The following is a 56,943-nucleotide window of genomic DNA, read 5'->3' as shown; positions in this document are numbered from 1 at the left end:
TCGTCGTCGGGGCCGCGGCGGCCGCGGCGCTCCTCGCGGCGCTCGTGGGCGCCGGCGTGCCGGCCCTGGGCCCGGCGGGACGGGTGACGCTGGCCCGCGGGGTGCTCGTCGTGGGCGTGACCGCGCTCGTCGCCGACCCGGTGTCGACGCCCGCACTCGTCGTGCTCGCGAGCGTGGCGCTGCTGCTCGACGGGGTCGACGGCCAGGTCGCGCGGCGCCGCAACGTGGCCTCGGAGTTCGGCGCACGCTTCGACATGGAGCTCGACGCGTTCCTGCTTCTCGTGCTGTCGTGGCACGTCGCGGGCCAGCTCGGGTCGTGGGTGCTGCTGATCGGGCTCGCGCGCTACCTGTTCGTCGCCGCGGGCGTCGTGCTCCCCTGGCTGGGCGGGGAGCTCGAGACGAAGTTCTCCGGCAAGGTCGTGGCGGCGGCGCAGGGCATCGTGCTGGTCGTCGCGGCCTCGGAGCTGCTGCCGCTCGTGGCCGCGCAGGTCCTCGTCGGGGTCGCCCTCCTGGCGCTGCTGTGGTCGTTCGGCCGCGACGTCGTCCGGCTCTGGCGCAGCGCCGACACCCACCCCGTCCGCGTCCGCCGCGGCCTCGCCGCGGTGGTGACGGCGCTGGCCGCGCTGCTGGTGCTCGTCGCGCTCCTCACCCCTGGGGACATCGCGCGCCTCGTGCCGCAGTCCGGCCTCCGCATCCCGTTCGAGGTCCTCGTCGCGCTCGTCGTGGCGGTCCTCCTGCCGCGCTGGGCACGGCTCGTGGCCGCGTGGATCGCCGGCGTCGTGCTCGGCCTGATGCTGGTGCTGACGCTGTTCGACCTCGGCTTCTCCGTCGCGATCGCGCGCCCGTTCGACCCGGCGCGCGACGCGGTGCTGCTCGGCAACGCCTACGACTTCGTCGCCGAGACGTCCGGGCCCGTCGTCGGCGTCGTCGTGGCGGTGCTCGCGACGCTGCTCGGGGTCGCGCTGCTGGTCGGCACGGGCGGCGCGGTGGCCCGGCTCGCGCGGATCGCCGCCGACCACCGGTCCGGCGCGCTGCGGCTCGCCGGGGTGCTCGCGGTGGCCTGGATGGTGGCCTGGACGCTCTCGGCGCAGCTCCTGCCCGGCGTGCCCGTGGCGTCGCGCGACGTCTCCATCCGCGCCGTCGACCGGGCCGTCGCGATCGGGGACGGCGTGCGCGACCAGCAGGCGTTCGAGCGCGAGGCCTCGGTTGACGCCTACCGCGACGTGCCCGGCGACCGCCTGCTCACCGCGCTGCGCGGGCGCGACGTCGTGATCGTCGCGGTCGAGAGCTACGGCCTGTCCGCCCTCGACGACCCCGAGATGGCGGGCCCCGTCCGGGCGGTGGTCGCCGACGGCGAGCGACGCCTCGGCGCCGTCGGGTACGGCGCGCGCACGGGCGTGCTGACCTCCCCCGTCGCCGGCGGGGGCAGCTGGCTCGCGCACGCCACGCTGCTCTCGGGGCTGTGGATCGACGGGGAGCAGCGCCACACCGACCTGACGTCGTCGAGCCGCCTCACGCTCTCGCGCGCCTTCCACGAGGCCGGCTGGCGCACCGTCGCCGTCCAGCCCGGCACCACGGGCCCCTGGCCGGAGGCGGCGTTCTTCGGCCTCGACCGCGCCTACACCCACGACGACCTCGGCTACCGGGGGCCGCGCTTCAGCTGGTCGCCGATGCCCGACCAGTACCTGTTCTCCGCGTTCGACCGCCTCGAGCGCGGCCCCGGGGCGCCCCCGACGATGGCCGAGCTCGTCCTGACCTCGAGCCACGGCCCGTGGGCGCCGCTGCCGCGCACCGTGCCGTGGGACGCGGTCGGCGACGGCAGCGTGTTCGGCCCCGAGGAGCCGCAGCAGTCGTTCCAGTCGATCGTCACGACGAACTCGGCCGAGGTCCGCGACGACTACCGGCGGTCGATCGAGTACACGCTCTCGACGCTCTACGACTGGGCCGAGCGTCAGGCCGTCCAGCGTCCCGACCGCGCGCCCGTGCTCGTCGTCCTCGGCGACCACCAGCCCTCGCCCGTGGTGACCGGGCCGACGGCGAACCGGGACGTCCCGATCTCGATCGTCAGCCGCGACCCGGCCGTGCTCGCCGCCGTGGACGACTGGGGCTGGTCGGACGGGCTCACCCCGGACCCGGGCGCTCCCGCGTGGCGGATGGACACCTTCCGCGACCGCTTCCTCGACGCGTACGGGCCTCGTCCCTGACGCCCGCCCGATCGAGTTCGGCCCGGTGGAGGTCGGTTCAGTGGAGGTCGCCGACCTCGAAGCGCCCCGACGCGTAGCTGATCACGGTGCCCTTCTCGACGTGCGAGAGGAGATGGGCGAGCGCGTCGCGCCCCTTCGCGGCGGCGTCGACGTCGTCCAGGTGGCCGGTGACGTCGATGTTGTCGTGGCGTTCGGTCTCGACGGCCACCATGAGCCCGCCGTTGGGGTGCGGCGTCGTCTTGACCGCGACGACCTCCGACGCGCGGTAGAGGTCCCCGTCCTCGGCACGGATCCAGCTGGGCTTCGCCATGCCCGGATCGTGCCTGCCCGCGACGAGATCGTCACGCCTCTGCGGGCCGCCGCCAGGCCGACGACAGCAGCTCGCTCGGGTCGCGGGGCATCGGGCGGGGCGCGGGCTCGGGGCGCTCGGCCAGGCCGGCGAGCGCGCCGGTGAGCTCGTCGGTGTCGACGCCGAGCGCGGCGAGCATCTCCGCCGCCTGGCCCCACGGCCGCGCGAGCAGCGCCGTGAGCAGGCCCGCGGCGCTGACGACGCCGTCGCTCGCCCCGGCCGCGAGGACCTCGGCGACCGCAGGCCCCGCCACCGGCACGCCGTCGCCGCCCCCGTCCACGGGCTCGGACAGCGAGGCCGACGCGACCAGCGCCATCGCCGCGCCCACCGTCGACGCGGTCACCCCGGCCTCCGCGAGGAGCCCGCGCTCCGGGCCCTCGGCGCGCACCAGGGCGAGCAGCAGGTGCCCGGTGCCGAACGCGCCGTGGCCAAGGTCCGCGGCCTCCGCCCAGGCCAGCGCGACGATGCGCTCGGCGTCCCCGGCGACGGTCGGCGCCGGCAGGTCGTCACGGCCGCCCGCGTCGTGCTCGGTGTCGGTGCTCGTCGCATCCATCGGGCGGTCGAACGAGACGTCGAGACCCCGGAGGGCGTCGAGGGCCTCGGCCAGCGCGTCGTGGATGGGCGTGGAGATCCCCATGACCCGAGGTCTCTAGCGCGTCCCGGCGCCCGGCGCGAATCTCCCCGGCGCCGTCCGCGCACGTCCGGGTCCCGGTCCGCACCGGTGGTCACGCCGGCGGGCCACGCCCGCGATCACCCCGTGATCCCCGTGACGGACGTGGGGGACACCGGTCACGCGCCGTGCCGTCGGTGTCCGCGCCACGGGGGGCCACCGCCCGTCCGGCGGAATCGGCGACGACACGCCGCGCCGACGGAGATGCTTCGCTTTCCGAAGCATCTCAGTCGCCGGTCTCGACCGCCTCGTGCACGGCGTGGTCGTAGTAGCGCAGGACGCCGCGCGCGCCGTGGGCGGCGAAGCCCGCGGTGGGGTCGGCCGGCTCGTCGGGGACGCCGGCCAGGAGGTCGCGCAGGTGCCGGTCGACGAGACGGTCGAACGCCTGCCAGCGGGCGACGGCGGTGGCGACGTCGACGGCAGCGTCGGTGGCAGCGCCGGTGGCAGCGTCGGCGGGCTCGCCCCGGAACGACCGCTCCGCCTCGGCGACGGCGTCCGCGAGCGCCGCGCGCGCGGTCTCGTCGACGCCCTCGAGGTCGTCGGCGGCGTCGAGCACCAGGCGCGCGGCCCAGAGGACGTCGTCGACGTGGTAGCCGAGGAAACGCCGGCGCCGGGAGACATCGCCCAGGCCCGGCCAGCGCTTGCGTGCCGCCTGACGGGTGCGTCCGGTGACGGCGGCGAGGTCGGCCAGGCTGGCGCCGAGCCACACCGCGGCCTCCGCCCGTCCCTCGACCACGTCGGCCGCAGCCGCCCGCACCGCGGCCTCCACCGTCAGCGCCGACCGCAGTTCGGCGACGGCCCGGTGACGCGAGGCTCGCTCGCCCTCACGGTCGTCGGGCTTGCCGCCCGGGTCGGCGACCTCCACCTGTCCGGCCGCCTCCACGACGGCCCGCTCCAATGACAACTCCAGGTTCACAAGCTCGAGGATGCCACGACTGTCAACCCGCGGTTCACAGCAGAACCATGATCACGAGAAGTGCCCGTAGGCGGCAGGTCCGCACCGCGCTAGCCTGAGCGAGTGAGATCGGTGGGGCGCCATCTCACGCTGAGCAATGGTGGGGGAGACGATGGCGAGCACGATCACCGCCGAACGGCGGCCGACGGCGGAGCGCGGACGCGCCGAGCGGACGTCCGAGCTCCTGGCCGGGCTCGCGGCGCTGCCCTCCCTGCAGGAGATGACGCCGCCGGAGGCCCGGGCCGCGCAGGTGCTCGGCAAGCCCTGGGACACCGCCGAGATCGTGGAGCTCGCCATCGCGTGGGTAGGCACGGGGCTCGACGTCCCGACGCTCACCGACCTCGCCGGCCGTGACTGGGACGACCCCGTGCTGCCGACGCTCTTCGACATCGTGCTCGACGACCTCGGCGCGGGGCGGCCGGCGTGGAGCACCGCCCGGCGCCGGGTCGCCGCCTACCTCGCGCGGCGCGCCGCGGCCCACGCCCGCGTCCCCGCGCCCCGCCGCACGACCTGACGCCGCCTCACCGCTCGCCACGTCACCGCTCGACACCTGACCACTGGCGCGCCTCACCCACGAAGCCGGTGCGCGGCCCCTCGTCGTGCACGCGCGTCATCACGACGGCGTCGGTGCGCAGGGTGGTGCCGTCGCCGAGGTCGAGCGTCGGGTGGGACTCGCGGGCGTCGAGGTGGGCGACGATGCGCGCACGCAGCGCGGCCGCCTCGTCGTCGTCGAGACCGGTCACGGTGTGCTCGTGACCGCTGCGCAGGGCCACGTACAGGCTGGAGCTCATGGCTCCAGCGTGATCCCCGCGGGCCCTGCTCGGGGTGGTGTTCGCCCAGAGCAGGACGGGCTCTCGGAACCCGGCACCCCTCGTCCCGGGTAGTCCTCCGTTCGGGGTACTGCCCCACTAGGGTGACCGCGTGCCGTGGGGTGAGCGGTCGGACACGCTCCGCGCCCGCCGGCGGCGCCGTCCCGCTCCCTGATCGTCGCGCTCCCCGTTCGTCCCCCGCCGTCCCCCGCCGCCGAGGAGCTCCCCGTGACCGGAGCGCAGGACCAGGCCGACGCCCGCCGAGCGAATCCCCACCGGCCGACGCCCCACCGACCGACGTGGCCGCGTCTCCCGGGCGGCGCCCACCCTGGCGCCGGCCCCTGGTCTGGGTCACGCTCGCTGCGGTGCTGGTCGCCGTGGTGGCCGCGACCGTGACCCTCGGCGTCACGTCCGCCACGGCCGACAGCTCGACGGGCATGCTGCGCGTCGCGCACCTGTCACCGGCGACGCCCGCGGTCGACATGTACGTCACCGGCCCGGACCGGCCCGAGACGCTCGTCGCCCCCGGCGTGGCCTACCGGGGGACCTCGCCGTACCTCACCGAGCCCGCGGGGACGTACACGCTCACGGCCCGCCCGGCCGGCGCGAGCCCCACGAGCCCGCCGGCGGTGCGGGTGTCCGTCGACGTGCCCGCCGGCACCGCCCAGACCGCGGCGTTCGTCGACTCGGCGACGTCGGGCAGCCCGGAGCTGCAGGTGCTCGACGACCAGACCGCCCCGGCCGCGGCCGGATCGACGCAGGTCCGCGTCGTGCAGGGCGCGAACGGTGTCGGCGCGCTGGACATCGACCTCACCGGCGGCCCGCCGCTCGGGCGCGACCTCTTCTACGGTTCGACCACCCCGTACGCCACGGTGCCCGCGCGGACGTGGGAGGTCGACGGCCGGTCCCGCCTGGGGTCCACGAGCACGACGACGGTGCCGCTGTCCGACGGCGGCGTGACGACGCTGTTCGTGGGACGCGAACCCGACGGCCAGCTGATCGTCGAGGCCGTGCCGGACGCCGCGACCGTCGCCGGCGTGCCCGGCCCCGGCACCGAGCCGACGTCGGAGACGCCCACTGGGCCGGCGACACCGACGCCCCGCCCGACCCCCGACCCCGAGACCCCGCTGCCGCCGCGCGTCCCCCCGGTGCCCCACGGCGGCACCGGGGCCGGCCTCGGCGGCCTGGCCGCCCCGACCGGGCTCGGCACGATCAGCTCCGTCGGTGCCTGGTTCGAGAGCTGGTTCTCCGAGGAGCCCGACGTCCCGCCCGCGCCCCGGATGCCGCTGGCCGCGGCGCTCGCGGCCCCCGAGGGCCTGCGTCCCACCGGGATGCAGATCCCGTCGGTGGGGCTGGCGGCGCTGACGATCGCCGACCTGCGGATCGACTACCGCGGCGCCCTGCAGGTGCCGACCGACTTCGGCCAGGTCGGCTGGTACACCTCGAGCGCGGTGCCCGGCGACCCCGGACCCGCCGTGTTCGCGGGTCACGTCGACACCCGGCGCGGGCCGGCCGTCTTCGCCCAGCTCGACCGCGTGCGGCCTGGCGACATGATCGAGGTGCCGCGCTCGGACGGCGAGACCGCGCGGTTCTGGGTCGACGCCGTGGAGTACTACCCGAAGGACACGCTGCCCTCGGACCGGATCTACGGTCCGTCGACGTCGCCACAGCTGCGGCTGCTCACGTGTGGCGGCCCGTTCGACGAGGACACCCTGTCCTACCGGGACAACGTCGTCGTGTTCGCCTCGGTGCGCTGAGGCGGGAGGAGAGAGACATCGTGGATGCCATCGACGTGCTGGTCGACGCCTTCGAACGCGCCCGTGGAGACGCCACCCGGGCGGTCGACGGGCTGAGCGCCGACGACCTGGGCTGGCGGCCCGACGACGAGTCCAACCCGATCGCCTGGCTGGTGTGGCACCTGACCCGGGTGCAGGACGACCACGTCGCCGAGCTCGCCGGCACCGAGCAGGTCTGGACCGCCGACGGCTGGGCGCGTCGCTTCGACCTGCCCCTCGACGACGCCTCGATCGGCTACGGCCACACCAGCGAGCAGGTCGCGTCCGTCCGGGTCGACGACCCCGCCCTGATCACCGGGTACCTCGACGCCGTGCACGAGCGCACCGTCGCCTACCTGCGGACCCTGCGCGGCGAGGACCTCGACGAGGTCATCGACGACCGCTGGGACCCGCCCGTCACCCGCGGGGTGCGGCTGGTGAGCGTCGTCGACGACGACATCCAGCACGCCGGCCAGGCCGCCTACCTCGCGGGGCTCGCGCGCCGGCGGGCCTAACGCGGACAGAGGCAGAACGGGTGGCCGACGGGGTCGAGTAGCACCCGCCACCGCTCGCCCGGCTGGTCGTCGGGCAGCGACGCCCCGAGCTCGCGGGACCGGTCGATGGCGGCGTCGAGGTCGTCCACCGCGAGGTCGAGGTGGTAGCGCTTGGTGCCCTCGGGGTCCGGCCACGGCGGCGCGACCCAGCCCGCCACGCGGCCGAAGCCGATCGGCGCGCCCTCGCCCGAGATCATCGCGTACTCGTCCTCGGCGTGGACGACGTCCCAGCCGAGGAGGGCGCCGTAGAACGTGGCCTGCGCCCGCGGGTCGGGACCGTCGAGGTTGATCATGGCGAGTGTCGTGGACATGCTGCGGACGCTAGGACCCGTTCCTGACAGGGTGCGACATGTTCCCCCCGACCAGCCGCTGGGCGTCCCGGGTGACCACGTTCACCCCATCCGGTGGACCCGCCCGATCCGGGCGCTCGAGGGCTAACGGTTCCGGCACACGCTTCGACAACCGGGCACACAGCGTCCGACCGGCCGCTGGAGCGCTAGGCCGTTCGGGGGTCGATCATGGGGCAGCACCACCGGCGGGAGGACACCCTCGTGACGCCGGCAGCGGTCCCGGGCCCCGTCCCGGCGCCCGCCCACCGCTTCGTGCCGCAGGACGCCCCGCCCGCCGGGCTCGGCTACCCCGCGCCGACGGCCTACCGCCCGCACCCGGTCACCGGCGTGCCCACCCCGCCCCACGGCGCGGTGGCCGCCCACCCCGTCCGCGCCGTCCGCGCCGTCCGCACGGCGCCGCGCGCCGCTCGCCCCGGGACCCGCGCCCCGCTGGCCGTCGCCGTCGCGGGCGCCGGGATCGCGCTGATCGGGATCGGCTCGCAGCTCCCGTCGCTCGTCGACGCCGTGGCCACGACGACCGCGAGCGCACCGAGCCCCGCGAGCGCCCCCGTCTCCCCGACCGTCGCCCACCAGTGCGCCACGATCGTCGCCGACGCCCTGGACGACACCGTCACCTCGCTCGGGCAGACGCCGAGCGACGGGTGGGCCGGGGTCGTCGGGGTCCGCGGGGACGCGCTCGCCGCGACCTACGGCGCCACCTCGCCCGAGCACGACGCCTTCGTCGCCGGCTCGGACGACATCCTCGGCTGGCTGCGCGACGGCTCGACCGAGGACTACGGCACGGTCACCACCCGCGTCGCCCAGACCGTCGCCACGACCTGCGGCTCCTGACCCGTGAGCGAAGTTCCCGGCTTTAGCCGGGAACTTCGCTCACGTGGGTGGCGGCGGCGGACGATGCCGGCGGTGGCGAGCAGGGCGGACACCGAGGCGGTCGCCACCGCGACGTCGCGCAGCACGATCGGCAGGAACACCACGCCGGTCGAGCCCACCGAGAGCAGGCCGCGGCCGATCGCCGGCTTCGAGGCGTCCGTCGGTGGAGTACCGGACGCCGCGGCCGGGTGGCCCTCGGGGGGGAGCTGGTGCTCCGGGGCGTTGTCGGCGGGCGCGGTCCGCGGCGGGGCGGTGTCGGTCACGAGCATCTCGTGGCCCGAGTCCGACCAGGCGTCCTCGAACGTCTCCCGCGGCACCACCGAGATCGCGCCGCTCGGGTCGCCGGGGTCGGCGAGGTACACGTTCTCGTCGTCGATCCCCGTCACCACGACGGCGTGGTTCGCGTCGGAGCCACCGTCGGACGGGTCGTCCTCCGCCCCGTACCAGACCTCGTCGGAGTCGACGTAGGCGATGATGTCGCGGTCCCGGTCGAGCAGGAGCTCCAGGTCCTTCAGGCTCCCGTGCGTGGTGGTCGCGGGGATGCCGTAGCTCTCGAGCAGCGCCTCGCCGTCCGACGACGTCATGCCCGACGCGTCGTCCGGGGCTCCGTCGCCGTCGGTGTCGGTGGTGGTGAGCCAGCCGTGCACGACCGCGCGGGCCACGACCTCGCCCTCGCCGACGTTGGTGCCCTGCCACTCGCCCACGACCTGCGCGACCGCCGCCGGCACGCAGTAGCCGTTGACCGACTGCGCGTACCAGTACGACGAGGCCTGCTCGGGGTCGCCGTGCATGCCGTGCTCGTCGCGGGCCGCCGACGCGTCCGCGGGCAGGGCCCCGTCCCGGAAGTTGTCCTCGTGGCGGTACCAGTCGATCGACCAGCCGCCGTCGGTGAGCGGGTGGACCTCGCCGTCGGTGACCAGCCCGTCGCCGTCCGCGTCGGTCCACGCGAGGTCGAGCACGCCGTCGCCGTCGGTGTCCGCCGCGGTGACGTCGACCAGCCCGTCGCCGTCGAGGTCGGTGAAGAAGGTCGCGGGCTCGTCGGCAGGCACGTCGTCCACGGCCGCGTGTCCCGCGTCGAAGTCCACGCCGCTCCGACGTCGCCGGGCGGGCGGAATGTTCCTGCCCGGCTCCGGCTCGGCGGGCCTCAGGCCTGCGTGATGAGCGCGTCGGTGCGGATCGCCGAGATGTGCCGGTCGCGGGCGGTGCGACGGGCACGGTCCGACGCCTGGTTCTGCGCGACGCTGACGCCCAGCAGGGCACCGGTCACGAAGATCACGCCGATGACGACCACGGCCACGATGACGAACATCCTTCTCTCTCCTTCTCCCGAGCGCCGGGAACGCCCCGGCACTCACGGATCCAGACGGCTGTCCCCCCGTGGTGGTTGGCGGCCGGCGCCCGTCGGCAAGGTCACGGGCGTCGTCTCCCGCGCCGGACGCAACCTCCGCGCCGTCACGCGCCCGTGACACGCGAGCGGGCGTCGCGGGGGTGGGACGGGGGTACGCACCCCGGTGATGAGCAGCGACCCGAAGGTCCCCACCGAGAAGAAGCCCGACGAGAAGAACCCCGACACGGCGCCCGACGCCGACCCCGAGGAGGTCGAGCCGGCCTTCGACATCGACCTCGAGCCCGACGAGCAGGGCCTGGCCGGCTCGGGCGAAGAGCCGAGTGGCTGACCCACCCGCCGGCTACCAGCCCAGGAGGCCGGGCAGCCGCTGGCTCACGGCCGTCGAGAGCGTGCGGCTGTAGGAGGCCGTGAGGTGGTTGTCGTCGAGGTAGACGAGCACGTTGCCGATCTCGGGCGGGCAGGTCGTCGGGGTGCAGATCTCGTCGCTGAGGTCGAGGAACCCGACGTTGTCCGGCACGCCGTCGAGGAGCGCGTACGGCGGATCCGCGGCCAGGAGCTCGCCGCGGGGGATCTCGCAGTCGGGGGCACCGCGCCCCAGCGCCTCGAGGCACTCCGCGGGGCGGTGGTCGAAGCGCGGGTTGTCGCGCACCGCGACGACGGGGACGCTGACGGCGTCGAGGCGCTGCCAGGCGGCCACGAAGCCCTCCGGGGTCTGCTCGGTGAGCCCTTGGCGGACGTCGCGTGACGCGCTGACGACCACCGCGTCCGGCGGCGCGACGGCGAGGTGCTCGATCGCGGCCTCGTTCCACTCGATGCACGAGGCGTCGCCCGGGTCGGTCTCCGACGCGGTCGAGAACGGGCAGCGCGCGCGGACGAGCGTGCGCACCTCCCAGTGCTGCTCCCGCGCCAGCGACTCGAGGGCCGGGAGGATCTGCTGCATGTGGGAGTCGCCGACGAGGGTGACCCGGCGCTGCGGCTCGCCCTCGGCGCGGACCGGCACGCACTCCTCGAGCACGGGGTGGTCGGCCACCGGGGCGCACCCGTCCCGGTAGTCCGCCCAGTCGTCCTGCAGCCGCGCCAGCGACGGCTCCACCGGCGCGGCGGGGTCGCCGTCGACGACGTGGTCGGCCGACAGCGCCCCGGGGTCCAGGGCCAGGGCGCCCGGGTGGGAGGGGTCGCCGAGGGCGACGGGCGCGCCCGCACCGGCCGCCGCGACGGCGGACCACACGCCGAGCGCGACCAGCGCCGGGACCAGGCAGGCCGCCACGAGCGCCGGCGCCCGCACCCGGCCCAGCCGCGCGAGCGACACCCCGCGCAGCGGCTCCTCGAGGAGGTGGTGGGTGGCGATCGCGAGGGCCACCGACACCGCGACGACCACCAGGCCACCGACCGCCCCCGCGCTCGGGAGCCCGGCGAGCACCAGGAACACCACGAGCACCGGCCAGTGCCACAGGTAGAGCGGAAAGCTGATCTTTCCCAGGTACTGGGCGGCGCGCGTGGAGAGCAGCCGGTCGGCACCCCCGGCGCGGCCCGCCACGATGATCGCAACCGCGGACAGCACCGGCCACAGCGCGAGGTAGCCGGGGAAGGCGGCGCCGACGTCGAGGACCGCGCCGCACGTCACCAGGCCCGCGACGCCGACCCAGCCGAGCACGACGCGGGCGGTCCTCCCCAGCCGCACCCGGTCGATCACGAGGGCGAGGACGCCGCCGAGGGCGAACTCCCAGATGCGCGTGCGGGCGTCGAAGTAGGCGAAGGCCTGGTCGGACGACGTGGCGATCACCGAGTGCACGAACGACGCGAGCGCGACCGCGGCGAGGGCCGCGAGCAGCGCGGCGCGCACGTCGGCGCCGCGGAACCGGGCCCACCGCGCCACGGCGAGCACCAGCAGCGGGGCCAGCAGGTAGAACTGCGCCTGGATCGACAGCGACCAGAAGTGCTGGGCGACGCTCGCGGCGCCGTTGTCGGCGTAGTAGTCGACCGAGTCCAGCGCCAGACGCCAGTTCTCGACGAAGAACGCCGAGGCCAGCAGCTCGTGCAGGTTGCGCGACCACGTCGAGGCCGGCAGCAGCACGGCCGCGACCACCGTGCTGACAGCGAGGACCAGCCCGGCGGTGGGGACGAGCCGCCAGAAAAGCCGGGTCCAGGTGGTGGCCGGCGCGACCCGCTCGCCCCGGATCGCGCCGCGCGCGGTCATCCCGAGGATGAAGAAGCCCGAGAGCAGGAAGAAGACGTCGACGCCGCCGGAGACGCGCCCGATCCAGACGTGGTAGACGACGACGAGGACGGCGGCGAGACCCCGCAGTCCCTCGATCTCGGGACGGCGCGCGCTGCGGGTCGTGCCCGGCGCGCGATCGACGGTCTCGAGACCCGCCACTCCTGGTCCCCCTCGTCCGCACCCCGTCACACCCTGCGGCAGCCCGCTCGCTGCCGGTGACCAGCTTCCCGCACGGCCCGTGAGGTGCGGATGCCGGGCCGGGGCACGTGCTCTACTGGGCGCGATGGACACCGCGGCGATGCCCAGACGCACCCGCAAGCGTCACGAGCGCCACGACCGCGTCTTCGAGTCCGCGGTGGCGCTGATCGTCGAGAAGGGCTTCGACGAGACCTCGATGAACGACGTCGCCGCCCGCTCCGGCCTCTCGCGGACCACGGTGTTCAACCACTTCCCCCGCAAGATGGCGTTCCTCGACGAGTGGGCCCTGCGGCGGCGCGAGCGCGCGGCCTCGTCGTTCGCGCACGATCCCGCGGCCCCGCTGCCGCTGCGCGAGGTCCTCGGTCGCTACCTCGCGGCCCTGGCCGACCTCAACGTCGAGACCCGGCGCGAGACGGTCGCCCTCATGCCCCCGCGACTGCGTCACACCGACTGGCTGGTGACCCATCCCCTCGTGCGCGACCTCGCCGAGTTCGTCATCGACTCCGGCGTCGTGCTGCGCCCCCACGCCGGCCCGGACCAGGTCGGCCGGATGCTGGCGCTCGGCTACTTCTCGGCCGTGATCCGCTGGATCGACGTCGAGCCCGCGCCGTTCGACCTCGCCACCGAGCTCTCCGACCTGCTCGAGACCGTGCTCGCGGGCGCCCTCGCCGAGTGATCGCCTCGCCGGATGATCAACGAGGCGCCACACTGACCGGGTGAGCGTGCCGCGGCGTCTCGTCGTCTCCTGCGACGGCACCTGGAACAACGCCACCGACGACACCAACGTCGCGCGCCTCCACGCACGGCTCGCGACCACCGACGACCAGCTGCCGCGCTACTTCCCGGGCGTCGGCACCGACGGCGGGCCGGTCCGCCGGGTGCTCGACGGGGCGCTCGGGACGGACCTCGGCGAGCACGTCCGCGAGGTCTACCGCTGGCTGGCCGAGACGTTCCGGCCCGGCGACGAGCTCGTGCTCCTCGGCTTCAGCCGCGGGGCGTTCACCGTGCGCAGCACCGTGGGGATGCTCGCGCAGTGCGGGCTGGTGGCCTTCACCCCCGACCAGGACGACGCGGCGCGCACCGCGATCGTCGCGCGCGTCTTCACCGAGGGTTACCGGGACAAGGGCGACCTGTCCGGCGCCGGGCTCGCCTTCCACCCCGGGTTCGGCCCCGGCGACCCGGCCCCCGTCGCGTTCCTCGGCGTGTGGGACACGGTCGGCGCGCTGGGGATCCCGCGGACGTTCGGGCTGCTCTCGGGCCTGACCGGTCGGGCCGGCGTCGCCTTCCACGACCTCGAGCTGGCCCCGGACGTCCGGCACGCCCGCCAGGGGCTGGCCGCCGACGAGCGGCGCGGGCCGTACGTGCCCTCGGTGTGGCCGACGCCGCCGGCCGGGCGGCACGCGTCCTTCGCCCAGGTCTGGTTCCCCGGCGGGCACGGCGACGTCGGCGGCGGCAAGCCCGAGACCGGGCTGTCCGACGGCGCGCTGCGCTGGATGGTCGAGGAGCTCGACGCCACGGTCGCCCTGCGCTGGCGCGAGGACGTGCCACCGCTGCCCCCGGGCCGGCCGTGCGCGGACCTCGACGACGGCGTCGACGGCGTGTGGCACGTGCTGAGCCCCCGCCCGCGCGCCGTCCCGCGGATCGTCGAGGGCGCGCCGGACGTCCACGCCTCGGCGGTCGCGCGCCGGTCCTGCGATCTCGTCCCGCCGTACCGCCCGGGGCGCGTGCTCGAGCCCGGCGAGACGGCCGAGGTCACGGTGGAGGCGGCCGAGCCGTGGGTGGAGACCGGGCTCTACGTGGTGCCGGGGCGCTACGTGCTCGCGGTCTCCGGTCGCTGGCGCGATCACCTGGTCGCCTCTCCGGGCACCGGGGCGTCCCCGTGGCCGGTCACGTCGTGGCCCGCCTACGCGGTGGGGACCGCGCTCGACGGGGTGCGCCGGCTCATCGAGCGCGTCACGGGGAACCCGCGCAGTGACGTCGTCGGCAGCCGGCGGGTCCCCGAGGCGCGGTGGCTCGAGCTCGTCGTCACCGTGGCCGACGACGTCGTCGACGTCGACGGCACGGTGCGCGAGGGCACGACCCTGCCGATCGGGCCCACCGGGGGGCGCGAGCTCCTCGTGGGGCGCGGCGGCTACCTCTACGCCTTCGCCAACGACGCGTGGACGGGTTACCTCTCCAACGCCGGCGCGGTGACCCTGTGGGTGACCCGGCTCCCCTGACGAGGGTCTCCACCGGCCGTGGAGACATGTCGCGCTGCGGTCGTCCCTCGTCCGAGTGAGCCCGTGACACGACCGTTATCGAGTCGTGATCTCACTCGTTGTCCGGCTCAGGGAACGCAGCGTCACGTTCCCCGAGGCACGCGGGGGGCTCGTCCTCGTGTGCCGCCAACCGCTTCCCACCTGACGCGAGGGGTTCTTCCGTATGGGCATGCACTCTGCTCGCCGCACCGGCTCGATGACGACGGTCGCCGGTCGCGGGCTGTTCACCGCCACCGCCGCCTTCGCCCTGATCGGCGGCGGCACCGGGATGGCGTTCGCCGGCGAGGCGCCCTCGTCCCACGGCCACGAGAGCTCGCACGGCGAGAATGCCGAGCACGGTGGCGAGCATCAGGACGACTGCGAGATCCCGATCGTCGACCCGGCGAACGAGCAGCTCGACGCCACCGTCAACAGCGCCACGGGCAACGCCACCGCCCAGGCCCTCGAGGCCGGCAACGAGGCCATCGCCCCGGTGCACGACGCGGTCTGCCCGCCGGCCAGCGAGATCCTCGACCCGCTCAGCGGCCAGCTCCCGTCCGCCGGTGAGGAGGTGGAGGACGAGGAGGCCACCGAGCAGGCGACCTCCGAGGAGTCCGAGGCCACCTCCGAGGAGTCCCAGGAGTCCGAGCAGTCCGAGCCGTCCGAGCCGTCCGAGGACACCGCGTCCTCGGCCACCCCGGCGCCGACGGTCACCGACATCCCGGCCATGGTGCCCGCCGCGTCCTGATCCGGGACGCCGCACAGCCCGCGGCCCCGGTGACGTCCCCGAAACGTCACCGGGGCCGCTTGCTGTCCGCCTCCGACCGGCGTCGGGTCAGCCCGCCGGCAGGAGCGCTCCGATGTCGGTGACCTGGTCGGCGGGCGGCGGCGCCACCGTCACCGGCAGGCCGTGCTCGGTGAGGTCCACGGTGACCGCGGTCGAGGTCGCGGGACGGCCCGGGCGCTCGGGGGCCGTGGTGGTCTGGGCGATGCGACGCAGGAGTCCCTGCTCGTCGACCCAGCAGTCGGTCGGCAGGCGGTTCGTGCCGATCTGCGCGACGAGGCGGTCGATCGCCGGCCGCTGCGCCGGGTCCGCCGCCGCGGGAGTGGCGAGCAGGTCCACCGTCGCGGCGTAGTGCGTCGTGGGCGTCCCGTCCACCGGCTCCGGCCCCACGAGGCGGGCCTCGGTGACGCCCTGCAGAGCGGCGACCTGCTGCAACGGGTCGGTCGGCGTCCCCGCGAGCTGCGGCAGCGGGCCGCCGAGCGTCGCGGCCGCCAGCCGGTCGAGCGCGATCGACGCCCACGGCCGCCCGCCGGGCACCAGGAGCGCGACCGTCGGCGGCACCTGGGCATAGAGCTGCCCACCGACCAGCAGCACGCGCGTCCCGCCGCCGAGCAGCGGCACCGTGACGGTCGTGTCGGCGCTGCGCGCGACGAGGTCCGCGACGCCGCTGCCCGTCACCTCGGTGCCGGGCGTGCCCGGCGGGCCGGTGCGGGACGTGAACGCCACCCGCGCGGTGCGCTCCTCGTAGGTGCGACCGACCGCGTCGCGGACCTCGGTGAGCGGATCCTCGCTGCCGCAGCCCGCGACCAGCGCGAGCAGGAGCGCGAGGACGGCCAGGACCCCGGAGCGTCTCGCCATCCGATCAGTATCGCTGTCCTTGCACCGTCTCCGACCGGTGCACCGCGACGGCCCCGACCCGCGAGGAGCGGGCCGGGGCCGGGGCGGCGCTGGGGAGCGAGGCCAGAGGGGATGTGACAGAGGGGATGTGACAGCGGGGACGTGACAGCGGGGTGTGACGAGGTCAGTGCAGACTGCGGGTGCGCCGCGCGCGGGAGTTCTCCTCGAGGCGCTGGCGCCAGAGCTCCCAGGTGTCGGGGTCGATCGCCTGCCCGGCCGGCGGCGTGTGCGGCGTCCGCGGCGAGGGCAGGAGGGCCGGCCGGGCCGCCCGGACGCTGCCGACCGGGAGGGCGGGCATGCTGCCGGTGAGCGGCTCCCAGGGCCAGGATTCGCGCACCGCCCGGGAGCGGTGGAAGCCGAGGCCCATGATCCAGCCGAAGATCAGGTGGCCGACGAGCGAGAGCGTCAGCGTCGTCGCCGTGACCGGGAACATCATGGTCTGGCCCTGCGGCGCGATCCAGACGGTGGCGATCAGGCCGGCCCACACGGGGAACACCGAGAACGCCACGGCGGCCAGGACGGCCACCCGGCGCGAGCACTTCTGCAGCCCCATCGCCGAGGCGATCGCGAAGAACGTGATGCCGATGCCGCCGCCGTCGCCGATGTAGCGCCAGAGGTAGCCGACGACGGCGCCGGAGGTCATGTCGTCCGGGTCGCCGGTGATCCACGTGCCCATCACCGGGATGAAGTCGGCCCACCAGCCGAAGACGTGGACGGTCGTGAGACGGAAGCCGTCGTAGATCGCGCAGCCGACGACGCCCCAGAGCATGCCGTCGGCGACGACGCGGTCGCCCCGGTGCGGCGCGAGCACGGTGAGGGCGACGATCGCGGCGGCCAGGGGGATGACGAGGATCGGGGCGGAGTCCTGCATCCTGATGACGCCGAACACGTGGGCGGAGATCGCCAGCAGCGGCAGGGCCGCCAGCATCAGGTGGAGCCCGATCCGCAGCAGGCCGGCACCGTCGCGGCCGCGGGGACCTGTCGTGGTGCCCGGACCCGACCCCGTGGCGGGGCGCTCCGGTGTGGTCGTCGTGTTCATCGCCGGGAACGCTAGGGAATCGGCCGGGCACACACCGCGAACCTGAGAGAGCCTGAGGAGAGCGCCGCCCACGCGCCGTCGGCGCGCGACGACCGGCCGAGGTGCTCACCCGTTCGGAGCACGGCGAGCGGTGGCCCCGACCGCGATCTCCTCATCTCCGGCAGAACGGGCGCATCCCCGGCGACGACCCGCCCGGGACGCGCGCCGAACGGGCTGTCGGCCCGGGTCCGTGTGAGGCCGCCGCGAGGCCGACGCCGTCCGTCGGACCGGTCGTCGACGCCGGGCCGACACCACCCCGTGACCGGACCGAGATCTGCGCGGGCCAGAGCCCGGGGGTCGACCGACCGAGTGTGGTGGAGGTGTGCAGGCAGGATGGAGCAGCCATCCGCCGCGAGGGGCACGCCGTTCGGCCCAAGGACACGCGCGGAAGCACCTTGAGGCCTCGGTCGGGTGACAATCTGTTCGCACATGAGCACGATCCGCACGGCCGCGGGGTGGGCGCGAGACGCCCGCCCGGACCGACCCGGGAGACGCCCTCGATGACCGACGTGGTGACCCACGCCGACCCCTCGTCCGGCGACGGCCGACGCGGATCACGCAACCGCCGCGCCCACCGCGGCCTCCGCGTCCCCGGGAGTGTGCCCGGCGGCAGCACCGACCGCACCGAGGACGACGGCCGCCCGCGTCACCGGCGCGCCCCCGGCACTGCGCCGTTCGTGGCGCCGACGACCGGCGGCACCCGTCACCGCGCGGCGCACCGTGACGTCGCCGACTCTCCCGGCCCGGCCGGCGACGACCCCACGACCCCGATCGCGCTCCCCCCGACCGCCCACGCCCCCACGGCACAGGTCGACCCCGCCGAGGCCGCGACCACCCACGTCGCCGCGACCGCGGCCCCCGCGGCGACCTCGGTGACCGCGCTGACCTCGCCCACGTCGACCGGCCGGCACGCCGCGGTCGACGCCACGAACCACGCCCCGGCCGCGCCCGACACCGTCACCGTGCTCGGGCCGCCCAGCGGGCGTCACGCCGCCCCGACCTCCCGGGTCGCCACCGCCGCGCCCACCACGACGGCGTCGCCGACCACGGCCCCCGGGACCGCGGCGGGCGGGACCGCCGAGCCGTCCGCGCGCCGCCGCGGCCTCCCCCTGCGCGCCACGATCGGCCTGATCGGCGGCGGCGGGGTGGCCGCGCTCTTCGCGCTGACCACGCCCGGCTCGCCGGTGTCGACGTCCGCCCCGCTCGAGGCGGCCCCGTCGTCGGCGGCGCCCGCGGGCCTGTTCTCCCCGGTCGTGCCGAGCAGCCCGGACGCCTCGTCGTCGTCGGCCCTGCCCGTCGTGCCGGTGACACCGCCCGCGGTGTCGACCACCCCGACCAGCGAGGGGCCGCAGCCCGTGATCGGCGCCCTGTTCGACGCCGCGTCCGGGGCGTTCTCCGACCTGTTCGACAACAGCGCCAACGACGGGCTGGTCGAGGACGGACCCCGCCCGCGGATCGTCGCGAACCCGGACGACCCGGACCGTCAGGCCTGGCAGTTCTCCCTCGGTCCCGGCGGCAAGCGCAGCGAGGTGCTGCCGCAGGGCCCGGGCACCGAGCCGGTCGACGGCGACCAGCAGTTCGTCCGCTACACCGCGCAGCTCTCCGACGACTTCCCCACGGACACGGGCAACTGGCAGGTCATCCTGCAGTGGCACCACACGTCGCCCAACGGGTCGCCGCCGCTCGCGCTCCAGGTCACCCGCGGCCAGCTCTACATGGTCAGCGAGGGCGACGACATGCAGGCGATCGGTCCGGTGTCGCCGGGCCAGCGGATCGACCTCGCGATGAAGATCACGTTCGCGCAGGACCCGAGCGAGGGCTCGGTGACGGTGTGGCGGGACGGTCGTCCCACCGGCGTCACGAACTGGAGCCCCCGCGACGGGACGATGAGCACGCGCGCGGCCTACCTGAAGATGGGGATGTACCGCGCGCAGGCCATCCGCGAGGGCGGCTCGATCATCGTCACCGACCTCAAGATCGGCCGGGACGCCGCGGGGATCGGCGGCACCGGGCCGCGGGCGAGGGACTAGCTCGGGGCCTGGCCTCACGCGCGACCGGCACCCCGGGCCCCTAACCTGGCTCGATGCCCAGCCGCGTCCCCGACCTGGTGCGGGGACGCCCCGAGCCGGCGCCCGGCGCGCCGCGGCGCGGGTGGCGCCGGGCGGTGGCGACGGCGGGTCTCGCGGTCGTCCCCGTGGTGCTCGCCGCCCTGGTGCTCCTGCCCGACCTGGTCGGTCTGGACCACCACCTGCCGTTCGCCGTGTTCGCGGCCCTGCGGCCCCTGCTCACGGTGCTCGTGGCGGCGGGCGTGGTGCTCGCGCTGGTGGTGCGCCTCCACAGGCCCCGACGGCGGCGCGCGGGCGCCGTCGGACTCGCCGGCGTGGCGGTGGTCGTCGCGCTCGCCGCGGCGCTCGTCGTCCCCCGCGCGATCGCCGAGGAGCCGCCCCCGCCCGGCGGCACCCCGCTGACCGTGCTGTCGTTCAACGCCTTCGAGGGCCACGCCGACGTCGACGCCCTCGCCGAGGTGATCCGCCGCGAGCGTCCCGACCTCGTCGTGCTGCCCGAGGCCGGCGACCGCTTCCGCGCACGGATCGCGGCCCTGGTGCCCGGCTACCGGTCGTGGACCAACGTGCCGGCGCGTGCCGCCGACGTCCGGGGCATCGTCGTCCTCGCGTCACCGCGCGCCGGCGACGTCACCGCCCGGACGATCTCCGACGCCCCCGGCACCCCGACGGACACCCGCTACCCGTGGGCCGAGGTCACCGGCGGGATCCTCGGCCCGGTGCACCTCGGCGCGGTGCACGTCGTCTCGATCGTGCCGGGGTGGATCGGCTACTGGCCCGGTGAGCTCGAGCTGCTGCAGCGGTGGTGCTCCCGGCCGGGTGGCGGGTCGCTCGTCGTCGGCGACGTCAACGCCACACCGGACCACTCGGCGTTCCGCTCCGGCACCCGGGGGTGCGCCGACGCCGCCACCGAGCGCGGCGAGAGCCTGACCGCGACCTGGAACGCGGGATGGCCCCGGGCCGTCGGCGCGCAGATCGACCACGTGCTCACCAGCGGCGGCCCGCGGGCCCGCGAGGTGACGGTGCTCGACGTGCCGGGCTCCGACCACCGCGCCCTGCTCGTGCACCTCCGGCTCTAGGAGGCCCGGCTCCAGGAGACCCGGCTCCAGGAGGCCCGGCTGTAGCAGGCCTCGACTCAGGACGCGTGCCGCGCCGGCGCCGGCATCGCGTGGGCGTGCCGGGGGCGCACGGGCTCGCCGCGCAGGTCGCGGTGGCCGCCGACGAGCCCGCACCAGGAGCAGTCGGGCATCGGCACGACCACGCGGTGGGGACCGGTGACGGGGCCGGGGTCGGGCTCGACGACCGCGAGCGCGGCGGGCGCGCGACGGCCGCGCACCGAGCGGACCACCCGGAGCAGCGCGAAGCGCAGGATCACCACGAGCAGGAGCGCGGCGAGGGCGAACACCGCGAGCCACTTGGCGAGGAGCAGGGCGCAGAACGCGATGAGCAGGCCGACGATCGCCGTCGTCACCCTCGCGTCGTCGTCCACGCGGACGAGGGTACGTCCACCGAGCGATCGTCCGGTGTCACATCGTCCCCGCGTGTCCCTGCGTGATCATGAGTCACACGGGAGGGAGGGGCGTCGCGCACGGACCGGTGAGGGGCCGGGAGACGGCCGCGGAGACGACCCGGACACGACCCGGCACGATGAAGCCCCGTGGGCCACCGGGTCGGGGGTCCGGTGGCCGCACGGGGCACTCGGGATGTCGTGTCGGGTCCGCGGGTCGTTACACCGTCTCCGGAGAAATCTGGGGGGAAGAAATCTCGTCGGGCCAGGCGACGGTGCGGGTCCGCACCGTCACACCGCCCGGGGTGCGCCCACCGGCCAGGGCGACGGCGCGCGCGCAGAACTCGACCCACAGCAGGTACTGGATCTGCTTGGCCAGCCCGAGGCGGCTGTAGAGCACGTCGGCGACCGGGTCGCCCGCGCGGGCCCAGGTGGTGATGGCGAACTCGAGGTCGCCGTCGACGAGGTCGCGGGCCGCGAACTCGATCTGGCCGGCCTCGAGGTGCCCGACCAGCGTCCCCAGCAGGAACGACGTCGGATCGCGGTGCAGCACCTTGACCGGCCCGTCCCAGGGCCCGGGCATGCGCACGACGAGCTCCTCGCCGACCGCCATCGCCCCGCTCGCCGCGACGTAGTCGAAGCGGGCGACGCCGGGCACGACCGCGCGGTTCATGTTCCGGGCGAGGGCGTCGACGAGCTCGACCGCGCCCCGCTGCGCGCCGACGACGCGCACCCGGAACTCGCGGTGCAGCGCCGGCCCGTACCCCGCCTCGAGGGGCTGGTCGCGGTCGGTGGCGTCGGTCATGCGCGGCGGCAGGTCCCGGTGGTCGCCGATCTCCTCGACGACGTGCACCGCGACGTCCGGGCGCACGCAGCGCCAGAGGACGCCCGCGACGCCGCGCGGCAGGCGGGTCAGCATGAGGGCCTCGCGCAGCACCTGTCGCGGCCCGGGGATCCAGGTGGAGGTGCCGAGGGAGAGCTCACGGGCCGGCACAGGCGTCGTGGAGATGGCCGTCATGGGTCCTGCGTACCCCGCACGGGCGCCCTCCTCCCCCGACGCCGCCGACGTCACGTCGACCGGGGTCGGACGAGGTCGGGGCGTCAGGACACCGTGCTGGCGACGCGCGCCGCGTCGCCGGCGCGGCGACGGGTCTCGCAGTGCTTCTTGAGGTCCCCGGCGAGGGTCTGCAGATGCGCCTCGATCGTGCGCGCGGTGATCCACGCGACCGTGCCGCCGACCCAGCCGGCGCGCTGGTGGACCACGGTGACGCGCGTGCGGGCGCCGTCGCCGTCGGGGGCGGCGAGGGCGAAGCGCACGCTCGCCCGCGCGCCGAGACCCTCGTCGCTCAGCGTGATGCGGCGGCGGCGGGGATGGAACTCGGACACGCGCCAGACGCGCTCGGGCAGGCGCGGGGCGCGCAGGCGGACCACGCCGTGGAGCGCGAGGGCGCCGCCGCCGACGAGCCTCGCGTCACGGACCGCGGAGGTCCACCGCGGCCAGCGCGTCACGTCGGTGAGCACGGCCCAGACGTGGTCGGGGCACGTGTCGATGTCGACCGCGATCTCGCAGCGCATGGCTCGCCTCTCCGATGAGACTCGGCACGCGGCCCGCGGCCGCCCCCTACGTCCACCCACGGTAGGCGGGGGTCGGTGCCCGGGCCACCCCCGACCCCCGGGCGTCCGGGTCAGGCGTCCGGGTCAGGCGTCCCGGCGGCCGATCCCGATGCCGGTCAGGCCGGCGCGACGCAGGGTGGCTGGGTCGACGAGGTTGCGGGTGTCGATGACCACCGGCTGCTTCATCACCCCGGCCATCGCGGTCCAGTCCAGCGTCCGGAACACCGGCCACTCGGTGAGCACCACCACCGCCTCGGCGCCCTGCGCGGCCTCGAGCGGGTCCGCCACCAGCGGCACGCCCTCGACCTCGTCGCGCACCACCTTGTCCGGGTTCCCCGGGTCGGCCACCAGCGCCGGGTCGTAGCCCACCAGGTCCGCCCCGGCCTGGCGCAGCAGCGCCGCGATCGCCAGCGCCGGCGAGTCCCGCAGGTCGTCGGTGCCCGCCTTGAACGTCAGCCCCAGCAGGCCCAGCCGCACCCGCGTCAGCGAGCCCGTGCGCTTCCCGGTCACCGCCGCGCGCACCTTGTCCACCACCCGCTGCCGCTGCCGGGTGTTCGTGTCGATCGTCGCGCGCAGCAGCCGGAACTCGAAGTCCGCCGCGTCCGCGACCTGCAGCAACGCGTGCGTGTCCTTCGGCAGGCACGACCCGCCCCACCCCGGGCCCGGCGACAGGAACGCCTGCCCGATCCGGCGGTCGTAGCCGATGCCCTCGGTGACGTCGCCGATGTCGGCCCCGACCCGCTCGCACAGCTCGGCCATCGCGTTGACGTAGGACAGCTTCATCGCCAGGAAGCAGTTCGCCGCGTACTTCATCAGCTCCGCCGACGCCGCGTCCGTGAGCACCGTCGGCGCCCCCAGCCGCGCGTACAGCGCCGCCACCCGCTCCGCGGCCTCCGCCGCGTCGCACCCGACCACGATCCGGTCCGGGTTCAGGAAGTCGTGCACCGCCGAGCCCTCACGCAGGAACTCCGGGTTCGACACCACCGACACGTCCGGGCGATCGAGCAGCTCCGCGGTCCGCGCCGCCGTCCCCACCGGCACCGTCGACTTGTTCACCACCACCGTGCCCGGCGCCAGCAGCTCGCGGGTCTCCTCGACCACCGCCTCCACCGCACGCAGGTCCGCGACCCCGCCCACACCCATCGGCGTCGGCAGGCACAGGAACACCACCTCGGCGTCCAGCCCATCGGTGTGCTCGGCGACCGCCGACGATGCCCCCACCACGAACGACAGACGGCCCGCCGACACCTGCTCGGTCACCAGCTCCGACAGGCCCGGCTCCACGATGTCCACCACACCACGGCGCAGCCGCTCCACCTTCGCCGTGTCGATGTCCGCGCACACCACCTGGTGCCCCAGCGACGCCAGACACGCCCCCGTCGTCAGACCGACATAGCCCGTCCCCACCACGGCCACCCGACGCGTGAACACGGCTTCCCCCTAGGTCTCCGCCGACGAATCCGCACCACACGCTGCCAGATCACGCTCCGGGCACGCGGTCGTGGTCCCCCGCCGGGCATTCCGGGTGCCAAGGTGACGGCATGTCGCCGGAGTCGGTCGACCTCCGCGGGTCGGAGACGACCATGCTGATCACGCTCTACCTGCGCGAGCGGGACGCCCGCTCGGCCCGCCCGGTGCTGGGCGACCGGTTCGCCGGCGAGGTCCTGGCCCGGGTGCAGCACGACCCCGGTGCCCTGCGCTGGTTCAGCTCGGACACCGCGACGATCTGCTCCCGCGCGCGGCGCCTCGACGAGTGGACGGTCGCGTTCCTCGGCGAGCACCCGGACGGCCAGGTGCTGCACCCCGGGTGCGGGTTGGACAGCCGCCCGCTGCGCATCGCGCGCCCGCCCGGATCGCGCTGGATCGACGTCGACTTGCCCCGCGTCGCCGACCTGCGCCGCCGGGTCTACGACCTGCCCGACGACCTCGAGACGGTGAGCGCGTCGGTGACCGACCCGGGCTGGTGGGAGCGGCTGGACGCCGACCGCCCGACGCTCGCGCTGGCCGAGGGCCTGTTCATGTACCTCGCCCCGGCGGACGTGCACGCCGTGCTCGACCGGCTGCTCACCCGCTGTGCGACCGGGGAGGTCGCGTTTGACGCCGTCGCCGGCTGGACGCTGCCCGTCTCGAACGCCGCGTTCCGGCTGCTGGGCGTCGACACCCGCTTCGCCTGGGGCTTCGACGGCGCCGAGCTGACCGCCCGCCACCCGCGGCTGCGCGAGCGCGACGACGTCACCGTCTCCGAGCTCGCGTCCGCGGACACCGTCGGCCCGCGGCACTGGCTCTACCGCGGGTTCGACGCCGTCCCGGTCCTGCGCGAGGCGATGCGGCTGCACCGCTACACGTTCTGAGGCTCGCCCGTCCGACGCCGGTCCAGGAGTGTCTCCAGCAGGAGGAACACCAGCAGGCTCGCGCCGAGCAGCGGGACGGCGACGCCGACCGCGACCGTCACGACGACCACCCCGACGAGCAGGCCCCGCGGCAGCGACCGCAGGACGCCGTCGGCGGGCACGTGACCGGGCCGTCGGCCGGGCCCGCGGCGCCACCACAGGACGTAGCCCCAAACGATCATGCAGGCGAGGCCGGTGGCGAGGGCCGCGAGGACGACCTGGTTCGCGACCCCGAACAGCAGGCCCATGTGCGCGTCGATGCCCCAGCGCGCGAGCTTCGCGGCGAGCGGCCAGTCGTCGCCGCGCACGACGTCGGTGACCTGCCCGGTGTCGGGGTCGACGGCGATCGCGTCGAGGCGCTGGGGCCAGGTGCGGTCGATCTGGCTGACGGTCGTGGCCGCGCCCTCGCCGCCCGGGGTGATGTCGAGCGGCCCGTCGAGCCCGGCGTCCGCGGCGGCGCGGGCGGCGACGTCGAACGACGCGGGCGTCGCCGCGGTGGGCTGCTGGGGCATGGTCGTGCCGCCGTGGCCCGCGTGCTCGCCCGCCTCCGGCGCCACGGCGACGGTGCCGGGCAGCGCGGTCTCGGGCTCCGGGGTCTCCCACGAGAGCTGGGCGCGCAGCGTGCTGATGTTCTCGCCGGCGTAGGTCGACCACGTCAGCCCGGTGGCGGACAGGAACAGCAGCCCGGCCGCCGCCCACAGCCCGACGGCGGCGTGCCACGAGAGCAGCCGGGCGCGACGGCCGCCCGTGGTGCGGGGCACGAGCAGCGCGCTCGCGCGCTCCTTGCGCCGGCGCCGGACCAGCCCGATCCACAGCGTCAGCCCGGCCAGCACGAGCACCCACAGCCAGGAGGCCGCGAGCTCGGTGTAGAGCCGGCCGGCGTCGCCGAGGTGCAGGTTGCGGTGCAGCTGATCGGCCCAGGCGCGCAGCGGCATCGCCTGCCCGGAGCCGTAGGTCTCGAGCACGCCGCGCAGGTCGCCGGTGTGCGGGTCGACGAACGCGGTGCGGTAGAAGGACTCGGGGAGGCTCGGATCTCCTCCGATCACCTGGGTGGTGTCGGTGGGGGTCGCCCCGGGGCGCACGGCACGCAGCTCGGTTCCCGGCAGGGCGTCCATGCCGACGCGGACCTGGTCGGCGAGCGGGACCTGCGCGTCCGAGGGCGGGACGGTCAGCTCGTCGCGGTAGACGACGGGCTCGAGGGCGGGCATCAGCGTGTACACCAGCCCCGTCAGGGCGGCGACCAGCAGGAACGGCCCCACGAGCACGCCCGCCCAGAAGTGGATGCGCAGCACCAGGGGCCGCAGCAGCGACCAGGTGCCCGCAGCGGGCGGGGCGGCGGCCGGGGGCGCCGGCTGCTCGTCGACGGTCACGGGGGGAGCCTCTCGGGGTGTCGGCGGGGAGCTAGTGCACGAGGAGCATCAGGGCCATCGCGGCCCCGCTGACGGCCTGGCAGCCGAGCTGGACGGCGGGGGCGTCGACGGCACGGCCGAGCGCACTGCCGACGCCGGCACCGCCACCGGCGAACGTCCCGCCACCTGGCCCGCTCCCTGTCCCACCGCCGCCGACCGTCACGGCGGCCGGGGCGCGCAGGCGCACCAGCACGGCGACCGTGGCGACGGTGTGGACGACCAGGTAGAGCGCGAGCGCGGTCGCGACGGCGCTGAGCGCGAGCGGCATCGAGCCCGCCGACGCGCCGTGCCCGGCGTGGCCGGCGCCGTGGGCGGTGCCGGCCATCCCGCCGGTCGGCACCATGATCACGTACATCACGGCCATCGCCGCGTTGCTCAGCAGCAGGTGGGTCGGGTGCGCGCCGCACCGGTCGCCGCCGACCGGCGAGCCCAGCGGACGACCCCGGTGGCGCAGCGCCAGCAGGCGGACCGCCCACACGACGCCGAGCGCGCCGAAGGCGATCGCCCCGGCCGCCGGGGGCACGAGATCGGCGGTCGCGGGCAGCACCATGGCCGCCATCCCGAGGCCCATCACCACGTGGTTGGCCTCGGCGGCCGCCGCCGCGCGCTCGTGACGGGCGCGGCGCCGCCACAAGCTCACCGCGCAGAGGGCCGCGGCGGCCAGCAGGAGGGTGGCGAGGAACCCCGCGAGGGGTGCGGGGAGGCTCACGTGGCGTCGGCGAGGAGGCCGTCGAGGACCCCGTTGCGGGCGTCGTCGACGATCACGGCGAGCTGCGCGAGGCTCATCTGGATGCGCTGGCCGAAGTCGTCGGTGATCACCACGCGGCGCTCGTCGTCGGCGTCGGGGTCGACGTAGAGCTCGGGGCACCCGCAGGAGCACTGCCCGCAGAACGTGGCGACGTGCTGCAGGCCCCCGGTGAGACCGACAGCCGGCGGGTCGTGGTCCGTCATGGCGTCCTCCAGGGCGTGGGCTGTCCGTGACCAGCGGCGACGGTACGGCGATGCGGTCCGGTGGCATACCGCTCGCCCCACCGCACCGACCCGGTGTGCCCGGACGGCCGAGCGTTCTCAGGGGATCACCCGTTCCTTCTCAGGTGACCGCCGCGCAGGGCTCCGCGAGCACGATCCGGTGGAGCGCCTACCGTCAGCGGCAGCACGGTAGGCACCGTCGGCGTGACGCCGAGCCCCGTTTGTCGGGACGGTCACGCCCGGGAACTTCGGGACGCCCCGCGACGACGCGGACGGCGGGTGGCCCGACGGTGGCACACGACGAGGAGCTCCGGTGGACGACGCGAGGATCACCGCGCTGGCGCTGCGCGCCCGGGACGGCGATCGCGGCGCCGCCGGGGAGTTCGTCGCGGCCACGCAGCACCAGGTGTGGCGTCTGCTCGTGCACCTCGCCGACCCGTCGGTCGCCGAGGAGCTGACCCAGGAGACCTACGAGCGGGCCCTGGGCTCGCTGCGCCGGTACCGGGGCGACGCCCCCGCCCGCAGCTGGCTGCTCTCGGTCGCGCGCCGCGTCGCCGCCGACCACCTGCGCCGCCGCTCCCGCCGTCCGGTGAGCCCGGCGCCCCTGTCCGAGGACGACCGCCCGGTGGGGCGTGCCCCGCGCGGCGACCTCGCGGAGTCGGTCGCGGTGCGCCACGCCGTCGACGCGCTCGACCCCGACCGTCGCGAGGCGTTCGTGCTCACCCAGGTGATCGGGCTGTCGTACGAGGAGGCCGCCGAGGTGTGCCGGTGCCCGATCGGCACGATCCGGTCCCGCGTCGCGCGGGCCCGGGCCGACCTCGTCGACGCGCTCGCCGACCGTCCCGCCGAGCGGCCGCACCGCTCGGGGTGAGGGTCGCGGGGAACGCCGGGAACTCCGGCGCGGGTCGCGACGACCAGCACGCCATGGACTGCGACGGGTGCCGGGAGGCGATGTCGGCCGCCCTCGACGGCGAGGCCGACGCCGCCGAGCAGGCGCGGGTCGACGCGCACCTGGACGGGTGCGCCGCCTGCCGGTCCTGGCAGCGGGACGCCGCGCTCGTGACGCGGCACGCGCGCACGGCGGCGGTCGGGCCGGGGCCCGATCTGGTCGACCGCGTCGTCGGCGCCGCCCCCGCTGCGTCGGTGCGGTGGCGCGGGGTGTCGGCACGGGCCGGGCTCGCCGCCGTCGGGCTGGCGCAGGCGGTGCTCGGGCTCGTCTCGCTGCTCGGCGCCGCGACGCACACCCACGCGATGACCGATCCGTTCATGGTGCTCGGCGCCGGCATGGCGCACGCGACGCACGAGACGGCGGCGTGGAACCTCGCGCTCGGCGTCGCCTTCGTCATCGGCGCGCTGTTCACCCGGCACCTCGCGGGGCTGCTGCCGGTGCTGGGCGCCTTCATCGCGGTGCTCGCGGTGCTCAGCGGCCTCGACCTGGTCGCGGGACGCGTGGAGCCCGGCCGCGTGGTGTCGCACCTCGTGCTCGTCGCCGGGTTCCTGCTCGGGCTCGCGGTCGTCCGCTCCGGGCCGCGTCCCGGGACGGGCCCGAGCCCGGGGGCGCGGTGGTGGCGGCCCGGCGGCCGGGACGTGGTCCCCGACGACGGCCCCACCCGGCCGGCGCCGAGGCCCTGGGAGCGTGAGTCCGACGTCGCGTGATCCGGGCGCGCCTGAACGCGGCGTGCCTGGCGCCGGAGCGAGGGACGCCCCCGCCGCGTCCGGCGCGGCGAGGGGCGCCCTCGCTGCCGTCGCGGTGGGCGCGGTGGGCGCGGTGGGCGCGGTGGTCGCCGGGGTCGTCGCCGTGGCCCTCCTGCGGGGCGGCGCGCCGTACGCCGCGCTGGGCGTCACCGCCCCGCCGACCGTGGTGCAGGTGGCGACGCCGCTCGCCCGCCTCGTCGTGCTGCTGGCGGGCGGTGCCTGCCTGGGCGGCCTGCTCGGCGCCGTGATCGCGCGGCCGACCACGGGCGGCGGACGGGCGCTCGGCGCGCACGGCTACCGCGCGGTGCGCCGGGCCGGCGCCGCGGCCGGCGTCTGGGCGGCCGGTGCCCTGGCCGCGGCCGCGCTCACCGTGCTGGGCGGCACCGGCGGCGACGCCCGCGTGCTCGTCGCCCCGGACGCGTTCCTCGCCGCCGCCGGCGCGCTCGAGGAGCCCGCCGGCTTCCTCGTGGCCGCGGTCCTCGCGGCCGTCGTGTGGGCGCTGTGCCGGGTGACGCTGTCGTGGCGCACCGCGGTGGGCGCACTGCCGCTCGCCGCGCTCGCCGTCGTCGCCCCGGTGGTCACCGGGCAGGTCGCGAGCGCCGGCGCCGGGCACGACCTCGCCACCGACGCCGCCGCGCTCGCCGCCGTGGCGGGCGCGGTGTGGTTCGGCCTGCTCGCGCTCGAGATCCTTGCGCCCGGACCCGACCGGACGGCGGCCGCCCGCGCCCGTCCGGTCGTCTCGGTCGCCGCCGGCGTCGCCCTCGCCGGCACCGTCGTCGTCGAGGTGGTCCTCGTGCGCGGGGCCTGGCTCACCGGCGTGCACGGCCCGCTCGCGCTCGTCCTGCTGGTGCTGCTCGTGGTCGCCGTGGTGGCGCGGCGTCAGGCGCTCGTGCTCCTCACCGGCGCCGCCGGCGTCGCCGCCCTGCTCGCCGCCGAACCGGCCCCGGCCCTCGCGGCCCCGACGACCATCCAGGACACGCTGCTCGGCTACTCGCTCGACGCCCCCACCCTGCTCGGCCTGCTCGGGCCCGGGCGGCTGAACCTGCTGTGGGCGGTGGTGGCGCTCGTCCTCGCGGGGGCCTACCTCGCCGGTGTGTGGCGACTCCGTCGACGCGGCGACGCCTGGCCGCCCGGACGGACCGGCGCGTGGCTCGCCGGGTGCGCGCTCCTGCTGTGGGCGACGAGCTCGGGGCTCGGCTCCCACGCGATGGCGACGTTCAGCGCGCACATGGGCGTCCACATGCTGCTGTCGATGCTGGTCCCGGTCCTGCTGGTGCTCGGCGGACCGGTGACGCTCGCGCTGCGCGCCCTGCCCGCGACACCGGACGGTCCCCGGGCCTGGCTCCTGTCGCTGCTCGACGCCCCGCTCACGCGGGTGCTCACCCACCCGCTGGTGTCGCTCGCGCTGTTCGTCGGCTCGTTCTACGCGCTGTACTTCTCGCCGCTCTACGCGCTGGCGCTGCCCTACCACTGGGCGCACCAGCTGATGTTCACCCACTTCCTGCTCACCGGCGCGCTCTTCTTCTGGCCGATCATCGGCGTCGACCGCGCGCCCCGGCCGGTGCCACACCTCGGGCGGCTGGCGCTGCTGCTCGCGGCGATGCCGTTCCACGCGTTCTTCGGCGTCGCGCTGATGGGCGGCGGCACCGTGATCGGCGAGCAGTTCTTCCGCCAGCTCGCCCTGCCGTGGGTGCCGGACCTGCTGGCCGACCAGCACCTCGGCGGGGGCATCGCGTGGTCGTCGGGCGAGGTCCCGCTGCTCGTGGTGGTCATCGCGCTGCTCGTACAGTGGTCGCGCGCCGACCAGCGCGACGCGACCCGCCGCGACCGGCACGCCGACCGCGACGGCGACGCCGAGCTCGCGGCGTGGAACGCGATGCTCGCCGACCTCGCCCGCGGCCGCTGAGCGCCCGTCACGACCCGCCGGGAACCGACGGGCCCCGCGGCGCGACCGGCAGGGCGAGCGCCGGAAGGTCGGCGCCACAGACACGAGGAGGAACCCCCGGATGGCCACGCGCCCGAAGCGCCCCGCTCCGCCGAAGCGCACGACGTCCCGGACGCCGATGATCGTCGGGATCGTCGCCGTGGTGCTGGTCGCGGCCGTCGTCTTCGGGGGTGTGCTGTTCTCCGGCGGCGGCTCCTCGGACGCCTCGGGGCAGGCGATCCCGCTCACCCCGGTCGCGGCGTCCTACCCGACAACCGTCGAGGGTGGTGTCGTGACCGCCGGAGGCCCGGCGCCCCACACCATCGACCTCTACGAGGACGCCCTCTGCCCGGCCTGCCAGGCGTTCGAGCAGCGGGCGGGCGAGCCGATCACCCAGGCGATCGCGGCCGGTCGCGTGCAGGTCCGCTACCACCTCGTGAACCTGCTCGACCAGCGCTCGAACCCGCCCGGCTACTCCTCGGCGGGCGGCAACGCGATCATCTGCGCGGCCGAGAACGGCGCCTTCCCCGCCGTCCACGCGAGCCTCTACGCCGCCCAGCCGCCCGAGAACGGCCGCGGCTACGACACCGCCCAGCTCGTCGACCTCGGCCAGCGCGCCGGTGCCGGGCCCGGCTACGCCGAGTGCGTCACGAGCAACCGCCACGCCGGCGAGATCGCCCAGAACTTCGAGCAGGCGTCCAACGACCCCGCCCTCCAGCGCCAGGGCAGCTTCGGCACCCCGACCATCGTCGTCGACGGGAAGCTCCAGCAGCAGGGCTCGACCGAGCTCGACCAGGTGCTGGGCGGCTGACGGCGCTCTCCGACCCGGTGATCAGGGGCGCGTCATCCACGGAGTGGTCGCCCGCGGCGCGCACCAGGTGCCCCTGATCATCGCGACGCAGAGCGATCAGCGCAGGCGCAGGCTCGAGGAGACGACGAGCAGGGACGACAGCGCCATGGCCAGGCCGGCGAGCAGGGGGTTGAGCAGCCCGGCGACGGCCAGCGGGATCGCGGCGACGTTGTAGCCGAACGCCCAGGCGAGGTTCACGCGGATCGTGCGGTGGGTGGCGCGGGCGAGGGCGAGCGCCTCGGGGACGGCCGTGAGGTCGTCGCGCACGAGGATCACGTCGGCGGCCTCGAGCGCGACGTCGGTGCCCGTCCCGACGGCGAGGCCCAGGTCGGCGGCGGCGAGGGCCGGGCCGTCGTTGATCCCGTCGCCGACCATGGCCACGACCGCACCCGCCGCGCGGCGCTCCGCGAGGACGGCGAGCTTGCCCTCGGGCAGCACGCCGGCGACGACGTCGTCGATCCCCACGGCCGTGGCCGCCGTGCGGGCGGCGCGCTCGTGGTCGCCGGTGAGCAGCACCAGGTGCAGGCCGGCGGCACGCAGGGCCGTGACGGCCGGGGCCGCGCTGGCCTTCACGTCGTCGGCGAGCACGACCGCGCCCTGCACGACGCCGTCCCACCCGACCGCGACCACGGTGTGGCCCGCCTCCTCGGCGGCGTTCCAGTCGGCGCGCAGGCCCTCGGGCACCCCGGCGTCGAACAGGTCGGGGCGCCCCACGGTCACCTCCACGCCGTCCACGACCGCCCGCGCGCCGAGCCCGGGCAGGGCGACGAAGTCGACCGGTGCGGGCACGTCCTCTGGACAGTGCGCCATGACCGCCGTCGCGATCGCGTGCTCCGAGCCCCGCTCGACGGCCGCGGCGCGCGCCAGGACGATCTCGGGGCCCAGCACCGCCACCACCGTCATCCGCCCCGTCGTCAGCGTCCCGGTCTTGTCGAGCACCACGGTGTCGACGCGGCGGCTCGTCTCGAGCGCGTGGTGGCCCTTGAGGAAGATGCCGCGCCGGGCGCCGCGTCCCGAGGCCACGACCATGGCCATCGGCGTCGCCAGGCCCAGCGCGCACGGGCACGCGATCACGAGCACGGCGAGGGCGGGCGAGAACCAGTCCGCGCCGAGGAGCCACCACCCGAGCCCGGTCGCGAGGGACAGCACGACCACCGCCGGCACGAACCACGCCGAGATCCGGTCGACGAGGCGCTGCACGTCGGCCTTGTCGGCGCGGGCGTCCCGCACCAGGCGCACCATCCCGGCCAGCGCCGTCGCCTCGCCGACGGCGGTCGCCTCGACCACCAGCCGCCCGGACACCGCCACCGTGCCGCCGACCACGGGGTCGCCGGCCTCCGCCTCGGACGGCACCGGCTCCCCCGTGAGCATGCTGCGGTCCACCGCCGAGCGCCCGGACACCACCCGCCCGTCGGCCGCGACCTTCTCGCCGGGCCGCACCACGAACCGATCGCCCACGCGGAGCTCGCCCACCGGCACGCGACGCTCGTCGCCCTCGTCGTCGAGCACCGTGACGTCGCGCGCGGCGAGCCGGGCGAGCGCGGCCAGCGCGTCGCCGGAGGCGCGGCGGGCGCGGCGCTCGACGTAGCGCCCGGCAAGGACGAACGTCGTCACCCCGGCCGCGACCTCGAGGTAGACCGGGCCGGTGGGGTGCAGCAGCAGGTCCCAGGTGCTCGCGGCCGGCGCCGGTCCCGCGCCCCGCACGACGGCGACCAGCGACCACACGGTCGCCGCGACGATCCCGAGCGAGACCAACGTGTCCATCGACGTCGTGCCGTGGCGCAGCCCGGCCAGCGCGCGCCGGTGCAGCGGCCACGCCGACCAGACGACGACCGGCGCGGCCAGCGCCGCGAGCACCCACGGCCAGCCGGGGAAGCGCAGCGAGGGCACCGCCGCCATCGCCAGCGCCAGGTCGGCCACCGGGACGAAGAGCGCGGCGGCGACCACGAGGCGACGCCAGAGGTCCCGCAGCTCCGCGTCGTCGGACGGCCCGTCGCCCCCGTCGCCCGAGGACACGGAGGACGGCGGACGCGCCGGCCGCGCCGTGTAGCCGAGCTTCCCGACGGTCTCGACGACCGTGGCCGTCGTGACGTCCGGCGACGCGAGCACGACCCGCGCGCCCTCGCCGGCGTAGTCGACGCTGGCCTCGACGCCGTCGAGGCGGTTGAGCCTGCGCTCGATCCGGGCCGCGCAGGCCGCGCACGACATGCCGCCGATCTCGAGGTCGACGACGGCGGACGCGGCGGACGGTGCCGTCACAGCCCCACCAGTCCCGCCGCCCACGCGGGGAACGTCGCGACGATCGCGACGACGATCACGAGGTACCAGGCGGCGAGCCCCCAGCCGTGCCCGCGCAGCGACGCCGGCGCACCGCCGAGCCGGCCCGCGCGCAGGTTCTCGACCGTGACGGACCAGAACATCGCGATGACCGCGACCCACGCGACCATGCACCACGGGCACAGCGCACCGATCACCACGAGGCTCTGGACGATCAGCCAGTGCACGAACAGCATCCCGGCGGTCGTGCCCGCCTGCAGGCCCCACCAGGCCCAGCGCGGCAGCGCGGTCCCGCCGAGCACGAGGGCGCCCAGGGCCGCGGCGACGGGGAACGTCGCCAGCCCGATCACGGGGTTCGGGAAGCCGAGCACCGACGCCTGCGCCGTCCGCATGATCGTGCCGCAGGACAGCACCGGGTCGATGCTGCACGACGGGACGAACGTGGGGTCGGCGAGCAGCGCGAGCTTGTCGAGCAGGAGCAGCAGCGACACGACGGCGCCGACCAGGCCGCCGACGAGCAGCACACCACCTGCCGCGCGGGAGGTGGTGGCCGGCTCGACCGCCGCCCGGATGTCGGAGACGTCCACCCCCTGATGGTGCGCCCTGACGACGGGGAGGACATCGGTGGGTGGGGACGGGATCGTGGCCATCGTCCTACCGGTCGTCGAAGGACCCCCGCGAGTTCCCGGATGCTGCGCACGTGAGCGATATGGGTCGCCGGGACGGCCCATATCGCTCACGTGCCGAAGGCATCGGCCGGCGCGGAGCACCGGTCGCGCGCGGGGGCGCCGTGGGCGGCCGCCTAGACTCGACGGACGCAACCGGTGCAACCCCGGGCCGACGCAGGAGGAACCCGCCAGGTGGAACGGCAGCCCCGGACGAGCTCCCGATGACCAGGCCCGCAGGGCCGGACGGACCGTCCCCCTCCGCGACGGGCTCGCCGCTGCCCCGCTACGGCTGGTTCGCCCGGGGCCGCGACTGGTGGCAGGCACGCGCCGACGCCCGCGCCGGGCTGCCGAGCCTCGAGCCGGGCCGCCCGGTCGGGACGCCGGCGCTCGAGGAGTTCCACCAGATGTTCCTGGCCCGGGTCCACCGCGAGCGGCTGCGCGTCGACCTCGAGGTGTCGCCGATGCACCAGACCCGCGCGACCCTCGCGGCGCGCCTCCCGGAGACCGAGGAGGCGCTGGCCCGGGCCCGGGCGCGCCTCGACGCGTTGCCGGTGCTCCTCGACACCGACCAGCTCGCCGTCCGCCGCGGCGGCGAGGGCGAGACCGCCGACGACGTCGTCGCCGCCCGCCGCGCCCGCGAGCACGAGGCGACCCGCCGGCCCCTCGTCGACGAGGGCGCGCGACTGCACTCCCAGCTGACGCAGATGCGCGTGGAGTTCGCGCGGCTGGGCAGCTCCATCCGCGCGTGCGAGCTCGTCGGCGCCACCCGCGTCCGCCGGCTGCACGCTCAGGTCATGCGGCGGGTCAGCGCCTACGAGCGCCACCTCGTGCGCCGGCACCCGGCCGGCGACCGCATCGGCCCCGCGCTGGCCGCCCAGCACCCCGTCGTCCCCGGGTGGGTCGTCGCCGCCGAGACCGCCGACCCGGGTGCCGCGGGTGCCGGGGACACGGGTCCCGTCCCGGCGTCGTCACCGCACGGCGCGACCCCGCCGTGGGGCACCGCCACCGCACCCGCCGCCCGCCGTGCCCCCGAGACCGCCACCGGGTCCGGCGCCCCGACCCACCAGGAGTAGCCATGGCCACCCGCAGGTTCTGGCCCGGGCGCCGCAGCGAGACCGCCCGTCCCCCGACACCGACGCCGCCGTCGGGACCCCAGCAGGGATCCTCGGGCGCGCCGCTCTCGCACCTGCCCGGGGTGAGCTTCGCGTCGGCGTCCCCGGAGGAGCGCCGCTTCGCCCAGGTCTACGCGGCCGACCGCGTCGGGCCCATGCCGTACCCGAACCAGGCGACCCCCGACATCGGGGCGGCCCGCGGTCGCGTGCGCACGCTCGTCGCCGAGCTGCTCGAGGGCGTCGACGAGGGCACCGGCAGCGCGCTCGACCCGCTGATCGCGTCCTGGGCCTCGGGCTGGCTCTCGCGCATCGACTCCCAGCACGCCGACCACCAGGCCGTCATCGACCGCCTCGTCGGCGGGGCGCGCCAGCAGCTGGCCGACGCCGAGGCCGCGCACGAGCGCGACCGCCGCGCGCTCGCGATCGCCCGGCGCGACTACGACGACGCCCGCGAGCGGCTCACCGAGCCGGTCGGCGGTGAGGACGACCGGCAGCCCGTCCGCCGTGACGCGGGGCGACACGCGGATCGCACCGGGGACCGCACCGGGGCCCGCGGGGGTGACCGCACGGAGGACTTCTACGTGCCCCCGGCCGATCCGCCGACCGGGCCCCTCCCGCGCCCGCCGTCCGGGCGCGGGCCGGCCGGCCCGTCGACCTACACTGCGCCGTCCTCCCCCGACCGTGGAGACCCGATGACCGACGACCGTGCCGACAGGGCCGACAGGTCGGGCCGATGAGCGCCGACGGCGGTCTTCGCGCGCGCTTCGGCCGCTCCCGCAGGGACCGTGACGGGGAGCGCAGCGGCGACCGGGACGGAGTCCGCCCGCGCTCCTACCGCGACGCCACACTGATGATCAACCGCTCGCGCGAGGACTACCTCTCGCTGACGATCATCCTGCTCGCGATCGGCGGCGACATCGCGGCGTTCTACGTCGTGCTCGCCCGCGTGTTCCGGGGCTCGCCGCTGCTCATCGTGCTCGGCACGGTCGGGTTCGCGGCCGCGGCGGTGGGGCTCGCGCACCTCGTCGGCCAGGGCCTGGCGCGGCGACGGTGCGGCGACCCGCGCGCGTCGGTCACCCTCACCGTCCTGGCGGCGCTGACGTGGCTCGTGCTGGGCGTCAGTGCGTTCTACACGCGGCTCATGACCCCGAGCAGCTCCTCGTCCGGCGGCTTCGGGTCCGGGTCCGGTGGTGGCTTCGGGTCGGGTGGCTCGGGTGGAGGGGGGTTCGGCTCGGGCGGGTCCGGCGGCGGCTTCGGCGGCTCCTCGTCGGGCATCGAGCTGACGGCCCTGCTGCCCGCGATGCTCTTCGGCGCCCTGTTCCTGGCCAGCGGGATCGCCGCGATGGTGGCGACGTTCCTGTCGTTCAACCCGGTGGCGGGCGCGCTGCGCCGCGCCGAGCGCCGCATGCACGACGCCACCGAGAAGGAGCGCGCGAGTCGCGCCGAGCTGGAGCGGGCCCGCGAGGCGCTGCGCCAGCAGGAGAACGAGCGCGATCGCGAGGACCAGCGCTGGCGCGCGGCCCGCCAGCAGGTGGTCGCCGAGATGCTCGAGCTGCAGAACTACGCCCGCACCCTCATGGCCTCGAAGAAGGGCAACCCGTCGGTCACCGACGGGCTCACCGGCTCGGCGTTCTACCCGCTGTTCACGCCGGCCAACGAGGTCGTGCCCGGCGAGGAGGCGCCGCCGGAGATGCGCCCGTTCACCCCGACCGTCCCCGAGCCCAGCCCGAACGGAGACCATCGTTGACGAGCCGCACTGCCGGCCTGCTGTCCGTTCTGCTGGCCGCGGCGCTGGCCGCCGGCTGCTCGAGCGGTGAGGACGCCGCCGGCGGCGGGTTCTCCGGCGGCGGCGGGGGCGCGCTGTCCTGCCCGGTACCGGTGGGCCCCCTGGCGTTCGCGGTCTCCGGCCGCTCGAACAGCCCGGAGCCGGGCCTGCCGCAGGCCGTCCAGGACGCCACCGTCTCGGTGCTCACCCGCGCCGTCGACGAGGGCTACGAGCCCCGCGTCACGCTGGTGAACGTCGACGGCCGGCCCGTGTCCGCGGGCAGCGAGACGTTCTCCAGCGACGCCGGCAACGGCATCGCCGCCGAGGACGACCGCAACCAGTTCCTCAACGGGTTCGGCGAGGCGGTCACGGGCCTGCGCGCGCAGACACCCGAGGTCGACGTGCTCACCGCCCTCGACCTCGCGGGGCGGTCCGCCGGCGGCAACCGGCCCGGCACCGTCGTGCTCGTCGACTCCGGGCTCTCCACGGTCGCCCCGCTCGACTTCCGCCAGCGCGGGCTGCTCGACGCACCGCCCGCCGAGACCGTCGAGGCCCTGCGCGCGAACAACGCGCTGCCGGGGCTGCAGGGCGAGACGGTCGTCCTCGCGGGCCTCGGCGACGTCGCCGAGCCCCAACCGGCGCTCAGCCCCGCCCAGCGCTCCTCACTGGTCGCGCTGTGGACGGCGATCGCCACCGCGGGCGGTGCCTCGTGCGTCGCGGTGGTCGACGAGCCCCGTGGTGGGGACGCCCCGAGCGACGCGCCGGCGGTGAGCATCGTGGACGTCCCGCCGCCGCCGACGATCACGCCGGGGCAGACCACCGCGCTCCCGGACGACAATTCCGTCGGTTTCCAGCCCGACACCGCCGAGTTCCGCGACCGGAATGCCGCGCGCGCCGTCCTCACGCCGTTCGCGCAGTTCCTGACGGAATCGCCGTCGCGACGGATCGCGCTCACCGGCACCAGTGCGCGTGCGGGAACCGAGGCCGGCCAGGTCGACCTGTCGACCCGGCGCGCGGAGGCGGTGAAGGCCCTGCTCGTCGAGCTCGGAGCGCCGGCGGACCGCATCTCCACGCGGGGGGTGGGCAGCCGCTTCCCCGGCTACGTCAACGACGTGGGCTCCGGCGGCCGTCAGCTGCCCGGCCCCGCCAGCGCCAACCGCACGGTGATCGTCGAGCCCACCGGGTAACCGTCCGGTGACACGCGGTCGACACCCCGGCGCGCGCGCATTCCCGGGAAAACGTGGCTGCCGTCACAGTACGATGTGGTCACGGAGATCCCCCGCCGCGCGCACCCGGTCGGAGCAGCGTCGATGGCGCCTTTCGCCCCAGAGTGTGACGTCGCGCTGAATCGATTCTGTCGACCGTACGGACTTAGCGGTGCTTCCGACTCGGCGCCTGGCTGCCTAGCGTCGTCTCCCCGGAAGCGTCACCGACGTCCGGAGGACACATGACCACAGCCGCAGACCGGAGCCCCGACACCGCGGCTGGCCTCGAGGAGACCTACACCGAGGCCGATGTTCATCAGGAGTTCGGGGAGAACCCGAACGAGGTCCGAGACACGAACCACTACCAAGAGGAATACGTCAAGGGGTTCGTGGACAAGTGGGACGACTACATCGGCTGGGAGGGTCGCGCCGCCAGCGAGGGGTCGTTCTTCATCGACCAGCTCAGTGCCCGTGGGGTCGAGAAGGTCCTCGACGTCGCGACGGGCACCGGGTTCAACTCGGTCCAGCTCCTGAAGGCCGGTTTCGAGACGGTCTCCGCCGACGGCAGTGCGGAGATGCTCGCGAAGGCCTTCCAGAACGGTCGCCAGCACGGGCACGTCCTGCGCGTCGTCCAGGCCGACTGGCGCTGGCTCAACCGCGACGTGCACGGTGAGTACGACGCGATCATCTGCCTGGGGAACTCGTTCACCCACCTGTTCAACGAACGGGACCGCCGCAAGGCGCTGGCCGAGTTCTACGCGATGCTCAAGCACGACGGCGTCCTGATCCTCGATCAGCGCAACTACGACGAGATCCTCGACAACGGATTCTCGTCGAAGCACAAGTTCTTCTACTGCGGCGACACCGTGACCGCGGAGCCCGAGTACATCGACGACGGGCTCGCCCGTTTCCGGTACACGTTCCACGACGACGGTTCCGTGTACCACCTCAACATGTTCCCGCTGCGCAAGGACTACGTGCGCCGGCTCATGCGTGAGGTCGGGTTCCAGAAGATCGATTCGTACGGCGACTTCCAGGAGACCTACGGGACCGAGAGCCCCGACTTCTGGATCCATGTCGCGGAGAAGACCTACCGACCGGACGATGAATTGACGGAGAACTACTCGACGGCGGTCCACACCGCGCGCGACTACTACAACTCGACCGACGCCGACACCTTCTACCACGAGGTGTGGGGCGGCGAGGACATCCACGTCGGGCTCTACAACAGCCCCGACGAGCCCATCGCCCCCGCCTCGCAGCGGACGGTGGAGCGGATGGCCGAGGGCATGAACATCACCGCGGAGACCCGCATCCTCGACATGGGCGCGGGCTACGGCGGATCGGCGCGCTGGCTGGCCAGGACCTACGGCTGCCACGTGACCTGCCTGAACCTCTCCGAGGTCGAGAACGACCGGAACCGCGAGAAGAACCGCGCGCAGGGTCTCGACCACCTCGTCGACGTCGTCGACGGGTCGTTCGAGAGCATGCCGGTGCAGGACAACTACTACGACCTCGTCTGGTCGCAGGACGCCTTCCTGCACTCCGGCGAGCGCCGTGAGGTCGTCGCCGAGATCAACCGCGTGCTCGTGCCGGGCGGTCAGGTCGTGTTCACCGACCCGATGGCCGACGACGACGCGGACACCTCGGCGCTCGCGCCGATCCTCGCGCGCCTGCACCTCGACAGCCTCGGGGCGCCGGGCTTCTACCGCGAGGAGTTCGCGAAGCACGGCTTCAACGACTTCACCTTCGAGGACCACACGGACCAGCTCACGACCCACTACGGGCGCGTGCTCTCCGAGCTCGAGGCGGCGGAGCCGAAGTTCGAGGGCGCCATCTCCGACGAGTACATCTCGAACATGAAGACGGGCCTGAAGAACTGGGTGAACGGCGGCAGGAGCGGCCAGCTCAGCTGGGGCATCTTCCGCATCCGTCGCTGACGGACGCGCTGCACGAACGCCATGACGCACGGGGCCGGCCGGGCCTTCCCGGCCGGCCCCGTGCCGCGTTCCGGGGGCGTCCGGGGTGGCGTGGCACGCCTCCGGCATGCCAGCCCTGCGTCCACGCTGGCACTCAACGCCAGGATCGCCCCAGGCTCACGTCGGCGACACGCCGAGGACGTCGTCCAGCGCGCCGGCGAGCGCCGCGGCCGCGGCCTCGCGACGACCTGGGTCGCGGCGCAGCGACCGGGACAGCTCCAGGTGCACGAACGCCGTGCCGCACGCCGCCGCGTCGAGGCCCTGCACGTTGCGGCGCCCCAGGAGATCCGCCCAGCGCGGATCCTCCCCCGTTCCCACGCGCTCCCCCGCCGCCCGCAGCCGCGCCTCCACGGCGTCGAGCAGCGGCCCGCGCCCCGCAGCGCCCGAGGAGAGCACGGCGTCGACGCCGTCGCGGTCCGCGAACCCGTGCAGCTGGATCTGCGGCAGCCCGCGCGCGGTGAGCACCGACGCCACCCGGGAGAAGGGGGCGTCGGCCCGGGACGAGACGTCGGCCGGGCAGTCGACGCGGTCGATCGCCTCCGGCGGCGCACCCGCGATGCGGTGTGCCCCCGCCTGCAGCAGGAGGGCGCCGGCACGGCGGTCGCGCAGGGCGAGCCCGACGAGCTCGGTGTCGAGGTCGGCGTTCGGGTGCGGCACCTCCACGACGACGTCCGGCACCACCCCGGGCCGCAGGACGACGACGAGCCACGCGCGCTCGCTCGTCGGGTCGGAGGCGAGCACGAGCGTGTCCCCGGAGGCCGTGGCCTCGAGGCCCAGGGACCCGACGCCCGCCGTCTCGCCCCGTCCGAGCGCGGCGGCCAGCGCCTCGAGCGCCGCGGCCTCGTCGTCGTCGGGCGGGCGGTAGGGCACGCGGCGCGTCATGGCGGGGACGAGATCGGCGACGAGCGCCGTCACGTCGATCTCGCCCACCGGCACGACTCTGCCAGTCGCGGTACCCCGCCGACGGGGCACGTCCGACCTGCGCGGCGTGCCCCTCGCCCGCCGCGCAGGTCAGCGCGCGGGCTGCGGCGGGCCCCAGACGGGACCGGAGGCGACGACGGGCGTGCCCGGCGCGCGGCCGCGACGGATCGGCGCACGACGCGGGGGCCGCGGGCCGCGCGCGCCGGGTGCGGGCGGCGGGTCGGGCGGCCCGCCGACGGGGACGAGCGCACGCGGCGCGGCAGCAGACGCCGGGGTGACCGACGTCGGGGTGACCGACGTCGGCGCGTCCGGCGGCGGCACGGTCGGCGGTGCCGCGAGCCCCCGCGGTGCGATCGGTGCGACCGGGGCGACCGGCGCGAGCCCCGGGACGCCGGTGTGCGCGGTGGCCGCGGCGGGCGAGCCGGGCAGGACCGTCGTGGTGGCCGGCGGCGCCGGAGCCAGGGTGATCAACGGGGACTTCCGGCGCCTAGAAGCTGCGAGATACCCGTTCGCTGCGTCAGGGGCCGGCGCATCGGCCGTCGCGACGTAGGGCCACGGGCCCCGGCGGACGGGGGCGGTCGCGAGGCGACGGCGGGAGCGCCCGGGCGGCCCCGCGGGCCCGTCCTCGAGCCGCGCGTGGCGCCCCTTCGGCCCGGATGATGTTGCTCCGGGAGGTGCGGCCGGTGCTGCCATGCGGACCAGTGTGGAGGTCCCCGAACGCCCGTCCTGCCCGGGGGACGGGGGTTGGGCCGATCCAGTGGCGGCCCCGCGGACGGTCGTGACGGGGCGAAGCGCAGGATGGGAGGACGGCCCGTCCGTGGACGTCGTTCCTCCTGCCGGAGCAACGCCTGCGTGACGTCGGACGTCCGTGCACCGGGGCCCCCGCCGACGACGCCGCGCGACCCCCCGTCGATCGCCCACTCGCCGCACCAGGGAAGCTGAGGCCCATGACGTCCGTGTCGTCGTCACCGACCGATCCCGGGGCCGTCGACGGTCCGCAGCCCGTGTTCACCGAGTCGTCCCGCCTCCAGACGCGACTGCACGACCTCGTCCCGGGCGGGGCCCACACCTACGCCCGCGGGTCCGACCAGTACCCCGAGCACATGACGCCGATCATCGAGCGCGGCCGGGGCGCGCGGGTCTGGGACGTCGACGGCAACGCGTACGTCGAGTACGGCATGGGCCTGCGGTCGGTGACGCTCGGGCACGCCTACGAGCCCGTGAACGTGGCGGTGCGCGAGGTGCTCGACCGGGGGATGTCCTTCTCGCGCCCCAGCCGGCTCGAGGTGGACGCCGCCGAGGACTTCCTGGGCCTCGTGTCGGGCGCGGACATGGTGAAGTTCGCCAAGAACGGCTCCGACGCCACGACCGCGGCCCTGAAGCTCGCCCGCGCCGCCACCGGGCGCGAGACGGTGGCCGTCGCCGACCAGCCGTTCTTCTCCACGGACGACTGGTTCATCGGCAACACCCCGATGAACGCCGGCATCCCGGACGTGGTTCGCGCGGGCACCGTGGGCTTCACCTACAACGACCTCGGCTCGCTGCGCGCGCTCTTCGACGCCCATCCCGGCGGCATCGCCGCGGTGTTCATGGAGGCCGCGACCGCGCTGCACGAGCCCGCGCCCGGCTTCCTCGAGGGCGTGCTCGAGATGTGCACGGCCGAGGGCACGGTGCTCGTCTTCGACGAGATGATCACCGGGTTCCGCTGGTCGGCGAGCGGCGCGCAGGCCGTCTACGGCGTCACGCCCGACCTGTCGACGTGGGGCAAGGCGATGGGCAACGGCTTCCCGGTCTCGGCGCTGGCCGGGCGCCGGGAGCTCATGGAGCTCGGCGGGCTGCGCACCGACGCCGACCGCGTCTTCCTGCTCTCCACCACCCACGGCCCCGAGACGGCCGGGCTCTCCGCGTTCCGCGCCGTCGTCGAGGCCTACCGCCGCGAGGACCCGGTGGCCACGATGCGCCGCCAGGGCACGACGCTCGCCGAGGCGTGCAACGAGGTCGTCGCCGCGGCCGGGCTCGGCGAGTTCGTCGACGTCGTCGGGCACCCCGCCTGCCTCGTCTTCCGCACCCGCGACGCCTCGGGCCGGCCGTCGCAGGAGATGCGCACGGTGTTCCTTGCCGAGCTGCTGCGTCGCGGCGTCCTCGGGCAGTCGTTCGTCATCTCGGCGGCGCACACCGACGCCGACGTCGAGCAGACCGTCAACGCAGTCGCCGGGGCGCTGCCCGCCTACGAGCGCGCGCTCGAGCTCGGCGCGGACGCGGTGCTCGACGGCCGTCCCGTCGCGCCGGCGCTGCGCTCCACCGCCGCGCCCCGCCGGATCCGATGACGCCGGATCCGATGAGGCCGGATCCGATGACGCCGGATCCGATGACGGCGGATCCGATGACGGCGGTGACGGGGACGGGCCGCTGGCTCGTCACCGGCGGCGCGGGCTACATCGGCGCGCACACCGTGCGGGCGCTGCGGGCACGGGGCGACGCGGTGGTGGTGCTCGACGACCTCTCCACCGGGCTCACCGCACGCGTCGACGACGACGTCACCCTCGTGCAGGCGAGCGTGCTCGACGAGGACACGGTCGCCGCGACGCTCGCCGAGCACCGCCTCGACGGTGTCCTGCACTTCGCGGCACGCAAGAGCGTGCCCGAGTCGGTGGCGCACCCGCTGTACTACTGGCGCGAGAACGTCGAGGGCCTGCGCAGCGTCCTCGCGGCCTGCGGACGCGCCGGCGTGGAGCGTTTCGTGTACTCGTCGAGCGCCGCGGTCTACGGCGCGACGACGGGCGCCGCGGTGGCCGAGGACGACCCCTGCGAGCCGGTGAACCCGTACGGCACCACCAAGCTCGCCGGGGAGTGGCTGCTCGCCGACGTGCACCGCGCCACCGGGCTGCGCTACGTCGCGCTGCGCTACTTCAACGTCGCCGGCGCCCGCGACGCACGCCTCGCCGACCGGGGGCAGGCGAATCTCGTGCCGATCGCGCTCGACGCCGTCGCCCGCGGCCGGGCGCCGACCGTCTTCGGCACCGACTACGACACCCCCGACGGCAGCTGCGTGCGCGACTTCGTGCACGTCGACGACCTCGCCGACGCCCACGTCGCCGCCACCGCCCTGCTCGACGAGCCCTGCGCCGAGACCCTCAACGTCGGCGTCGGCCGGGGCTTCTCCGTGCTCGAGGTGATGGCCACGGTGGGCCGCGTCGCCGGCCGCCCCGTCGACCCGGTGATCGCGCCGCGACGCCCGGGCGACCCGGCGGCGGTGGTCGCCGACGTCTCGCGCATCGACGAGCGCCTCGGGTGGCGCGCCCGTCACGACCTCGACGACATCGTCACCTCGGCCTGGGAGGCGCGCCTCAGCTCGTCGGCGTCAGGCTCCTGACCGCGCCGGCGCCCCGCCGGGCGACCTTGCGCGCGAGCCCCGTGCCCTTGCGGGCGACCTTGCCGAACAGCTCGCCGACGTCGGTGAGCGGCGTGAGCACGATCCGGTGCATCGCGAACGGCGGCTCGTTCGGACCGACGAGACCCGGACGGGTGGTGATGGCCGCGCGGTAGCCCGCGCCGCGCGCCACGGACATCGTCCGCTCGTCGTAGTCGCCGGCGTTGCCGTTGGGGTAGGCGAGCAGGTCGACGGTCTGCCCCAGGCCCTCCTCGAGCGCGCGGCGCGACGCGGTGAGCTCGTGGCGCTGGGTGCCCTCGTCCTCGCGGGAAAGGATCGGGTGGGTGACGGTGTGCGACCCGATCCCGTGCCCGGTGGCCGCGAGCGCCCGCGCGCCGTCCCAGTCGAGGAACATCGGCGGGCGCGGCGCCTGAGAGGACAGCGGCGGGGCGATGCGCTCGGCGATGCGGGCGACGGCCTCGACACGCGTGGCGCGGTCGACGAGCTTGAGCTCGTCCTTCAGGGCGTCCTGCGCGGCGCGGCGGGCCGCCGGCGTCGACAGGTCGTGGGTGCGGCCGGCCCACTCCAGGCTCGGCGCGGTGACGCGGTCGAACGCGTCCGCGAGCTCCTCCCACCAGGCACCGATGCGCCCGGAGAGGATGTCGGAGACGAGGAAGAAGGTGCCGTGCATGCCGCGGCGATCGAGCGCGGGCACGGCGGCGTCGAGCCAGTCGGCGTAGCCGTCGTCGAACGTCAGCGCCACGGCCCGCGGGGGCAGCTCGCCGCCCGCGGCCAGGGTGTCCACGGCCTCCGAGAGCGGGACGACGGTGCCCAGCCGGTCGACGGCGGCGAGCTGGCGCTCGAAACCGCGGCGCCCGGCACCCGGGTCGGCGGGGTAGAAGGGCGTCGGGTCGATGTTGTGCCAGCCCAGCACGAGCAGCCGTCGACTCATGGCGAGCGAGCGTATCGGCACCCCGGACCCCGCCGACGAAGCGGCTTTTCTCGCACCCAGTGCCAGCGTGGACGCAGGGCTTGCACCCGGAGGGTGCTCAGCGCGAGCGCGTTCCCGGCATGCGGGCGAGGACGGGCTTGGCGAGGTCGCGCAGGCGCGCGCGGAGCTCCGGGGACAGGCCGTCGGTGGCGCGGCGCACGCCGGCGTCGACCTGGGCCAGCAGGCGCGTCGGGTCCAGCGCGCCCGCGACGACGAGGGTCTCGACCGCGCGCTCGTCGGTGGCGAAGCGGGCCTTGTAGGTCTCGTCGCCGAGCAGCAGGTCGTACTCGTCGGCGCCCTCCTCGATGGCCTCGCGGACCGTGTGCGCCATGAGCACCAGGCCGACGCTCTTGTCCGCCCACGCGGTGTCGAAGCCGGCCTGGAAGTAGGCGTAGCGCCCGCCGATGCGCCAGGCGTAGAGCGCCGCGACCGCCGTGCCCTCCACCTCGAGGAACGACATCCGCAGCCACCGCCGCTCCAGCGCGGCCGCGGCGAAGTCCTCGTGGAAGGCGTGCACGGTGGGGCTCGTGATCGTCGAGCCGCCCTCGCGCTCGTCCCAGCGCGAGTTGTGCAGCCGGAAGAACTCGGCGACGTCGGCGCGGACCTCGCCCGGGACGGCCGTCGCACGGAACTTCGCGCCCTCGCCGTCGACGAGCGCCCGCTCCTTGCGGCGCACCTGGCTGCGGAAGTTGCGGCTGCGCGCGCCGAGGAACGTGTCCCACGTGTGGCCGGTCAGCGGGACGAAGGGCATGACGCTGCCCCGCAGCCGCGTGGCCGCGACCCGCCCGCGCAGGCCGTCGCCCAACGCGCCGATCCACGGGGCCCCGGCGTCGACGTTGTGCAGCACGACGGCCTCGCGCCCCAGCGCGCCCGCCGCGGCGCGGGCGACCTCGGCCTCGCGCCCGGCGACCGCCACGGGAGCGAAGCGGTCGCCCACGTTGGCGCCCGCGAAGCGCACGGTGCGCCCCGAACGGCACAGGGGCAGCAGACCCGCCAGCGAGCCGTCCGCGTCGCGCACCCGCACCACGAACGGCGGGGCGTCGGCGCCGTAGTGGCGGGCGTAGGCGCCGAACCACTCGGGCGTCGTGAACGCGTTCCCCGCGGCCTCGGCCAGGGCGCGCCACTCGTCGACCAGACCCGGCTCATCGGCGGGGTCGGCGAGGATCTCGACGTCACGGCTCACGATCCCGAGGCTAACGGGCGCTGCGGATCCCCCATCGGGGCCGACCCGCGACTCAACCTCCGGCCCTCCCGGACGTCTTCAGGAACGGTGAGCGGAGATTCGGCAACGGAACCGGGTCCACTGCCCGACGGCGGTGGCCCGGAAACGCCTCGGTACCGTGGAACGGCCCCGGCGCGCGGATCCGCTCCCCAACGGCCCGCCGCGACCCCGACCCTTCTGCGAGGACCCCCTGCGATGAAGGTCAGTGTCTTCGGTCTCGGTTACGTGGGCACGGTGAGCGCCGCCTGCCTCGCCACGGAAGGCCACGACGTCGTCGGTGTCGACGTCAACCCGGCCAAGCTCGCGATGATCGGCGAGGGTCGCACCCCGGTGGTCGAGGAGCGCATCGGCGAGATCATCGCCGAGGTCGTCGCCTCCGGACGGCTGACGGTCACCGACGACGTTGCCGCCGCCATCCACGGCACCGACCTCTCGCTCGTGTGCGTCGGCACGCCCTCGGCGTCCAACGGCAGCCTCGACACCACCTACCTGCAGCGCGCCGCGCAGGAGATCGGCGGCGCGCTCGCGACCCGCGACGACAGCGCGGGCCGCCACACCGTGGTCTTCCGCTCGACGATGCTGCCCGGCACGTGCCTGGGCGTCCTCGTGCCGCTGCTCGAGGAGGCCTCCGGCCTCATCGCCGGCCAGGACTTCGGCGTCGCGGTGAACCCCGAGTTCCTGCGCGAGGGCTCGAGCGTCAAGGACTTCTACGACCCGCCCAAGACCGTGGTCGGCGAGCTCGACCCGGCCAGCGGCGACGCCGTCCTCTCCCTCTACGCCGGCCTCGGGGCCCCGGAGTTCCGGGTGGAACCGCCGGTGGCCGAGATGACGAAGTACGTCGACAACACGTTCCACGGGCTCAAGATCGGGTTCGCGAACGAGATCGGCGCCCTGGCCCGCGAGCTCGGCGTCGACTCCCACGACGTCATGGAAATCTTCCTGTCGGACACGAAGCTGAACATCAGCCCGGCGTACCTGCGCCCGGGCTTCGCGTTCGGCGGCTCGTGCCTGCCCAAGGACCTGCGCGGGCTGGTGCACGCCGCGCGCCGCCACGACGTCCGGGTGCCGATCCTCGAGAACGTGCTGCCGTCCAACGACGAGCACATCCAGCGCGCGTTCGAGCACGTCGCGGCCACCGGCAAGCGGCGGGTCGGCGTGTTCGGCCTCGCGTTCAAGGGCGGCACGGACGACCTGCGCGAGAGCCCGCTGGTCGAGCTCTGCGAGCGGATGCTCGGCAAGGGCTACGACCTGCGCATCTACGACCCCGCCGTCGTCGAGTCGGCGCTGCTCGGGGCCAACCGCGCGTTCATCGAGGCCCACCTCCCACACCTGCGCGACCTCCTCGTCGACACCGTCGCCGAGGTCGTCGACCACGCGGAGGTGCTCGTCGTCGGGAAGGCGGACGACGACGTCCGCACCGCGCTCGGCCACGGCACCCCCGTGCCCGTGATCGACCTCGTCCGGCTCCCGGACGCGGCGGCGCGTCGCCAACAGGAAGGATATGTCGGCCTTGCCTGGTAGAGCCCTGATCGTCGTCGAGAACCTCTCGGTCCCGTTCGACCGGCGGGTCTGGCAGGAGTGCCAGACCCTCACCGGCCACGGCTGGGAGGTCGAGGTGATCTGCCCGCTCGGGACGAAGCGGGACACCGAGACCGAGGTCGTCATCGACGGCGTCCGGATCCACCGCTACCCCCTCGTGGCCGCCACCGGGGGGCCGCAGGGCTACCTCAAGGAGTACGGCACCGCCCTCTGGCACACGAACCGGCTGATCAAGCGCATCCAGAAGCGCGCGCCGGTCGACGTGGTCCACCTGTGCAACCCGCCGGACCTGCTGTTCCTCCCCGCGCTGCGCGCGAAGGCCCGCGGCGCCCGCATCATCTTCGACCAGCACGACCTCGTGCCGGAGCTCTACCTCTCGCGCTTCCGCGAGAAGCGCGACTCGATGTACTGGGCGATGCGCCTGCTGGAGTGGGGCACCTACCGCACCGCGGACACCGTGATCGCCACGAACGAGAGCTACCGCGCCGTGGCCACCGGCCGCGGGCGGGTGCCGGTCGAGGACACGTTCGTCGTCCGCAGCGCCCCGGCCGTCGAACGGTTCCGGCTGCGCGACGCCGAGCCGGCGCTGGCCCGGGGCAAGGAGCACCTGCTCTGCTACCTCGGCGTCATGGGCCCGCAGGACGGCGTCGACTACGCGATCCGCGCGCTGGCCGACCTCGCCGAGCGCCGCGACGACTGGCACGCGGTCTTCATGGGCACCGGGGACGCCTTCGACGACGTCGTCGCCCTGTCCCACGCGTACGGGCTCGACGACCGCGTGACGTTCACCGGGCGCATCTCCGACGAGGACGTGCTGCGGCACCTGTCCACCGCGTCGGTGTGCCTGGCCCCGGACCCGCGCAATCCCCTCAACGACGTGTCCACCATGAACAAGATCATGGAGTACATGGCGATGGGGCGGCCCGTGGTGTCGTTCGACCTGGTCGAGGCGCGGGTCTCGGCGGGCGAGGCGGCGGTCTACGCCCGCCCCAACGACGTCGGCGAGTTCGCGGGCCTGGTGTCCGAGCTGCTCGACGACCCCCGTCGCCGCGCGGCGATGGGCGAGATCGGCGTGGAACGGGTTTCCGGGCCGCTCTCGTGGACGAACTCCGAGAAGGAACTGCTGGCCGCGTACGAATCGGCCACGCGAGGTCGCTGAGCATGAACCACGCCGCCGACCCCGCGCGAAGGCGCTCCGACGGGCGAAGCACGTCTGAGACTCCGACGCTCGACATTAGGATGCCGGCAGGTAGCCGCTCCGAGCGACACGCCGAGGACCCGAGGAAAGGCACGTCATGAGCCCGCTCCAGATCCAGTGGGATCGCATCCGCCGCCGGTGGGCGCTGATCCTGGTCATCGGCATCGTGGCAGCGGCCGGTTCGCTGGGGGCCTCGCTCCTGCAGGGATCGACCTACACCGGCCGGTCCGCGCTGACGATCGTCTCGCAGGACCGCGCGCCCGAGCAGGACACCGTCCTCGCCCAGGGCTATGCCGACTACTTCAACCAGGCGTCGTCGCAGCAGCAGCTGCGCCAGACCGCCGGTGTCGACTCCTCGGTGGGCCTCAACGCCCGCATCGCCGCCGCCAGCCCGATCGTCTACATCGAGGCCGTCGCGGACAGCCCCGAGGTCGCCTCGGACGCCGCGACGAAGATGGCCGTCGCCCTGCGCGACGACGTCAACTCCAGCCTCGGCGGTGACTCGCAGGCCCGGCAGCTCGCCGACCTCAACCAGCAGCTCGCCACCGCCCAGCGGACCGGCGACCAGGCCCAGGTGAGCACGCTCCAGCGCCAGATCAGCGACCTCCAGGGCCAGAGCACCAACCAGCTGCAGGACCTGCAGCTCAACGCCGGTGTCGTCGCCAACCCCACGAACGCGGGCCGCAACGCCGCCGCCGCGCTGGTCGGCGGTCTGCTCCTCGGCGCCCTGCTGGCCATGGCCCTCGGCCGCTTCGAGAACCGCATCGTGACCCCGAACGAGGTCCGCGACCGCCTCGGCCTCCAGGTCCTCGCGGCCGTCGGCGGCAAGCGCAAGTCCGGTGAGAACGCCCGCAACGAGATGCTCCGCGCGCTGATGGGCCTCACCAACGCGCACGGCATGCCCGTGCCGGGCTCGCTCGCGATCACCGGCCCCACCACCACGCGCGCCTCGAAGACCCGGGTCGCCGTCGCGCTCGCCGGCCTGCGCGCGCTGCAGGGCCAGACGACGCTGCTGGTCCAGGCCGACTTCGAGAGCGACGCCGGCGGCTCGTCGGAGCTCGCCTCGATGTCCGGTGTGGCCGACTTCCTCGCCGAGCGCGGCGACAGCCGTCTCGACGGCAAGGTGTTCTCCAACGGCCGCGCGCTGCTGGTGTCCCCCCGGGGCAGCAAGCGCGACGACCTGTTCGCGCTGTTCTCCCGCTCGCACGTCTCGCGCCTGCTCCAGCAGGGCTCGATGCTCGCCGACCTGGTGATCATCGACGCCCCGCCGGTCCAGTCCGTCGAGGGCCAGGTCGTCTGCTCCGCCGCCGACCGCTCGCTGCTGGTGGTGGAGGAGGGCGAGACCCGCTCCCGCGACGCCTCCGCGGCGCTCGAGGCGCTGGCCCAGGCCGGCGGCACCGCCCTCGGCGTCGTGCTCGTCCGCAACCCGAGCCAGCTCGTCGACCCCGGCTTCCTCGCCGAGCGCTCCTGGTCGCCGGTGCGCCTGCCCGCCGGGCCGTCCGTGCCGCAGGCCCGCCCGGTGCCCGCCGGTGGCCCCGGCGGACCGGGTGTGCCCGCCGGCCAGCCCGGTCCCGGGCGCCCGGCCCAGGTCCCGCCGGCCGACCGCACGGCCCCCATCTCCCGCGAGAAGCTCGAGGAGGCCCGCGCCGCGATGGGCGCCGGCGCCGCCGGAGCAGCGGCGGGTGCCGCGGCCGGCTCGGCCTCGGGTGGTCCGGAGGGCGCCAACGGCGCCCCCGTGAACGGTGCCGCGAAGCCCACCAACGGCACCGCGGTGCGCAGCGGGGCCGGCGGCTCCGGTGGCCCCGGGGGCGCCGGGAACTCCGCCCCGAAGGGCACGAACGGCGCGCCCGTCGACCGTCCCGCGCCGCGACGCGAGGAGCGCCGGGACGACAAGCCCGCGGGTGGCACGTCCGCCTCCGGTGCGAAGCCGTCCCCGGGCGCGAAGCCCTCCCCCGGCGGCCAGGCGGGTGCCCCGTCGGCCGGCCAGCCCGGCGACCGCTCCGGCGGCCCCCAGGGCGGCACGGGCCCCTCGGCCGGTGGCGCCTCCGGCGCGTCGTCCCCGTCGGCGTCGGCCGCACCCGCGAAGCCCGGTGGCGCTCCCGGCCAGCCCGCGCCGTCGGGCCCCGAGGGCGCGCCCGGCGTCAGCGTGCACACCCGCCGCGGCTCGGGCGTCAAGCCCTCGCCGAGCCCGAAGCCTGGCGTCGGCGCCGGCCCGCAGCCGAAGGGCCCCCAGCCCACCGGCGGCCAGCAGGGCGCCCCGCAGAACGGGCAGCCCTCCGCGTCCGCGCGGCCGGCCACCTCGGCGCCGAAGCCGGCCACCTCGTCCGGCGCGAAGGCCGGGAGCGCGTCGGCGTCGCCGAGCTCGCCCCCCGGCGCGAAGCGCGTCGGCACGGCGCGATTCTCCTCCAGCGCCTCCGGCTCGGCCCCGAACGGCAACAGCGGCTCGCCGTCGTCGAAGGACACCGGCCCCGCCAAGAGCACGGACAGCGCGGCCCCGAGCGCGCAGCAGGCCGGCGGGCTCTCCGCCCCCACGGTCACGCTGCGCACGGAGAAGTGAGCCTGCTCCCGGGGCGCTTCCGCGCCTCGTCCCGCCGTGACCTGGTCATCGGCGCCATCACGGTCGTCGGCGTCCTCGGGCTCGCGTTCGCGGCGCCCGACGACGTCGGCATCCTGCTGGCGGCGCTGGCCGTCGGGGCCGGGGTGGGCCTGCTGGCCCTGAGCAACCCGCTGCTGGCGCTGCTGCTGGTGTTCGTCTCGAGCTTCCTGCGCACCGCGCAGAAGGAGTTCGTCTCGATGGAGGCCCTGACCCCGGCGTTCTACGCGATGGTGCTGGCCCTCGCACTCGCCGTGGCCCAGCGCTCCAAGCAGATGCCCCGGCTCGGGGTCATCGAGTGGCTGATGACGGTCTACGTCGTCTGGAACGTCCTCTCGATGTGGCTGCCGCACGAGTACGAGGCGATCGACCCGGTCACCGGCGCGTCCGTGGACGTCTGGCGCTGGATCTTCAGCGGCGTCCTGCTGCCGATCGTGGTGTACGTCGTCGCCAAGAGCGTCCTCGACGACGAGCGCTCCGTGCGCTACCTGCTGTGGACCACGGTCGCGATGGGCGCCTACTCGGCGTGGGTCAGCATCCTGCAGTTCCACGGGCCGAAGTCCCTGGTCTGGCCGTCGTACATCGTGGACTCACCGAACTGGAAGGGCCGCGCGAACGGGGTGTTCAACCAGCCCGTCGTCAACGGGATGATCCTGGTCATCGCGTTCGTGGTCTGCCTGTTCCTGGCGTCGCGCCCGGACACCAAGAAGTGGATGCGCTGGGGCCTGTGGGCCCTCGCCGGGCTCCTCGCCTACTCGGTCTACCTCACCCACACCCGCGCCGCGCTGCTCGCGCTGGTCGTCGTGGTCGGGCTCGGCATCGTCTTCGCCGCCGGGTGGCGCCGCGCCTTCGTCGTCTCGGGCCTGCTCGGGCTCGCGGCCGTCGGGGCCAACGCGTCGACGTTCTTCTCGAGCGACCGGTCGGCCGGCGGTGTCGGGTCGTCCAACGAGGTCTACGACCGGCTCAACATCATGGCCACGTCGCTGCGCGCGATGGGCGAGCACCCGTTCGTCGGCATCGGCATCGGCCGCTTCCAGGTCTACAACACCTACGAGCACGTCACGTGGTCGCAGGAGATCGACTGGAACCGCGGGCTCGGCATCATCTCGCACGAGAACGAGCTGGGGATCGGCGCCGAGCTCGGGATCCCGGGCCTGCTCATGTGGCTCGCGATCCTCGTGACGGTGTTCTGGGCGCTGTGGCGGGCGATGCACGACCTGCCACGCGACACGTTCCTCGGCGCCCCGCTGGCCCTGGTCGGCGGGATGGCGATGGCGGTCCTCGTGGTCAACGGCATCACCGTCGACCTGCGCGTCCTCGACTTCGCCAGCATGATCCCGTTCCTCTACGCCGGGATGGTCGTGGGCCAGCTCGACCGCCTCAACGCCGACCGGTTCACCGTTCGCCCGGGCGCGGCCGGGGGCGGACTGCCCGGCGGGATGACCCCCGACGAGGTCTCGGCCTGGTACGACGCGCACCCGCGGGACGAGGCCGGCAAACCCGGCGACACCCGGGGGCGCGGTGGCCTCGTGGGGGCCCCGTGACGCGTCCTCCCCGCACCCTGTGGGTCTCCACCAGCACGACCACCCAGGGCGGCATCGCCACCTGCGTGCGGACGCTGTCGGCCACGGGGCTCTGGGAGCGGTGGGGCGTGCGGCACGTCGCCACCCACCGCGACGGCTCGTCGGGGACCAAGGCGCTGACCTTCGCCCGCGGCCTCGGGCGCTACTCGGCCGAGATGGTGCTGCGCCGGCCCGACCTGGTGCACATCCACATGTCGTCCGCCGGCAGCTTCGTGCGCAAGGCCGCGCTGGCCTGGCTCGCGTACCTGCTGCGGGTGCCGGTGGTGCTGCACGTGCACTCGGGGCGCTTCCACCTCTTCCACGACCGCGCGCCGGCGCCGCTGCGCCGGGTGATCGCCGCGACGCTGACGCGTGCCGACGTGGTGATCGCGCTCGGCGAGCTGATGCGCAGCAGGCTCGCCGCGATCGCCCCGGACGCCCGCCTCACCTCGCTGCCCAACCCCGTCCCGATCTCCCCGGTCACCCGGCGGCCCGCGGGTGCGGCGCCGCACGTGGTGTTCCTCGGGCGCATCTGGGACAAGAAGGGCGCGTTCGCGCTGCTCGAGGCCTGGGCCAAGGTCGGCGCCGGCAGCGGGCACCTCACGATGGCCGGCGACGGCGAGCACGACCGCGCGCGCACGACGGCCCGCGAGCTGGGCGTGGCCGACTCGGTGTCCGTGCACGACTGGCTCTCGACCGCCCAGGTGGACGAGCTGCTCGCCGACGCCGACGTCCTCGCGCTGCCCTCGGAGAACGAGGGCCAGCCGATGGTCGTGCTCGAGGCCATGTCGCGCGGGCTCGCCGTGCTCGCGACGCGGGTCGGCGGGATCCCCGAGATCGTCGCCGACGGCGTCGAAGGGCTGCTCGTGCCGTCGCACGACGCGGGGGCGCTGGCCGACGCGCTCGGCGACCTGCTCGCCGACGAGGGCCGCCGGCGGGCGCTGGGCGAGGCCGGTGCGGCCCGGGCCCGCGCCGAGTTCGCCGCCGACGCCGTGGCGGCGCGCATCGAGGGCATCTATCACGAGGTCCTGTCCGGGCGCGGACAGAGGGCTCGGGGGCCCGTGTCGTCCCCCTCGCTACGCTCAGGTACATGATCGACGGAACGGTCACGCAGTGAGACGGCCGCGACGTCCGGTGCAGACCGACGGCCCGCTCCGGGTCCTGTTCGTCGTCCCGCACATGGCCGTCGGCGGGGCCGAGCGCCACGTCGCCACGCTGCTCACGGGGTTCGACCCCGAGCGCTTCGCCGGCTCGCTGCTGTGTCTCCAGCAGCAGGGCGGCCCGGGTACCGACCTGGCCACCGTCCGGGACGCCGGCCTGCCCACCGTCGAGCTGCACCGCGGCAAGCGCAACGTCCCCGGCCTGCTCGTCGACCTCGTGCGCCACCTGCGCCGCGAGCGTCCCGACGTCGTGATCCTGCGCGGCTTCAACGCCGAGACCCTCGGTCGCATCGCCGGCGTGCTGGCCGGGGTGCCGCGGCTCGCGGTGTGGGTGCACAACTGCGGCGACGTCGTCCCGCACAGCCGCCTGCGCCGCACCGTCGACGGGGTGCTGGCCAAGGTCACCGACGCCGTCTACGGCGTCGCCCACGCCCAGACGCCCTACATCACCGGCGAGCTCGGCCACGACGCCGACAAGGTCCGCATCGTGCACAACGGCACCCAGCTCGGGTTCACGACGCCGGAGGCCTCGGGGCGCGACACCGCGCTCGCGCACGAGCTGGGCATCGCCGACGACGAGCTGGTGATCGGCACCGCGGCGGTCATGCGCCCGGAGAAGGACCAGGCCACGCTGCTGCGGGCCTTCCGCCGGGTGGCCGACGCGCGTGCCGACGTGAAGCTCCTGCTCGCCGGGGACGGTCGCGAGCGCCCGCGCCTCGAGGCCCTGGTCGACGAGCTCGGCCTCCGCGAGCGGGTGCTGTTCCTGGGCCACCGCGACGACGTGCCGCGCCTGCTGCGGGTGTTCGACGTCTTCACGCTCAGCAGCAAGACCGTCGAGTGCTTCCCCATGTCGGTGCTCGAGGCGATGAGCGCCTCGCTGCCGGCGGTGTGCACAGCAGTCGGCGGGGTGCCCGAGATGATCGAGGACGGCGTCACCGGCCGCGTCGTGCCCCGCGAGGACCCCGAGGCGCTGGCCGCCGCGTTCCTCGACGTGCTGGGCGACCCGGCACGCGCCCGGGCCATGGGGCTCGCGGGCCGCCGCCGGGTGCGCGAGGAGTTCACCCTGCGGCGCTCGATCGACCGGGCGCAGGCCGTCATCGAGGAGACCGCCGGGCGATCCGTGCGGGAGACCGATGCCCTCGCGACCGGGCGCTGAGACCGGCCCGCACGGGCCGGTGCGGGTCACCCTCGTCCTCGACGTCGCCGCGGTCGGCGGCGCCGAGACCGTCCTGCGCAACACGTTCGGCCACCTCGACCCGCACCGGGTCGTCACCGACGTCGTCTGCCTGCGCGAGGCCGGCCCGCTGGCCGACGACTTCCGCGCGGTGACCGACGGGGTGACGACGCTGCCCCGCGGCGGCCGCTTCGATCGTGCCGGGCTGGGCCGCATCCCGCGGCTCGCCGCCCACTTCCGGCGGCGCCGCACCGACGTCGTCGTCGTCTCGCACCACCACCGCGCGGCACTGACGCTCGCGCGGATCGCGGCGGTCCTGGCGGGGGCCCGCTCGGTCGTCGCCGCCCACGACATGGACCTCACCCGCGTCGGCTCTCGCGTCCTGCCGCGGTACGTCGTCGAGACGCTGTTCCTGAGCTCGGGGCTGGCACTGCTCGCCCCCAGCCAGGGCCGCTACCTGCATGACGAGGAGGGCGTCGGCGCCTCCTGG

53 protein-coding genes (2 of these 53 running past the window's edge) are annotated in these 56,943 nt (G+C 75.3%); 30 read left to right on the top strand and 23 right to left on the bottom strand.

Annotated elements, in window-relative coordinates; all coding sequences use genetic code 11:
• Positions 1–2,204, top strand: the 3' portion of a protein-coding gene (locus tag OG774_RS25745; protein ID WP_328305171.1) for a CDP-alcohol phosphatidyltransferase family protein. The gene continues 118 nt to the left of window position 1, outside the view; the window shows 2,204 of its 2,322 coding nt (coding positions 119–2,322); the start codon falls outside the window, past its left edge; it ends in the stop codon at positions 2,202–2,204.
• Positions 2,205–2,241: 37 nt separating this feature from the next.
• Here OG774_RS25745 and OG774_RS25740 read toward each other — a convergent pair whose 3' ends face one another.
• The 3 genes from OG774_RS25740 to OG774_RS25730 form a co-directional block, all read right to left on the bottom strand.
• A complete protein-coding gene (locus OG774_RS25740) occupies positions 2,242–2,514 on the bottom strand; it encodes a hypothetical protein (RefSeq protein WP_328305170.1) in 273 nt (90 codons plus the stop codon).
• A gap of 31 nt (positions 2,515–2,545) precedes the next feature.
• Positions 2,546–3,190 carry a Clp protease N-terminal domain-containing protein gene (locus OG774_RS25735; protein WP_328305169.1) on the bottom strand — a complete coding sequence of 215 codons (645 nt, stop codon included), beginning with the start codon at positions 3,188–3,190 and terminating at the stop codon, positions 2,546–2,548.
• Positions 3,191–3,449: 259 nt separating this feature from the next.
• Positions 3,450–4,139 carry a hypothetical protein gene (locus OG774_RS25730; RefSeq protein ID WP_328305168.1) on the bottom strand — a complete coding sequence of 230 codons (690 nt, stop codon included), beginning with the start codon at positions 4,137–4,139 and terminating at the stop codon, positions 3,450–3,452.
• Between the two features lie 151 nt (positions 4,140–4,290).
• Here OG774_RS25730 and OG774_RS25725 point away from each other — a divergent pair, with 151 nt between their 5' ends.
• A complete protein-coding gene (locus OG774_RS25725; RefSeq protein ID WP_328305167.1) occupies positions 4,291–4,692 on the top strand; it encodes a hypothetical protein in 402 nt (133 codons plus the stop codon).
• A 22-nt stretch (positions 4,693–4,714) separates the two neighbouring features.
• Here OG774_RS25725 and OG774_RS25720 read toward each other — a convergent pair whose 3' ends face one another.
• The gene (locus OG774_RS25720; RefSeq protein WP_328305166.1) at positions 4,715–4,969 is read right to left on the bottom strand and encodes a hypothetical protein; all 255 of its coding nucleotides are present in this window, start codon (positions 4,967–4,969) and stop codon (positions 4,715–4,717) included.
• A gap of 383 nt (positions 4,970–5,352) precedes the next feature.
• On the opposite strand from OG774_RS25720, the gene OG774_RS25715 reads away from it, so the two are divergent.
• A complete protein-coding gene (locus OG774_RS25715) occupies positions 5,353–6,744 on the top strand; it encodes a class F sortase (RefSeq protein ID WP_328305165.1) in 1,392 nt (463 codons plus the stop codon).
• Positions 6,745–6,764: 20 nt separating this feature from the next.
• Positions 6,765–7,277 carry a mycothiol transferase gene (locus OG774_RS25710; protein ID WP_328305164.1) on the top strand — a complete coding sequence of 171 codons (513 nt, stop codon included), beginning with the start codon at positions 6,765–6,767 and terminating at the stop codon, positions 7,275–7,277.
• Here OG774_RS25710 and OG774_RS25705 read toward each other — a convergent pair.
• Positions 7,274–7,627 carry a VOC family protein gene (locus OG774_RS25705; RefSeq protein WP_328305163.1) on the bottom strand — a complete coding sequence of 118 codons (354 nt, stop codon included), beginning with the start codon at positions 7,625–7,627 and terminating at the stop codon, positions 7,274–7,276. The genes OG774_RS25710 and OG774_RS25705 overlap by 4 nt on opposite strands.
• A 240-nt stretch (positions 7,628–7,867) precedes the next feature.
• On the opposite strand from OG774_RS25705, the gene OG774_RS25700 reads away from it, so the two are divergent.
• Complete coding sequence (locus tag OG774_RS25700) at positions 7,868–8,497, top strand: hypothetical protein (protein ID WP_328305162.1); 630 nt, start codon at positions 7,868–7,870, stop codon at positions 8,495–8,497.
• On the opposite strand, the gene OG774_RS25695 is transcribed toward OG774_RS25700, so the two are convergent.
• A complete protein-coding gene (locus OG774_RS25695; protein ID WP_328305161.1) occupies positions 8,440–9,594 on the bottom strand; it encodes a C39 family peptidase in 1,155 nt (384 codons plus the stop codon). The genes OG774_RS25700 and OG774_RS25695 overlap by 58 nt on opposite strands.
• Before the next feature lie 86 nt (positions 9,595–9,680).
• Positions 9,681–9,845, bottom strand: a complete 165-nt coding sequence (locus tag OG774_RS25690) for a hypothetical protein (protein WP_328305160.1) — start codon at positions 9,843–9,845, stop codon at positions 9,681–9,683.
• A 205-nt stretch (positions 9,846–10,050) separates the two neighbouring features.
• On the opposite strand from OG774_RS25690, the gene OG774_RS25685 reads away from it, so the two are divergent.
• A complete protein-coding gene (locus OG774_RS25685) occupies positions 10,051–10,212 on the top strand; it encodes a hypothetical protein (protein WP_328305159.1) in 162 nt (53 codons plus the stop codon).
• A 12-nt stretch (positions 10,213–10,224) separates the two neighbouring features.
• On the opposite strand, the gene OG774_RS25680 is transcribed toward OG774_RS25685, so the two are convergent.
• The gene (locus OG774_RS25680; protein WP_328305158.1) at positions 10,225–12,261 is read right to left on the bottom strand and encodes an acyltransferase family protein; all 2,037 of its coding nucleotides are present in this window, start codon (positions 12,259–12,261) and stop codon (positions 10,225–10,227) included.
• A gap of 139 nt (positions 12,262–12,400) precedes the next feature.
• Between OG774_RS25680 and OG774_RS25675 the strand changes: the two genes are divergently transcribed.
• The 3 genes from OG774_RS25675 (at position 12,401) to OG774_RS25665 (ending at position 15,285) form a co-directional block, all read left to right on the top strand.
• On the top strand, positions 12,401–12,976 hold the full coding sequence (locus tag OG774_RS25675) for a TetR/AcrR family transcriptional regulator (protein WP_328305157.1): 576 nt from the start codon (positions 12,401–12,403) through the stop codon (positions 12,974–12,976).
• Between the two features lie 40 nt (positions 12,977–13,016).
• Positions 13,017–14,519: a DUF2235 domain-containing protein gene (locus OG774_RS25670; protein WP_328305156.1), complete on the top strand. Its 1,503-nt coding sequence runs from the start codon at positions 13,017–13,019 to the stop codon at positions 14,517–14,519.
• A 208-nt stretch (positions 14,520–14,727) separates the two neighbouring features.
• Entirely contained in the window at positions 14,728–15,285 is a 558-nt protein-coding gene (locus OG774_RS25665) for a hypothetical protein (RefSeq protein ID WP_328305155.1), read from the top strand.
• Between the two features lie 87 nt (positions 15,286–15,372).
• Here OG774_RS25665 and OG774_RS25660 read toward each other — a convergent pair whose 3' ends face one another.
• Both OG774_RS25660 and OG774_RS25655 read right to left on the bottom strand, forming a co-directional pair.
• Positions 15,373–16,179 (bottom strand): hypothetical protein, encoded by an 807-nt coding sequence (locus OG774_RS25660; protein ID WP_328305154.1) that lies wholly within the window; start codon positions 16,177–16,179, stop codon positions 15,373–15,375.
• Positions 16,180–16,342: 163 nt separating this feature from the next.
• Positions 16,343–17,257, bottom strand: a complete 915-nt coding sequence (locus OG774_RS25655; RefSeq protein WP_328305153.1) for a hypothetical protein — start codon at positions 17,255–17,257, stop codon at positions 16,343–16,345.
• Between the two features lie 539 nt (positions 17,258–17,796).
• On the opposite strand from OG774_RS25655, the gene OG774_RS25650 reads away from it, so the two are divergent.
• Positions 17,797–19,326 (top strand): heparin lyase I family protein, encoded by a 1,530-nt coding sequence (locus OG774_RS25650; protein WP_328305152.1) that lies wholly within the window; start codon positions 17,797–17,799, stop codon positions 19,324–19,326.
• 53 nt (positions 19,327–19,379) lie between these two features.
• Entirely contained in the window at positions 19,380–20,438 is a 1,059-nt protein-coding gene (locus OG774_RS25645; RefSeq protein WP_328305151.1) for an endonuclease/exonuclease/phosphatase family protein, read from the top strand.
• Between the two features lie 56 nt (positions 20,439–20,494).
• Here the strand turns inward: OG774_RS25645 and OG774_RS25640 are convergent, their stop codons facing one another.
• The 4 genes from OG774_RS25640 to OG774_RS25625 all read right to left on the bottom strand — a co-directional run bounded on the left by OG774_RS25640 (position 20,495) and on the right by OG774_RS25625 (position 23,911).
• Positions 20,495–20,848 (bottom strand): hypothetical protein, encoded by a 354-nt coding sequence (locus OG774_RS25640; RefSeq protein ID WP_328305150.1) that lies wholly within the window; start codon positions 20,846–20,848, stop codon positions 20,495–20,497.
• Between the two features lie 238 nt (positions 20,849–21,086).
• A complete protein-coding gene (locus OG774_RS25635; RefSeq protein ID WP_328305149.1) occupies positions 21,087–21,884 on the bottom strand; it encodes a DUF1990 family protein in 798 nt (265 codons plus the stop codon).
• An 83-nt stretch (positions 21,885–21,967) separates the two neighbouring features.
• Positions 21,968–22,441 carry an SRPBCC family protein gene (locus OG774_RS25630; protein WP_328305148.1) on the bottom strand — a complete coding sequence of 158 codons (474 nt, stop codon included), beginning with the start codon at positions 22,439–22,441 and terminating at the stop codon, positions 21,968–21,970.
• A gap of 123 nt (positions 22,442–22,564) precedes the next feature.
• Entirely contained in the window at positions 22,565–23,911 is a 1,347-nt protein-coding gene (locus tag OG774_RS25625) for a UDP-glucose dehydrogenase family protein (protein WP_328305147.1), read from the bottom strand.
• 110 nt (positions 23,912–24,021) lie between these two features.
• Here OG774_RS25625 and OG774_RS25620 point away from each other — a divergent pair, with 110 nt between their 5' ends.
• Positions 24,022–24,831 carry a class I SAM-dependent methyltransferase gene (locus OG774_RS25620; protein WP_328305146.1) on the top strand — a complete coding sequence of 270 codons (810 nt, stop codon included), beginning with the start codon at positions 24,022–24,024 and terminating at the stop codon, positions 24,829–24,831.
• On the opposite strand, the gene OG774_RS25615 is transcribed toward OG774_RS25620, so the two are convergent.
• Genes OG774_RS25615 through OG774_RS25605 form a run of 3 tightly spaced genes read right to left on the bottom strand, consistent with a single transcriptional unit; the run spans position 24,819 to position 27,230 of the window.
• Positions 24,819–26,240 carry a PepSY-associated TM helix domain-containing protein gene (locus OG774_RS25615; RefSeq protein ID WP_328305145.1) on the bottom strand — a complete coding sequence of 474 codons (1,422 nt, stop codon included), beginning with the start codon at positions 26,238–26,240 and terminating at the stop codon, positions 24,819–24,821. The two genes, OG774_RS25620 and OG774_RS25615, sit on opposite strands and share 13 nt — an antisense overlap.
• Before the next feature lie 31 nt (positions 26,241–26,271).
• Positions 26,272–26,988: a DUF5134 domain-containing protein gene (locus OG774_RS25610; RefSeq protein ID WP_328305144.1), complete on the bottom strand. Its 717-nt coding sequence runs from the start codon at positions 26,986–26,988 to the stop codon at positions 26,272–26,274.
• Positions 26,985–27,230, bottom strand: a complete 246-nt coding sequence (locus tag OG774_RS25605) for a hypothetical protein (RefSeq protein ID WP_328305143.1) — start codon at positions 27,228–27,230, stop codon at positions 26,985–26,987. Before OG774_RS25605 ends, OG774_RS25610 begins: the two co-directional genes overlap by 4 nt.
• A 331-nt stretch (positions 27,231–27,561) precedes the next feature.
• On the opposite strand from OG774_RS25605, the gene OG774_RS25600 reads away from it, so the two are divergent.
• From OG774_RS25600 to OG774_RS25585, 4 genes are all read left to right on the top strand, one after another.
• A complete protein-coding gene (locus OG774_RS25600; protein WP_328305142.1) occupies positions 27,562–28,119 on the top strand; it encodes a sigma-70 family RNA polymerase sigma factor in 558 nt (185 codons plus the stop codon).
• Complete coding sequence (locus OG774_RS25595; RefSeq protein ID WP_328305141.1) at positions 28,116–28,904, top strand: zf-HC2 domain-containing protein; 789 nt, start codon at positions 28,116–28,118, stop codon at positions 28,902–28,904. Before OG774_RS25600 ends, OG774_RS25595 begins: the two co-directional genes overlap by 4 nt.
• A 103-nt stretch (positions 28,905–29,007) precedes the next feature.
• Entirely contained in the window at positions 29,008–30,849 is a 1,842-nt protein-coding gene (locus tag OG774_RS25590; protein ID WP_328305140.1) for a cytochrome c oxidase assembly protein, read from the top strand.
• A 100-nt stretch (positions 30,850–30,949) separates the two neighbouring features.
• The gene (locus OG774_RS25585; protein ID WP_328305139.1) at positions 30,950–31,678 is read left to right on the top strand and encodes a DsbA family protein; all 729 of its coding nucleotides are present in this window, start codon (positions 30,950–30,952) and stop codon (positions 31,676–31,678) included.
• Between the two features lie 96 nt (positions 31,679–31,774).
• Here OG774_RS25585 and OG774_RS25580 read toward each other — a convergent pair whose 3' ends face one another.
• A complete protein-coding gene (locus OG774_RS25580) occupies positions 31,775–33,976 on the bottom strand; it encodes a heavy metal translocating P-type ATPase (protein ID WP_328305138.1) in 2,202 nt (733 codons plus the stop codon).
• Entirely contained in the window at positions 33,973–34,581 is a 609-nt protein-coding gene (locus OG774_RS25575; protein ID WP_328305137.1) for a vitamin K epoxide reductase family protein, read from the bottom strand. Before OG774_RS25575 ends, OG774_RS25580 begins: the two co-directional genes overlap by 4 nt.
• 302 nt (positions 34,582–34,883) lie before the next feature.
• On the opposite strand from OG774_RS25575, the gene OG774_RS25570 reads away from it, so the two are divergent.
• The 5 genes from OG774_RS25570 (at position 34,884) to OG774_RS25550 (ending at position 40,684) form a co-directional block, all read left to right on the top strand.
• Complete coding sequence (locus OG774_RS25570) at positions 34,884–35,735, top strand: hypothetical protein (RefSeq protein ID WP_328305136.1); 852 nt, start codon at positions 34,884–34,886, stop codon at positions 35,733–35,735.
• Positions 35,736–35,737: 2 nt separating this feature from the next.
• Positions 35,738–36,511: a hypothetical protein gene (locus OG774_RS25565; RefSeq protein WP_328305134.1), complete on the top strand. Its 774-nt coding sequence runs from the start codon at positions 35,738–35,740 to the stop codon at positions 36,509–36,511.
• On the top strand, positions 36,508–37,521 hold the full coding sequence (locus OG774_RS25560) for a hypothetical protein (protein ID WP_328305133.1): 1,014 nt from the start codon (positions 36,508–36,510) through the stop codon (positions 37,519–37,521). Before OG774_RS25565 ends, OG774_RS25560 begins: the two co-directional genes overlap by 4 nt.
• On the top strand, positions 37,518–38,726 hold the full coding sequence (locus tag OG774_RS25555; protein ID WP_328305131.1) for an OmpA family protein: 1,209 nt from the start codon (positions 37,518–37,520) through the stop codon (positions 38,724–38,726). Before OG774_RS25560 ends, OG774_RS25555 begins: the two co-directional genes overlap by 4 nt.
• A 260-nt stretch (positions 38,727–38,986) precedes the next feature.
• Complete coding sequence (locus tag OG774_RS25550) at positions 38,987–40,684, top strand: glycine/sarcosine N-methyltransferase (RefSeq protein ID WP_328305130.1); 1,698 nt, start codon at positions 38,987–38,989, stop codon at positions 40,682–40,684.
• 156 nt (positions 40,685–40,840) lie between these two features.
• On the opposite strand, the gene OG774_RS25545 is transcribed toward OG774_RS25550, so the two are convergent.
• Positions 40,841–41,653: a hypothetical protein gene (locus OG774_RS25545; RefSeq protein ID WP_328305129.1), complete on the bottom strand. Its 813-nt coding sequence runs from the start codon at positions 41,651–41,653 to the stop codon at positions 40,841–40,843.
• 81 nt (positions 41,654–41,734) lie between these two features.
• A complete protein-coding gene (locus tag OG774_RS25540) occupies positions 41,735–42,115 on the bottom strand; it encodes a hypothetical protein (protein WP_328305127.1) in 381 nt (126 codons plus the stop codon).
• A 476-nt stretch (positions 42,116–42,591) separates the two neighbouring features.
• Here OG774_RS25540 and OG774_RS25535 point away from each other — a divergent pair, with 476 nt between their 5' ends.
• Positions 42,592–43,971: a glutamate-1-semialdehyde 2,1-aminomutase gene (locus tag OG774_RS25535; protein ID WP_328305126.1), complete on the top strand. Its 1,380-nt coding sequence runs from the start codon at positions 42,592–42,594 to the stop codon at positions 43,969–43,971.
• Between the two features lie 65 nt (positions 43,972–44,036).
• Entirely contained in the window at positions 44,037–45,017 is a 981-nt protein-coding gene (gene galE / locus OG774_RS25530) for a UDP-glucose 4-epimerase GalE (RefSeq protein ID WP_328305125.1), read from the top strand.
• Here the strand turns inward: galE and OG774_RS25525 are convergent.
• On the bottom strand, positions 44,992–45,966 hold the full coding sequence (locus OG774_RS25525; protein ID WP_328305124.1) for a polysaccharide deacetylase family protein: 975 nt from the start codon (positions 45,964–45,966) through the stop codon (positions 44,992–44,994). The two genes, galE and OG774_RS25525, sit on opposite strands and share 26 nt — an antisense overlap.
• Before the next feature lie 97 nt (positions 45,967–46,063).
• A complete protein-coding gene (locus OG774_RS25520; RefSeq protein ID WP_328305123.1) occupies positions 46,064–47,188 on the bottom strand; it encodes a GNAT family N-acetyltransferase in 1,125 nt (374 codons plus the stop codon).
• 234 nt (positions 47,189–47,422) lie between these two features.
• Here OG774_RS25520 and OG774_RS25515 point away from each other — a divergent pair, with 234 nt between their 5' ends.
• The 7 genes from OG774_RS25515 to OG774_RS25485 all read left to right on the top strand — a co-directional run.
• Positions 47,423–48,748, top strand: coding sequence for a nucleotide sugar dehydrogenase (locus OG774_RS25515; protein ID WP_328305122.1), 1,326 nt, complete (start codon positions 47,423–47,425; stop codon positions 48,746–48,748).
• Positions 48,729–49,925: a glycosyltransferase family 4 protein gene (locus tag OG774_RS25510; protein ID WP_328305121.1), complete on the top strand. Its 1,197-nt coding sequence runs from the start codon at positions 48,729–48,731 to the stop codon at positions 49,923–49,925. Before OG774_RS25515 ends, OG774_RS25510 begins: the two co-directional genes overlap by 20 nt.
• 136 nt (positions 49,926–50,061) lie before the next feature.
• Entirely contained in the window at positions 50,062–52,521 is a 2,460-nt protein-coding gene (locus OG774_RS25505) for a hypothetical protein (RefSeq protein ID WP_328305120.1), read from the top strand.
• Positions 52,518–54,101, top strand: coding sequence for an O-antigen ligase family protein (locus OG774_RS25500; protein ID WP_328305119.1), 1,584 nt, complete (start codon positions 52,518–52,520; stop codon positions 54,099–54,101). The genes OG774_RS25505 and OG774_RS25500 overlap by 4 nt, the downstream gene beginning before the upstream one ends.
• The gene (locus OG774_RS25495; protein WP_328305118.1) at positions 54,098–55,213 is read left to right on the top strand and encodes a glycosyltransferase family 4 protein; all 1,116 of its coding nucleotides are present in this window, start codon (positions 54,098–54,100) and stop codon (positions 55,211–55,213) included. Before OG774_RS25500 ends, OG774_RS25495 begins: the two co-directional genes overlap by 4 nt.
• Positions 55,214–55,253: 40 nt before the next feature.
• Positions 55,254–56,435 (top strand): glycosyltransferase, encoded by a 1,182-nt coding sequence (locus OG774_RS25490; protein ID WP_328305117.1) that lies wholly within the window; start codon positions 55,254–55,256, stop codon positions 56,433–56,435.
• Positions 56,413–56,943 carry the 5' end (the start) of a glycosyltransferase gene (locus OG774_RS25485; RefSeq protein WP_328305116.1) on the top strand. 642 nt of this gene lie beyond the right edge of the window, so 531 of the gene's 1,173 nt are visible here — the first part of the coding sequence; it begins with the start codon at positions 56,413–56,415; the stop codon falls past the right edge of the window. Before OG774_RS25490 ends, OG774_RS25485 begins: the two co-directional genes overlap by 23 nt.

The sequence above is a fragment of the Actinomycetospora sp. NBC_00405 genome, assembly GCF_036044095.1.
Lineage (GTDB): Bacteria > Actinomycetota > Actinomycetes > Mycobacteriales > Pseudonocardiaceae > Actinomycetospora > Actinomycetospora callitridis.
This window is presented reverse-complemented; position numbering and strand designations above follow the sequence as displayed.

What these genes read in the sequence shown, in the direction of transcription:
- OG774_RS25630 (WP_328305148.1), bottom strand. Translation starts at nt 22,441, where the DNA reads ATGCGCTGCGAGATCGCGGTCGACATCGACACGTGCCCCGACCACGTC.
- OG774_RS25675 (WP_328305157.1), top strand. Translation starts at nt 12,401, where the DNA reads ATGCCCAGACGCACCCGCAAGCGTCACGAGCGCCACGACCGCGTCTTC.
- OG774_RS25720 (WP_328305166.1), bottom strand. Translation starts at nt 4,969, where the DNA reads ATGAGCTCCAGCCTGTACGTGGCCCTGCGCAGCGGTCACGAGCACACC.
- OG774_RS25570 (WP_328305136.1), top strand. Translation starts at nt 34,884, where the DNA reads ATGACCAGGCCCGCAGGGCCGGACGGACCGTCCCCCTCCGCGACGGGC.
- OG774_RS25660 (WP_328305154.1), bottom strand. Translation starts at nt 16,179, where the DNA reads ATGGCGAGACGCTCCGGGGTCCTGGCCGTCCTCGCGCTCCTGCTCGCG.
- OG774_RS25565 (WP_328305134.1), top strand. Translation starts at nt 35,738, where the DNA reads ATGGCCACCCGCAGGTTCTGGCCCGGGCGCCGCAGCGAGACCGCCCGT.
- OG774_RS25685 (WP_328305159.1), top strand. Translation starts at nt 10,051, where the DNA reads ATGAGCAGCGACCCGAAGGTCCCCACCGAGAAGAAGCCCGACGAGAAG.
- OG774_RS25635 (WP_328305149.1), bottom strand. Translation starts at nt 21,884, where the DNA reads ATGACGGCCATCTCCACGACGCCTGTGCCGGCCCGTGAGCTCTCCCTC.
- OG774_RS25550 (WP_328305130.1), top strand. Translation starts at nt 38,987, where the DNA reads ATGACCACAGCCGCAGACCGGAGCCCCGACACCGCGGCTGGCCTCGAG.
- OG774_RS25510 (WP_328305121.1), top strand. Translation starts at nt 48,729, where the DNA reads ATGTCGGCCTTGCCTGGTAGAGCCCTGATCGTCGTCGAGAACCTCTCG.
- OG774_RS25690 (WP_328305160.1), bottom strand. Translation starts at nt 9,845, where the DNA reads ATGTTCGTCATCGTGGCCGTGGTCGTCATCGGCGTGATCTTCGTGACC.
- OG774_RS25645 (WP_328305151.1), top strand. Translation starts at nt 19,380, where the DNA reads ATGCCCAGCCGCGTCCCCGACCTGGTGCGGGGACGCCCCGAGCCGGCG.
- OG774_RS25725 (WP_328305167.1), top strand. Translation starts at nt 4,291, where the DNA reads ATGGCGAGCACGATCACCGCCGAACGGCGGCCGACGGCGGAGCGCGGA.
- OG774_RS25650 (WP_328305152.1), top strand. Translation starts at nt 17,797, where the DNA reads ATGACCGACGTGGTGACCCACGCCGACCCCTCGTCCGGCGACGGCCGA.
- OG774_RS25560 (WP_328305133.1), top strand. Translation starts at nt 36,508, where the DNA reads ATGAGCGCCGACGGCGGTCTTCGCGCGCGCTTCGGCCGCTCCCGCAGG.
- OG774_RS25505 (WP_328305120.1), top strand. Translation starts at nt 50,062, where the DNA reads ATGAGCCCGCTCCAGATCCAGTGGGATCGCATCCGCCGCCGGTGGGCG.
- OG774_RS25535 (WP_328305126.1), top strand. Translation starts at nt 42,592, where the DNA reads ATGACGTCCGTGTCGTCGTCACCGACCGATCCCGGGGCCGTCGACGGT.
- OG774_RS25655 (WP_328305153.1), bottom strand. Translation starts at nt 17,257, where the DNA reads ATGAACACGACGACCACACCGGAGCGCCCCGCCACGGGGTCGGGTCCG.
- OG774_RS25525 (WP_328305124.1), bottom strand. Translation starts at nt 45,966, where the DNA reads ATGAGTCGACGGCTGCTCGTGCTGGGCTGGCACAACATCGACCCGACG.
- OG774_RS25620 (WP_328305146.1), top strand. Translation starts at nt 24,022, where the DNA reads ATGTCGCCGGAGTCGGTCGACCTCCGCGGGTCGGAGACGACCATGCTG.
- OG774_RS25605 (WP_328305143.1), bottom strand. Translation starts at nt 27,230, where the DNA reads ATGACGGACCACGACCCGCCGGCTGTCGGTCTCACCGGGGGCCTGCAG.
- OG774_RS25705 (WP_328305163.1), bottom strand. Translation starts at nt 7,627, where the DNA reads ATGTCCACGACACTCGCCATGATCAACCTCGACGGTCCCGACCCGCGG.
- OG774_RS25740 (WP_328305170.1), bottom strand. Translation starts at nt 2,514, where the DNA reads ATGGCGAAGCCCAGCTGGATCCGTGCCGAGGACGGGGACCTCTACCGC.
- OG774_RS25585 (WP_328305139.1), top strand. Translation starts at nt 30,950, where the DNA reads ATGGCCACGCGCCCGAAGCGCCCCGCTCCGCCGAAGCGCACGACGTCC.
- OG774_RS25515 (WP_328305122.1), top strand. Translation starts at nt 47,423, where the DNA reads ATGAAGGTCAGTGTCTTCGGTCTCGGTTACGTGGGCACGGTGAGCGCC.
- OG774_RS25665 (WP_328305155.1), top strand. Translation starts at nt 14,728, where the DNA reads ATGCACTCTGCTCGCCGCACCGGCTCGATGACGACGGTCGCCGGTCGC.
- OG774_RS25735 (WP_328305169.1), bottom strand. Translation starts at nt 3,190, where the DNA reads ATGGGGATCTCCACGCCCATCCACGACGCGCTGGCCGAGGCCCTCGAC.